Genomic DNA, 40,957 nt, shown 5'->3' with positions numbered 1-40,957 from the left:
TCCGCCCGCCCCCGCCGGGCGGGGCCGGGGCCGCGGCGGGGTTGGGCCGAGGCACTGGGGGGGGGTTACCCGTCCGCCGGCCCCCCGCGGCCGCCGGGCCGGAGCACTCCGGCCGAGCGGGGCGCCGATCCGCTCCTCGCCCTGCTGGCGGGGCTCATGCTGGGCGTGTCGGTGCTCGCCGTGTCGGGTGCCCGGGCGGGGTTCCGGGCCGGGAACGGGCCCTGGTTGCCGACCTGCCTGGCCGCGCTCGGGGCCACCGCCTGGGCGCTGCTGGCCGTCGTCTGGCCGGGCGAGCCGCATCTCTGGCTGGCCCTCCTCGCGTGGCTCCCGGTCCTGCTGGGCGTGCTGCTGTTCGCCCTGGTGCCGGCCTGGTCGCGGGGCGCCTCCGGTCGGTGGACCCTGGAGGTGCTGCTGGCCACCGCCCTGACCCTGGCGCTGACCGCACTGCCGCTGGTCGGCTGGCTCTACGGCCGGCCCGCGTACACCCGCACGGCTCTGCTGCTCGCGGCGGTGGCCACGGTGCCGGGGCTGCTGCTGGGCTGGCGGGCGGCCCGGCTGGTCGGAGCGTCCGCCGAGCCGGTCGATCCGCCGTGGCCGACGCCGCGTCCCGCCGGGCCGCCCCGCTGACCGTCGCGCGGGACGGGTTCAGCCCGTTCGGGGGAGCCCGATCAGGTCGGCCATCAGTGCCGTCTGGTGGTCGAAGTACGCGTCCCGATGCGGCAGCGTGCGGTTGATCCGGCCGAACAGCTCGAAGCTGATCAGCCCGAAGAGCTGGGTCCAGCCGGCCATGCCCCGGGCGAGCAGTGTCTCGGGCAGCTCACCGCCCAGCATCCCGGCCAGGTCCGCCAGGTCGGCGCGGAGCGGCCCGGCCATCTCGGCGGCCGGTGGCGGGTCGAGCCGACCGGCGTCGAATCCGTCGCGGAGGATGCCGATCAGGGTCAGTGGCGGTCGCTGGGCGGGACCGATGGTGTCGTCCGGGGCGGCGTAGCCGGGCACGGGGCTGCCGTAGAGCAGGGCGTACTCGGCGGGGTGGGCGAGCGCCCAGCCGCGGGCCGCCCGGCAGGCGGCGTGCCAGCGTCCGCGCAGGTCGAGGCGGTCGCATCCGGCGTCGGCCGCCTCCACGGCCTCGCCGAGCGCGTCGTACGCCTCGATGATCAGCGCGGTCAACAGCTCGTCACGGCTGGGGAAGTAGCGGTAGATCGCCGACGAGACCATGCCCATGTCCCGGGCGACCGCACGGAGTGACAGGTTGGCGCCGTCGCTGGCGAGGTGTCGCCGGGCCACGGCCTTGATCTCGTCGATCATCTCGGCGCGGACCCGGGCGCGGATGGAGGGTGCAGCCATGCCTCCACCCTGCCACGGATGAGAGCGCAGATCAAAACCGAGAGCAGCGCTCTTGACGCAGGGCGCCGTCATGGGTCATGCTTGGCGTCGAACGAGAGCACCGCTCTCGGAAAGAATCGCCGTTCTGAAAGGTGACCCCTGATGGCACTGCACGTGATCGTCGGCGCCGGCCCCGTCGGCACCGCCACCGCCCGCCTTCTCGCCGACCGGGGCGAGCGGGTGCGGCTGGTGACCCGCCGGGGCGGCGGGCCGGAGCACCCGGCGGTCGAGCGGATCGCCGCGGACGCCACCGACGCCGACCGCCTCACCGCGGCGGCCACCGGCGCGGCGGCGCTCTACAACTGCGCCAACCCGGCCTACCACCGGTGGACCACCGACTGGCCGCCACTGGCCGCCGCACTGCTCACCGCCGCCGAGCGGAGCGGGGCGGTGCTCGCCACCGTCGGCAACCTCTACGGCTACGGCCCCGTCGACGCCCCGATGACCGAGGCGACGCCGCTGCGGCCGAGCAGCGTGAAGGGGCGGGTCCGGGCGCAGATGTGGGCCGACGCGCTCGCCGCCCACGAGGCGGGCCGGGTCCGGGTCACCGAGGTGCGGGGCTCGGACTACCTGGGCGCCGGCGCCCAGTCACTGCCGAGCATGCTGGTGCTGCCGCAGGTCCTGGCCGGCCGGCGCGCGCTGGTGCCGGCGGACCTCGACGCGCCGCACAGCTGGACGTACGTGCCGGACGTGGCCCGCACCCTGGTGGCCGCGGCGACCGACGAGCGGGGCTGGGGCCGGGCCTGGCACGTGCCGAGCGCGCCGGCGGTCTCGATCCGTGGGCTGGCCGCCCGCGCGGCCACGCTCGCCGGGGCGCCCGCGCCGAAGCTCACCCGGATGCCCGGTCCGGTGCTGTGGCTGGGCGGGTTGTTCGACCCGGCCGCGAAGGAGATGCGGGAGATCGCCTACCAGTTCGACCGGCCGTTCGTGCTGGACTCCACCGCGGCCGTCGCGACCTTCGGCATCGACCCGACCCCGCTCGACGACGCCCTCGCCGACACCGTCGCCGCCCTCCGCGCCCGGCCGGCCCTGGCACGTGCCTCCTGAGCACCGGCGGGTCCGTTCCGCGCGGGCCGGCACACCCCGCCGGGTCCGTTCCGCTGCCCTGACGGCCACGCTGGTCAACGTCACCGCTGGAACGACGGCCCTGCTGGCGACCTTCGCCGTCGACGTCAGCGCGCCGGGCCGTCCGGCCGGCGGGGCGCGGCCGGGGCGAGCGCCGTGACGAGGACCGCGACCATGGTCAGCGCCGCGCCGAGCAGGGTGGTGAGGCTCGGGTGGGAGGCCGTCGTGGGCCGCAGCACGTCCAGCAGCACGGCGCCGACGATCTGACCGGCGATGGTGGCCAGGCCGAGCAGCAGCACGCCGGTGAACCGGACGATGGCGGCGGCGATGGCGATGAACACGATCCCGATCGGCCCACCCAGGTAGAACCAGGGCTCGGTGGGCAGGTCGCCCGCCGGCCAGCCCCGGACCGCGACGTCGACGGCGAAGGTCACCAGCAGGGCCGTCGTTCCAGCGGTGAAGTTGACCAGCGTGGCCGTCAGGGCGCTGCCGGAGGCCATCCGCACCCGGCCGTTGACCGCCTGCTGCCAGGCGATGGCCACCCCCGCGAGCAGCGGCAGCAGCGCCAGCCCGAGGGTGCCCGGGTCGCCGAGCCGGTCGCCGACGGCCAGCAGGACGGCGACCACGGTCAGCGCCGCGCCGGCCAGCCGCTGGGCGGTGACAGGCTGGCGCCCGTTCGGGCCGACCCCCGCCCGGTCGACGGCCAGGCTGCTGCCGGACTGGCCGGCGACCACCGCCACGGTGAACACGGCCACGCCCAGGGCGCCGATGGTCAGCCCCTGCGCGGCCACCAGCAGGGCGCCGCACACCCCGCCGAGGCACTGCCACGGCCGCAGCGTGCCGTCGGCGAGCGCGCCACGCAGGGCCACCAGTCCCCGCCGACCACCTGCGGTGGCGGGAACCAGCACCAACAGCACCAGCAGGCCCACGCCGAACGAGACCACCGCGGCGGCGATCCCGTCGGACAGTCGTACGCCCAACTCGCCGTTGATCCGGGACTGAACGGCCACGGCGACCCCGGAGGCGGTCGCGAGGCCCACGCCGGCGATCCGGCGGGTCGCCGACGGGGCCGGCGGGGCCATCGTCCCGGTGGCGGTCACTCCTGCTCGGCCAGGGGGCGACCGTCGAAGTCCACCGCCGAGTAGAGGGCCAGCTTCTCCAGCCGGTGGTACGAGTCGATCACCCGGATCGTGCCGCTCTTCGAGCGCATCACGATCGACTGGGTGTACGCCCCGCCGGCCCGGTAGCGGACCCCGCGCAGCAGGTCACCGGAGGTGACCCCGGTCGCCACGAAGAAGCAGTTGTCGCCGGTGACGAGGTCGTCGGTGGTGAGCACCCGGTCCAGGTCGTGCCCGGCGGCGAGCGCCTTCTCCCGCTCCTCGGCGTCGCGCGGCCAGAGCTTGGCCTGCATCGCCCCGCCCATGCACTTGAGGGCGCAGGCCGCGGTGATCCCCTCCGGGGTGCCGCCGATGCCCATCAGCACGTCGACGTCCGACTCGCCGCGGGCGGCGGCGATGGCGCCCGCGATGTCGCCGTCGGAGATGAAGCGGATGCCCGCCCCGGCGCGCCGGATCTGCGCCACCAGGTCGTCGTGCCGGGGACGGTCCAGGACGCAGACCGTCACCTCGGAGATGTCGGCGCCCTTGACCTTGGCGATCCGGCGCAGGTTGTCGGCCACCCCGGCGTTGATGTCCACCACGTCGGCGTAGACCGGGCCGACCGCGAGCTTCTCCATGTAGAACACGGCGCTCGGGTCGAACATCGCCCCGCGCTCGGCGACCGCGAGCACGGCCAGGGCGTTCGGCATGCCCTTGCTCATCAGCGTGGTGCCGTCGATGGGGTCGACCGCGACGTCCACCTCCGGCCCCGTACCGTCGCCGACCTCCTCGCCGTTGAAGAGCATCGGCGCGTTGTCCTTCTCGCCCTCGCCGATCACCACGACGCCCCGCATGGGGATCGAGTTGATCAGCTTGCGCATCGCGTCGACGGCGGCCCCGTCGCCGCCCTCCTTGTCGCCCCGGCCGACCCAGCGGCCGGCGGCCATCGCCGCGGCCTCGGTGACCCGGACCAGATCGAGGGCGAGGTTGCGGTCGAGATCCTGTGGGATCCGCGTCCTGGTGGTGTTGGTCATGACGGCTCCTCCTCGCGACGTTGCGGGGCGGCAGGGTGCGGCGTCGCCGCTGCCGGCTGTGTCGCTGATCCTCACACGATGGCTGACCGGGCGCCGTGCCGGGGCGGTGATGGCCCGGATACGGCCGGTCGGGCGGTGCGGGAAGATGGCGGGGTGGAACCCGCACAGCCTGCCGATCGCGTACCCGCCGACCAGACGCCGCCGGACGGTCAGCCGCCGGTCGCCCCGACCCCGGCCGCCGCCGTGCCGGAGGGCGAGCCGGCGCTGGTGGAACCCCCCGCCGCGCCGGGCGCCACGCCGGCCGGCGCGGCGGAGACGGGCGAGCTGCCCGCGCCGCCGCCCGCGGTCGACGCCCGCAAGTCGGAGCGGTCGCCGAAGGACATGGCGCTCTCGCTGCTCGTGCTGCTGATCCCGATCGCCCTGCTGCTCGCCTTCTACCGGGGGTTCCTCGGCGGCGACCAGGCGGTCATGGTCGACCCCGCGCCCGCCGTCGAGTCGGCCCGGGCCGCCAACGCGTTCCCGGTCAGCGAGCCGGTGGAGCTGGGCGACGGGTGGCGGACGGTCAACGCGACCTTCCAGAACGTCGAGGGCGGGGCGAGTCTGCGCCTCGGCTACCTCACCCCGGAGGGGCGGGGCGCCCAGCTGGTGCAGAGCAACGTGCCGCCGGAGCGGCTGCTGCCGGCCGAGCTGACCGCCGAGGGGCAACCCCAGGGGCAGACCGACCTGGGCGGGCGTACCTGGCAGCGGTACACCGCCCGGGCCAACGAGCAGGCGCTGGTGCTGCTCGAACCGAACCGGACGGTGATCGTGGTCGGCGACGCCCGGGACAACGAGCTGCGACACCTGGCCGGGACGATCCGGTAGCGGCCGGCCGTCGAGGGCCCCCGGGTGTCGGTCCCATCGGCTACGCTGCCCCGGCTCACCTCCCGGCGACCGCAGTCGGCCGGGTGCTTACCGTTCTGCGAAGAGAGACAACAGTGAACATTCGACGGTGGAGCGTCGGCGTGCTCGCCGCCACCCTGCTCGTTCCCGGCCTGGCCGCCTGCAACTCGGACGCCGCCGAGCCGGGCGCCGCCGGCTCGTCCGCGTCGGCCGCCTCGGCTATCCCCGCCGACGCGAAGGAGGCGCTGCTCGCCTCCACCAAGGAGATCGAGAAGGGGAACTTCAACTTCACGATCGCCGGTGACGGCATCAGCGGCAAGGGCTCGGTGCACAAGCCCAGCAACAGCGCCCAGTTCACGATGAAGGCCGACGACGGCTCCGGCACCACCTTCGGCATGGAGATGATCTACATCGAGCCGGAGAGCTGGGTGAAGATCGACCTCGGCGAGCTGGGGGCGATGATCCCCGGCGCCGACAAGGTGAAGGACAAGTACCAGCACCTCGACCAGTCCAAGGTCAAGGACGCCGGCGAGCTCGGCCTCAACATGAAGGACGTGGACCCGGCCGGCGCCGCCGCGCTCGCCAAGGGCATCACCGAGGTGCAGAAGACCGGCGAGGGCAGCTACGCCGGCAAGCTCGACGCGTCCGCCGTGGGCGACAGCTCGGCCGCCCTGGACTCCGACATGGTCAAGGCGCTCGGCGCGCAGGCCAAGTCGCTGTCCTTCACCGCCAAGCTGGACGACCAGGGTCGGCTCACCGAGCTGGTCATCTCGGTCCCGGCGGCCGGTGAGACCAAGGCCCACGACATCACGGTCACCTACGCCGACTACGGCAACGCCACCACGCCGCAGAAGCCGGCGGCGGACAAGGTCGTCGAGGCCCCGGCCTCGACGTACGAGATGTTCTCGTAACACCGGCACGACGGAAACGGGCGGCTCCGGCCGCCCGTTTCCGCGTTTCGGCGGTCACCCGACCGGGGCAACCGGACAGATCGGTGATTGTGCGACGCGGTGGCAGGGAACAACAGGGGAGCGGGCCCGCCCGGTCGCTCCGGCAGCCGGCCCCCGGGCTCGCGCGACGTAGCCGACGCGGTGCGTCGCCCGGTTTCCGGCGCCGTCAGGTGCGTCGGGTGACCCACGTGGGAGACACGCATGACTCTTCGACGCCTGAGCGCCGGCCTGGTGGCCGCCGCGCTCTTCACTCCCGGTCTGGCCGCCTGCGACGCCAGCGGGGCGCCGGAGGCGGGCTCGTCCGCCTCCCCGTCCGTGTCGGCGTCCGGCACGGTGGCGGCCTCCGGCGCCGCGACCCCGGTCCCCGGCGACGCCAAGCAGGCGCTGCTGGCCTCCACCCGCGAGATCAGCAACGGCAACTTCCGGTTCACCATGTCCGGCGCCGGCTCCACCGCCGAGGGGCAGGTGCACGAGCCCAGCCAGAGCGCCGAGATGCGGATGACGATCGGCCAGCCGACCGACGACCTGTTCATGAAGCTCGACCTCATCCACGCCAAGCCGGACAGCTGGGTGAAGCTGGAACTCGGCGGCACGACCGCGGGCAGCCTGCCGGGCGTGCAGAAGCTGAACCTCGGCAAGTACCAGCACCTCGACCAGACCCGGATCAAGGGCAACCGGAACCTCGGCTTCGACTTCGACAAGGTCGACCCGGCGGGCAGCGAGGTGCTGACCCAGGGCATCACCGAGGTGCGGCAGACGGGCGAGGGCGCGTACGCCGGCACCATCGACGTGTCGAAGGCGGCGCAGGCGGGTTCGGTGGACCCGGCGGTGGTCACGGCCCTCGGGGCGCAGGCGAAGTCGGTGCCGTTCACCGCGAAGCTCGACCCGCAGGGGCGACTCAGCGAGATGGTCATCCAGATCCCGGCCGCCGGCCAGACGAAGGCGCAGGACATCCGGATCACCTACTCGGACTACGGCAACGCCGCCGCCGCGCAGAAGCCGCCGGCGGACCAGGTGGTCGAGGCGCCGGCCGAGCTCTACAACCTGTTCAACTGACGTGCGCCGCGTCGATCATGGGGTTTGTGGTGGGTGACGTTCGTCCCCCACCACCCCCATGATCGACGCGCGGGGACGTCAGGAGGCGGGCTCCTGCCGGGCCGCGTCGATCCGGGCGCGGGCGCCGTCGAGCCAGCGCTGGCAGACCTCGGCCAGCTTCTCGCCGCGCTCCCAGAGCGCCAGCGACTCCTCCAGCGTCGTGCCGCCGGCCTCCAGCCGCTCGACCACCGACGCCAGCTCGGCGCGGGCCTGCTCGTAGCTGAGGCGCTCGTCCTTCTTCTCGTCAGTCATCGCTGCCATCCCACCACATCGTGCCTGCCATCCCCGTTCAGCCGTCGACCGTGGCGGCCAGTTCGCCGTCGGCGAGCCGGACCCGCAGCGCGTCGCCCTTGCCCACCTCGGACGCGGCCCGGACGACGTGCCCGTCGGCCCGCTGGACGATTGCGTAGCCCCGGTCGAGGGTGGCCGCCGGCGAGAGGGCACGCAGCCGGGCCAGGGTGTGTCGCAGGTCGTCGTCGGCGGCCGCGAGCCGGTGGTCCAGGCAGCGCCCGGCCCGTTGGCGGAGCCCGGTCAGGTCGGTGGCCCGCTGGTCGACCATCACCTGCGGGCGGGCCAGCACGGGCCGGGAGCGCAGCCCGTCGAGCCGGTGCGACTCGCGGTCGACGAGGTTGCGCACCGCGCGTTCCAGGCGGTGCCGGGCCTGCCGGATGAGGCGTACCTCCTCGGTGAGGTCGGGGACCACCCGCTTGGCCGCGTCGGTCGGCGTGGAGGCGCGCAGGTCGGCGACGTAGTCGACCAGCGGCGCGTCCGTCTCGTGGCCGATCGCGCTGACCACGGGCGTGCGGCAGGCGAACACCGCCCGGCAGAGCGCCTCGTCCGAGAAGGGGAGCAGATCCTCGATGCCGCCCCCGCCCCGGGCGATGATGATCACGTCGATGGTCGGGTCGGCGTCCAGCACCTTGAGCGCGTCGACGATCTGCGGGACCGCGCTCGGCCCCTGGACGGCCACGTTGACCGTGCGGAACTCCACGGCCGGCCAGCGCCGGCGGGCGTTGGTCAGCACGTCCCGCTCGGCGGCCGACGCGCGGCCGGTGATCAGCCCGATCCGGTTGGGCAGGAACGGCGGACGGCGCTTGCGGGCCCGGTCGAAGAGCCCCTCGGCGGCGAGCAGCTTCTTGAGCTTCTCCAGCCGGGCCAGCAGCTCGCCGAGGCCGACCTGCCGGATCTCGTCGGCGCGCAGGCTGAGCGTGCCCCGGGCCGCGTAGAACTCCGGCTTGGCGTGCAGCACCACCCGGGCACCCTCGCGCAGCTCCGGCGCGCCGGCGTCGAGGACGTCCCGATTGGTGGTGACGGTCAGGCTCAGGTCGGCCGACGGGTCCCGCAGGGTGAGGAAGACGGTGGTGGCGCCCGGCCGGCGGCTGATCTGCGCCACCTGCCCGTCGACCCACACCCAGCCCAGCCGGGCGATCCAGGCGCCGACCTTCTGGCTGACCACCCGGACCGGCCACGGCTCCTCGGGCGTGCTCCGCCCCACCTCGCCTGTGCTCACCCGCCCACCCTACGGCCCGCCGCCCGGGCTCGGTTGATCATGAAGTTGTTGCCCTGCTGACGGCGTGTCGCGGGCAACAACCTCATGATCAACGGGGTGGGGCAGGTGTCGGGGGTGGCCGTCGCTGTGGTGGCGGTCGCAGTCGGGGTTGCCGTCCGGGTGGCACGTACGATGGGCGGGTGACTCAGGCTGAAGCGACGTCCCGGACCGGCAAGCGTGTGCTCCTGGCCAAGCCCCGCGGCTACTGTGCCGGCGTGGACCGCGCGGTGCAGACCGTGGAGGAGGCGCTCAAGCTCTACGGCGCCCCGATCTACGTACGCAAGCAGATCGTGCACAACAAGCACGTCGTGCAGACCCTGGAGGCCAAGGGCGCGATCTTCGTGGAGGAGAACGAGGAGGTGCCGGAGGGCGCCACCGTCATCTTCTCCGCGCACGGCGTGGCGCCGGAGGTCTACGAGCAGGCCCGCACGCGCTCGCTCAAGGCGATCGACGCGACCTGCCCGCTGGTCACCAAGGTGCACCAGGAGGCGAAGCGGTTCGCCGCCGAGGACTACGACATCCTGCTGATCGGCCACGAGGGGCACGAGGAGGTCATCGGCACCTCCGGCGAGGCCCCGGAGCACATCCAGCTCGTGGACGGCCCGGAGGACGCCGACAAGATCACCGTCCGCGACCCGAACAAGGTCGTCTGGCTCTCCCAGACCACCCTCTCGGTCGACGAGACGCTGGAGACGGTGGCCCGGCTCAAGAAGCGGCTGCCGATGCTCCAGTCGCCCCCCAGCGACGACATCTGCTACGCCACCTCCAACCGTCAGCACGTGGTCAAGGAGATCGCGCCCGAGTGCGACGTGGTGATCGTCGTCGGCTCGCGCAACTCCTCCAACTCCGTACGCCTCGTCGAGGTCGCCCTGGACGCCGGCGCGCGGGCCGGTCACCTCGTCGACTTCGCGCACGAGATCGACGACGCCTGGCTGGAGGGGGCGCGCACGGTCGGGCTGACCTCGGGCGCCAGCGTCCCGGACGAGCTGGTGCAGGAGGTGCTCGCCCACCTCGCCGCGCACGGGTTCACCGACGTGGACGAGGTGGTGACGGCCAACGAGCGGCTGACCTTCTCGCTGCCGCAGGAGCTCAAGCGGGACATGAAGGCCGCCGCGGCCCGCGGCTGACCCGGCAGGGAACGGCGCCGGGCTTCGCTGCGTCCGATACGGGTATGAGGACCTTTCGGCTCGCCGCCTCCGCGCTGGCCGTCTGCGTGGCGCTGAGCGCCTGCGGCGGCCAGGACGGTGGCGGCGACATCCCCACCCCCAGCCCGACGGGAGCCCCAGTGACCACCCCGCCCAACCCGGATCCGACCACCCCCGGCGCGATGCCGACCAGCGACGACGCGAGCGGTCCCGTCCTGCCTCCGCCCACGAAGCGCCCGGGCCGGCCGACCTCGTCGCCGCCGGCGGGCGGCACCACGCTGACCGGGACGGTCACCCCCGGGGTCGAGCCCAACTGCCTGCTGCTCGGCGACTACCTGCTGATCGGCGGCCCGCGCGACGTGCTGAAGCCCGGCGCGAAGGTGACCGTCACCGGTCGGGTCCAGCCCGACCTGCTCACCACCTGCCAGCAGGGCACGCCCTTCCAGGTCGACACCGCCCGCCGCGGCTGACCCGCCACCCGCACGTGGCGGGCCGGGTCATCATCGGGACGGGGCAGCTCGACAGCGTGGCGTGGACAACGCCCGACGCCCGACGCCCGACGGCCGGTTGGCCGTGGTCGGGCCCACGAACGGGCGGAGCCCGCCCCCGGTGGGGGCGGGCTCCGGTGTTCCGGTGCGGGACGGGTCAGTTCACGGTGCCGATGGAGACGGCGCCGCGGCCGACGACCGCGCCCTCGGTGGTCACCACGGACAGCTCACCGAAGAGCGCCCGGCCGGCGGCCGGGGTCGCCTGGGCGGTCACCGCACCGGTCAGGGTGGCGGTGGCACCGTTGGCGAGGGTGAGCGGGGTGGACGACGCCGAGAGGTTGCCCAGCGCCGCGGCGGAGAACGAGTCACGGTAGTCGTAGGCGGTGCTGCCACCGGCCCCGTCGACCGCGTAGCCGTCGACGACCACCCGGTAGGTGCCCGCCGCCGGGTTGTTGATGGTCACGGCCTCCTCCGAGTCGCCGTCGGCGGCCCGGCCGACCTCCGTGGCACCACGGAAGACGAAGAGGTCGAGGTCGGCTGCGGCGCTGGCCGTGTTGCCGATCCGGGCGGTGAAGCGGGTCGCCCCCGCCGGCACCTCCACGATGAACTCCTGCGTCGTGCCCTCGGCGATGGTCGGCCGCTCGGCGTGGACGCTGGAGAGCGGCCCGCCCTGGCCGGCCACCGCGACCGGGCCGAAGGTGTTGGTCAGCGACCAGGTCACCGGGGTCGCCGCCCCGGCGGCGACCGACGGCAGCTCGATCACGGCCGGCTCGACCGCGACACCCTGCACCCGCGCCGTGAGCTGGAACGGGTTGTCCAGCGACGGCGAGGTCCGGCGGGACTCCACCTCGATCTCCCAGACCCCGGCGATCGGGTTCTGGTAGTCGCGTTCCTGCGGCTTGCAGGCGTTGGCGTCGGAGAAGTTGGTGTAGCAGGCGAGGCTGGAGGTGCTCTCCACCGGGACGCCGTACGGGTTGAACGCGATGAACCGCGTCTGCGAGCCGGTGGCGATGCCGGACAGGTTCACCTGGAGGGCACCGGTGCCCGGCGGCACCGTCACGAAGTACGAGGTGAAGCCGTTCCGCTGGACCGAGCCCTCGGTCGAGAAGGAGTAGTCGGGCTTCTGCACGTCGTTCGAGGCCACGACGACGGTGGAGACCTCGAAGTCGATGACCGAGGTGCGCGGGTCGTCGATCGTCATGATCGCGCCGTGCGCGCCGGAGGTGGCGGGCTTGGCGGTGACGGTGACGGTGACGGTCTTGTTCAGCGGGAGCGAGACGGTCTTCGGTGCCTTGAAGGTGCCGTCGTTGCCGCGCAGGCCCACCACGTGCGTCACGGTGCCGGCCGGCCCGCTGGTACGGGTGATTCCGACCTGGTAGGTCTTCGCCTGGCCGACCCGGTGCCCGCCGTCGGCCGAGCCGCAACGGTTGTAGACGCCGGTGCCCCGGTTCGGGGTGCCGAGCTGACCGGAGAGCACGGTGCAGACCGGGGCGTCGGAGGTGTAGGAGCGGGTCTCCACGCCCTTGCGCAGCAGCTTCCACGCGCCCGCCACGTCGAACATGCCGTAGCCCTGGGCGTACGTCGGGACGTTCTTGATCGGCTTCGCCGACGAGTAGACGGCCCGGCGCAGCGCGGCCGGGGTGACGCCCTTGTCGGTCGCCTTGGCGGCCGACAGCAGCAGGGCGGCGGCGCCGGCGGCCTGCGGGGAGGCCATCGAGGTGCCGTTCAGCATCGCGTAGCCCGGGGGCAGCGGGTAGCCGGCCTCGGGGACCGGGTTGCCGAGCTGCCAGGTCGGCGCGGTGGAGATGGCGGAGCCGGGCGCGGTGATGCTCGGCTTGACGCCGCCGTCCTCGCGCGGGCCACGGGAGGAGAAGTTGAACAGCGCGTTCCTCTGCTCCACGACCGAGCCGTAGTTGGCCAGCCAGGTGTCCTTGCTGATGCTCGCCGCGACGCTGACCACGTTGGCGGCCACCGACGGGTCGCCGATGGTGTTCAGGCCCGGGCCGGAGTTGCCGGCCGAGATGAACATCTGCACGCCGTAGGTCGTGATCAGGGTGTTGTAGAGCTCGGCGCGGGCGTTGTTGCCGTCGTTCAGCGCCGGCAGGCCGCCGATCGACATGTTGATCACGTCGACCTTGCGGTTGATCACCAGGTCGGCCATGCCGGTGGTGAGGGCGGCGTACGTGCAGCCGCCACCCCACGAGCAGGCGCGGGCGGAGACGAGCTTGGCACCGGGCGCGGCACCGTCGAAGGCGCCGTTGCCGAGCATGTCGTTGGCGGCGGTGATGCCGGCGACGTGGGTGCCGTGGGTGCTCTCGACGATGCCGATGTTGACGTAGTCGACCAGGCCGGGGCCGCCGACGGGAGCGGTGTCCACGTCCTCGCGGTACTCCACGACGAACGGCATCCGCTCGGCGACGGGGGTCGCCGGGTTGTCGGTGCCGAAGTGGCCGACGTCGAACTTCTCCTTGTACGGCCGCATCAGGGCGTCGTCGGTGAAGTCGTTGTTCTGGTTGGTGTCGACCCAGATGTTGTGGGTGGCCGGGTCGTAGAGGATGCCGAAGGCGTCGGTGCGGTCCCCGTCGCGGTTGACGTCACCGGCCGGGTCGCTGTTCGTGGTCACCGACTCGGCGAACCGGTTGAACCGGTAGGTGCCCGCCGGGGCCTTCCAGGTCGCGCCGGCCGCGGTGAACGACGGGCCGGTCACCTCGGTGATCATGGCGCGCCAGGTGGCGTCCTCGAACGGGTCCGTCGCGGTGACCCAGTCGACGATCTTCCGCTCGCCGGTGGTGGTCTGCTGCAGTGCCGGGTGCCCGAGGTCCACACCGGAGTCCATGATGCCGATCGTGACGCCGCGGCCGTCCCACTCCGGGTGCTGCTTCACGAACGAGACCGCGCCGGTCTCGTGCGTCGGCATGTACGGGTTGGCGGCCGGGGTGTCGGCGCCGGGGCCGGGCAGGGTCGCCGCCTGCTTCGCCGCCTTCTTGCCGCCGGGGGCCACCTCGGGCGCCGGGTCGGGGAGCTGGATGGTCTCGTCCAGGTCCACAGCGGAGACGCCGGGCAGCGTGGCCGCCTTCACCACCTTCGAGGTGGGAACCTTGGCCAGGACGTAGCCGATGCTGTCGTACCGCTCGGTGACCGCGGCGCCGAGCGCCTTCAGGTCGGCGGCGACGTCCTTCGCCTCGCCCTTCTTGGTGGCGACGATCAGCGTGACGGTCGGGGCCTTCTTCGCTTCCGCCTCGGCGAGCAGCTTGGCGTCGTGCGAGCCCAGGGCCTCGACCGGGGTGACCTGCGAGGTGTCGGGGGCGGCGGTGGGCGCGGCGCTCGCGCTCGCGGCTCCGCCCGTGCCGGTCACGGCGCTGGCCGCCACGACCGACGCGAAGAGCGCGGCGGAGGTACGCCGGCTCAGGTTTCGGGGTTTGCTCACGTTCTCTTTCCTCCAGAGAACAGGGCCCTCAGATGCAGGGCACACGTGCCCGAATCCTTCGTGGTGTCGCAGGTCGGTGTCACTACCGGCGAGTTCGTTGTGACCACTTCGTGACGTGCGCGAATGCGCATTGTCATAGCGGAGGTGGTAGGAATCGGCCGTCAGTCCAGTGTCGACCCACCGGTCGGCGCATCGGCCGTGCCCAGCAGCTCCGGCGCCTGCGGCTGGCGGGGAGCCAGCTCGACCTGCGCCGGGGCGGCCAGCTCCTCGTCGGAGACCCCCAGCTCGGCGAGCTTGCGGGCGCTGACCAGCACCCGGGCCTCCAGCGACCCCACCGCCCGGTTGTACGCGGTCACCGCCCCGCCCAGCGACGCGCCCAGCTTGCCGACGTGGTCGCCCAGCGTGGACAGTCGGCCGTACAGCTCGCGGGCCAGCGAGTGCACCGCCACCGCGTTGCGGGCCAGCGCCTCCTGCCGCCACGAGTAGGCGACGGTGCGCAGCAGCGCCACCAGGGTGGCCGGCGTCGCCAGCACCACGTTGCGGGCGAACGCGTGCTCCAGCAGCGTCGGGTCGCGCTGCAACGCGACGTCGAGGAACGGGTCGGCCGGCACGAAGAGCACCACGAACTCCGGTGTGCTGTCAAACGCGGCCCAGTAGGACTTGGCGGCCAGCGCGTCGACGTGTGCCCGCAGGTGCCGCGCGTGCGCGTCGAGGTTGGTGTCGCGGCCCCGCTCGTCGCGGGCCTCCATCGCGGTCAGGTAGGCGTCGAAGGGCGCCTTGGCGTCCACCACCACCGACCGGCCCCCGTGCAGCCGTACCACCAGGTCGGGGCGGACCCCCTGGTGGTCGGTGGCGGCGGTGACCTGCTCGGAGAAGTCGCAGTGTTCCAGCATGCCGGCCGCCTCCACGATCCGGCGCAGCTGGTGCTCGCCCCAGCGGCCCCGCACCTGCGGCGCCCGCAGCGCCGCCACCAACTGCTTGGTCTCGGTGCGCAGCTCGCCGGAGACGGTGCTCATCGTGCGGACCTGTTCGCGCAGCTCGGCGTAGGCGTCGACCCGGTCCCGCTCCAGCTCGGCCACCCGTTGCTCGTATCGGCGCAGCGTCTCGTGCAGCGGGGCCACCGCCCGGGCGACGGCCTCCTGGGACTGCGCGGTGGCCTCGTAGCTGAGCGCCCGCATGGACTGCTCCAGCCGGCCCTCGCCCTCCCGGGTGGCCCGCAGCGTGGCGTCCAGCCGGGCGATGTCGGTGGCCGAGCGGGCCCGGGCGGCGTACCAGCCCACCGCGCCTCCGGCGGCGAGGCAGACGACCACCACGGCCAGCGTCGAGAAGTCCACCACCGGAGCTTGCCAGACGCGTACGGCATGACCGTCCCGGGTACGTTCGTGCCATGGAAATTCTGCTGGTGGTGATCCTGGTGGCGCTGCTGGTGGGCGCGTTCGTCTGGTGGCGGCGGGAGCGCGCCGCCCGGGAGGCGCGGAGCCTGGCCGACGTGCGGGCCGACGCCCAGCGTTGGTACGAGCGCCTGGGCGGACAGGTGATGAACCTGCACGGCGACCACCCGGCGGTCCGCCAGGCGCTGGTCGACGCGGGCGAGCGCTACAACGCGGCCGGCGGCCAGCTCGAACAGGCCCGGACCGTCCAGCAGTACCGCCTGGCCCGGGAGACCGCGCTGGAGGGGCTGACGTACGCCCGGGCCGCCCGGGTGGCGCTCGGCATCGATCCCGGCCCCGAGCTGCCCCCGCTGGCCGCCGCGCAGGGCGCCGGCGAGCTGACCCGGGAGCGGCAGGTCGACGTGCGGGGGCAGACGTTCAAGGCGGGCCCGCGGCCGGGCCGGGACACGCCCTACTACTACCCGGGCGGGCGGTACCAGGGCCGGCCGGTGCCGGCGGGCTGGTACTCCACGCCGTGGTGGAAGACCGCGCTGGGCGCGGGGGCGGGCGTGGTCGGCGGCCTGTTGATCGCCGACGCGCTCTTCTCGCCGGCCTTCGCCGACCCCGGCTACGGCTACGCGGCCGGCTACGAGGAGGGCTTCGGTGGCGGCCCCGACCAGGGCGGCGATTTCGGCGGCGACCAGGCCGGCGATTTCGGCGGTGGCGACTTCGGTGGCGGCGATTTCGGTGGTGGCGATTTCGGCGGTGGCGACTTCGGTGGTGGCGATTTCGGCGGTGGCGACTTCGGTGGCGGCGACTTCTGAGCGCCCGCCGGTCGTCGTGTCAGGAAGGGCCCCTGTCATCCGGAATCCGGTGACAAGGGGCCCTTCCTGACACCTCAGCCGGTGTTGCGCATGCCGGCGGCGATGCCGTTGACCGTGGTGAGCAGGGCACGCTCCAGCGCCGTGCCGTCGCTCGGGGCCCGTCGGCCGCCCGGCGCGGTCGCCACCGCCCGGCCCGCCGCCCCGGACTCCCGGTACTGGCGCAGCAGGGCGACCTGGAGGTGGTGCAGCGGCTCCAGGTAGGTGTCGCGGACGGCCAGGGTGCGCTGGAGCACCGGGGAGCTCTCCAGCAGGGCGGGCGAGGAGGTCACCGCCAGCACCTCCTGCTTGGTCAGCTCGTACTCCTGCTCGATCTTGTGGAAGATCGGGTGCAGCTTCTTCGGCACCAGCGTCTCGACGTACCGGCGGGCGATGCTCAGGTCGGTCTTGGTGAGCATCATCTCCACGTTGGACAGGAACGTGCGGAAGAAGTGCCAGTTGCGGTGCATCTCGGCCAGCACGTCCTCCAGCCCCGCCGCCCGCGCCGCGGCCAGCCCGGAGCCGACCCCGAACCAGCCGGGCACGATCTGCCGGGTCTGGGTCCAGCCGAACACCCACGGGATGGCGCGCAGGCCGCCGAGCCCGGCACCGGTGTTGGGTCGCTTCGCCGGACGGGAACCGATGTTCAGCGCCCCGAGCAGCTCGGTCGGCGTGGACGCCCAGAAGTACGCGGGCAGGTCCGGGTCCTCGACCAGCGACCGGTACGACCGGAAGGCCGAGTCGGAGACCAGCTCCATCGTCGCGTCCCAGCGTTCCAACATCTCGGCGGGCTGCCGGGGCGCGGTGTGCAGCAGCGTGGCCTGGAGCACCGCGGCCAGGGTCAGCTCCAGGTTCTCCCGGGCCAGCGACGGGAGCGAGTACTTGTCGGAGATGACCTCGCCCTGCTCGGTCACCTTGATCGCGCCGTCCAGCGTGCCGTACGGCTGGGCCAAGATCGCCTCGTGGGTCGGCCCGCCGCCGCGCCCGACCGTGCCGCCGCGGCCGTGGAAGAGGCGCAGGTGCACGCCGTGCCGGGCGGCCACGTCGCGCAGCGCGCGCTGGGCCCGGTGGATGGACCACTGGCTGGTGGTGATGCCGGCCTCCTTGTTGGAGTCGGAGTAGCCCAGCATCACCTCCTGCACGTCGCCCCGCGCGGCGACCAGCGCCCGGTAGGCCGGCAGGGACAGCAGCTCGTCGAGCAGCTCGCCGCCCGAGTTCAGCTCGCTCGGCGTCTCCAGCAGCGGCACGAACCCGATCCGGGACCGGCCGCTGTGCACGTCGACCAGGCCGGCCTCGCGGGCCAGCACCACCGCGGCGAGCACGTCGTCCACCCCGAGGGTCATCGAGATGATGTACGACTCGATGACCTCCGCGCCGAACCGGTCCTGCGCCTCGCGGATGGTGCCGAAGACGTCGAACGTCTTGCGCGTCGCCTCGGTCAGGGGCGTGTCCAGCGTGGACAGGGGGCGGCGGCCGGCCAGCTCGTCGGCGAGCAGCTTCGTCCGCTCGAGGCGGCTCAGCGACGGGTAGTCGGAGACCTCGCCGACGGCCGCGTAGAGCTGGGCCAGCACCGCGTGGTGGGCCTCGGCGTGCTCCCGCACGTCCATGGTCGCCAGGTGCAGCCCGAACGCGGAGACCGTACGGATGGTGGAGGCGAGCCGGCCCACGGCGGTGAGCTGGCCGGAGTTGCGGGCCAGCGAGGCGCGCAGCAGCTCCAGGTCGGCGATCAGCTCGGCCGAGCCGCGGTAGTCCCGGCCGGGCACGTGCGCGGTGCCCTGCCGCAGCCGCTGCCGGGTGTTGGCCAGCTTCGCCTTCACGCAGCGGGCCTTGAGCCGGTAGGGCTCCTCGGCGTTGACCCGGCGGAACCGGGGCGCCACCTCGGGCAGCGCGTCCAAATCGGCGGCGAGGCTGGCGGAGAGGTCCAGCGACACCCCGCGCAACCGCCGGGACACCGACACCTCGTTGATCAGGTGGTCCATCGCCTTCTCGGTGGCCTCGATGCCGTGCTCGTGCTGGATGGTCAGCACCTCGCGGGTCACGGTCGGGGTGACGAACGGGTTGCCGTCGCGGTCGCCGCCGATCCAGGTGCCGAAGGTCAGCGGCCGGGCGGTCGGGGAGGTCTCCACGCCGAGGGTGCGCAGCGTGTCGGCGAGGTCGTCGAGCACCTGCGGCGCCGCCTCGGCGTAGAGGTCGCGCAGGTAGTAGATGGCGTTGCGGGCCTCGTCGGTCGGGTCGGGCCGGTCCAGCCGCAGCTCGTCGGTCTGCCACATCAGGTCGAGCAGCTCGGCGAGGCGGCGGTTGGCCGGGCCCTCGTCGCTGGCGCCGTAGAGGATCGCGTTGGCGGTCTCGGTGTCCAGCTCGTCGGCGATCGCGCGCAGCTTGGACAGGATCGACCGGCGGGCCGCCTCGGTCGGGTGGGCGGTGAAGACCGGGCGTACCGCCAGCCGCCGGGCCGCCGCGGCGATCTCCTCGGCCGGCACCCCGCGCTCGGCGATCATCTTGGCCGCCTGGTCCAGCCAGCCGCCCTGGATGGCCCGGCGGCGGCGCAGATCGCGGGCCCGGTGCACCTGCTCGGTGATGTTGGCCAGGTGGAAGTAGGTGGAGAAGGCGCGGGCCAGCTTGGTGCCGGTGGTGACGTCGAGGCCGGCGAGACGCCGGGCGGCGCTCGGGGCGTCGGAGCGGACCAGCGCGCGGATCTCCTCGACCAGGTCGAGCAGCGGCCGACCCTCCTGGCGGGCGAGGGTCTGCCCGAGCAGGGTGCCGAGGCGGCGGATGTCGGCTCGCAACGCGGCGTCGGGGCCGTCGTGGTCGTGCTGGTCGCTCACGGGGCGCTCCTTACGTGAGTACGAAGGACAGCGCTGTCCGATCCCCTGGATCGTATCCACGACGACTCCGCCGTCAGGAGGGGGTCCCGGTTTCGTCCCATTCCTCAGTCCGTTGGAGACGCGGGGCGCCCGGCGTGGCGGGGCGCCGCCCGCCGGCCCCGGAACAGGCTGGCGGTGAGCAGCCCGGCCGCGCCGAGGACGCACCACAGGGCCAGCCCGGTCACGGCCCAGCCGGTCGACCGGCGGTCGAAGTAGACGACGGACTTCAGCAGGTCGGTGGCCAGCCCCGGCACGTTCCACCGGTGCATTCCGCGCAGCCAGGTGGGGAGGAACTCGGGGGCGTAGATGCCGCCGGAGCCCGGGTTGCCGAGCACCACCAGCAGCAGGATCACCAGCCCGGTGCCGAGCAGCCCCAGCCAGCCCTGCACGGCGGAGGCGACCATCGCCGCCGCGAACACCGCCAGCGTCCCGGTGGCGGCGACGCCCACCAGGTCGTGGTCCCAGACGCCGAGGACCGGGCCGACCACGACCGCGCCGAGGGCCCCGAGCACCAGGCTGTACGCCGCCAGCGCGGCGATCCGCAGCCCGGCGCGGCGTGGTCCGCGCGGCGCGGTGCCGTTGCCGAGGCCGAGGACGGTGGAGGCGAGGTAGCCGCCGAGGACGTATCCGACGGCCAGGTAGAACGGGACCAGCCCGCGGGGGTCGGTCCCGGCCACCGGCACCTCGTCGGTCACCCGCAGCGGGAGTTCGGCCTGCCGCGCGGCGGTGGAGAGCACCTGCGCGACGACGTCGGCCGCGGCGGGCGAGGCGGCGCTGGCGGTGGTCAGGGCCAGCCCGCCCTCGGCCGTGGCGGCGAGCACGCCGTACACCTCGCGGGTGGTCAGGCCGTCGTCGGCGGCGCCCGCGTCGTCGTACCCGACGGGTTTGATCTTGTCGGTCTGGTTGCGTACGGCGTCCAGGAGGGCCTGCGCCTTCTGGTCGCCGCGCACCACCCCGACGGGCACGTCGCGCGGGGTCGGCTGGTGCAGCGCGCCGACGTAGGCGGCGATGAACGCGGTGGCGAGCGCGAGGGTGCCGAGCAGCAGCCCCAGGGTCCGCAGCCGGTTGCGCGCCTCCTCGTCCACGCCGCCAGCCTAGGGCGGCTTTCGGGGCTTTCGTCGTGGTTATCCCGGCGGAAACCGTTCGACTGACCCGATAGCGTCCGATCATGACGTCGCCGAACTATCCCCCGAAACCCCGCCCCGGCGACCGGGTCGCGATCGTCTCGCCCTCCGCCGGCCTGCCCGCGATCTTCCCCGACGTGTACGAGCTGGGGCTGCGCCGGCTGCGCGAGGAGTTCGGCCTGGAGCCGGTGGAGTACCCGACGACCCGGGTGATGGGCGCCGACCCGCGCGACCGGGCGCGGGACCTGACCGCCGCCTTCGCCGACCCGACGGTCACCGCCGTGCTCGCCACGGTCGGCGGGGACGACCTGATCACGGTCACCCCGCACCTGGACGACGCGGTGCTGCGGGCCAACCCGAAGCCGTACTTCGGGTACTCCGACAACACGAACGTGCTCAACCACCTGCACCGACTGGGGATCGTGGCGTACCACGGCGGGTCGGTGCTGGTGCACCTCGGCCGCCCCGGCAGGCCGCACCCGCTGACGTTCGACTCGCTGCGCGCCGCCCTCTTCACCTCCGGCTGGTACGACCTGACGCCCGCGCCGGAGTGGGGCGACCGGCCGAACGACTGGCGGGACCCGGCGTCGCTGGCCCACGAGCCGGAGATGCTGCCGGGGGAGGGCTGGCGCTGGCAGGGGCCGTCGACGGTCGTCGAGGGGCGCACCTGGGGCGGCAACCTGGAGATCCTGCACTGGCTGCTCGCCGCCGACCGGGTCCCGTCGGCCGGGGCGCTGGCCGGGTCGGTGCTGATCGTCGAGACGTCGGAGGAGATGCCCCCGGCCACCGAGGTGTTCCGGATCCTGCGCAACATGGGGGAGCGGGGGCTGCTCGCCGCGTTCCCGGCGGTGCTCGTCGGCCGGGCGAAGGCGTGGGACTTCGAGCGGCCGCACTCCGTGCCCCAGCGGCGGGAGTGGGCCGACGCCCAGCGGGACGCGGTCACCCGGGCGCTCGCCGCCTACGACCCGGACGCGGTGGTGGTGTTCGACGTCGACCTCGGCCACACCGACCCGCAGTTGATCGTCCCGTACGGCGGCGAGATCCGGGTGGACGCGGTCGAGCGGCGGATCTCGGTGCGCTACTGACCACCCGCCGCTGTCGGCGCTCGCTCGGCGGAACGTCACGGGTGTCAACGAACGGTCTTGGCACCCATGACGTTCCACCGAAGCGAGGCCGCCCGCTCGCGGGCCGGGACGAGGTCAGGCCGGGACGACCGCGAAGGCGCGGACCGGGAAGGTGCCCATCCCGGCGACCATCGGCGGAGCGGCGGTGAACCGGAAGCCCTCCGGGGGCAGGGCGTCGAGGCCGGTCAGGTGCTCCACGATCGGGACGCCGGCGGCCAGCAGCGTGCTGTGCGCCGGGCGCTCGCCGGCGGCGGCCGGGCTCATGTCGTCGATGTTGATCGAGTCGATGCCGACCAGGGCGGCACCCGCCTCGACCAGGGCCCGGGCACCGTCCCCGGTGAGGTGGGGCGCCTCCGGCGCGCTGTACCGGTCGGTGCCGAAGTGCGCGTCCCAGCCGGTGTGCAGCAGCACCGCCCGCCCGGCGACGTCGTACGGGGCCAGCATCAGCCGGTCGATCGCGCGGATGCCGGCCGGCACCCGGACCACGATCCCGGGCAGGTCGGCGAGGCGGTCCAGCGGAGTGCCGGCGAGGTCGGCGCCCTCGGCGTAGCGGTGCGCGGGAGTGTCCAGGTACGTGCCGGTGTTGGCGATCAAGTCGATCCGCCCCACCTGGAACTCGGTGCCCGGGGCGTAGTTCGCCCGCGACGCCTCGCGGGTCAGCCACTCGCTGATCCGCGGGGCCGGCCAGCCGGGCAGGGTGACCATCCTGTCGGTGATGACGTGACTCAGCTCGACCAACCGCCGGCCACCGCCGCTGGCCTCTCCGACCACACCCCGGCCGCCCTTGTGCGGCTCCTCGATGATCGTCTTCCCGCTGATCCGCACCTCGGCCGCCATCAGCAGTCCGAGGTGCCGGACGAACAGCGCCGCCAACTCGTCGTCGCCGATCTCCCGGCCGGGGATGTCGAGCCGGAACCCGTCGGTCCGCAGCCCGCCGCCGTTGGCGAAGGTGACCTCCGCGTCGAACTGCGCCCGCCACTGACTGCTCATGATCGAAGCCGACCACGCCGGCGCCGCCCCGGTCAAGATCCGCTCCCGATCGGCGCCGCCCGGTCAAGATCCGGTCCCGCCCGGTCCGGTCCGGATCCCGCCCGGGCGGGATCCCGGTTCTGCGCCACGCGCCCCGTCGGCTCTGGGCGAGATTGTCCCCGCCGCGAGATAGGCTGGCGGGCGTGCACCCCCCGTCCCGACGGACGCGGGGCTTCTGTCGTGCTGCGCGCTGCCGCGTGCCGAGCCGGCGATCCCATGGGAAGTGATTGACATGCTCACCGGTCTGTTCTCCGCCGCCCTGGCCGACCCCGGGCTGGCCCGGGCACGTGACCTGGCGCGCTCCGGTGCCGCGCAGGTCGACGGCCTCGACATCACCGCGCCGCCCGCGCTGCGCCCGTTCGCGGTCGCCGCGGTCGCGGCGGACCCGGTCGGCGACGGGGCCGGCGGCGGTGCCCGAGGCGACGGGGCGGGTGGCGGCGCCGGCCGCCCCGTGCTCGCCGTGACCGCGACCACGCGGGAGGCCGACGACCTGGCCTCGGCGTTGGGCGCCCTGCTCCCGCCCGATCAGGTGGCGGTCTTCCCGTCCTGGGAGACGCTGCCGCACGAGCGCCTGTCGCCCCGCTCCGACACGGTCGGCCGACGGCTGGCCGTGCTGCGCCGGCTCGCGCACCCGGGGTCGGCCGACGCGCACGGCCGCACCGGCCCGCTGCGGGTGGTCGTGGCACCCGTCCGATCGCTGCTCCAGCCGCAGCTCAAGGGGCTCGGCGACCTGGAACCCGTGCAGCTCGCCGCCGGCCAGGAGGCCGGCCTGGAGGAGGTCGCCCGCCGGCTGACCGACATGGCGTACGCGCGGGTCGACCTGGTCACCAAGCGGGGCGAGTTCGCCGTACGCGGTGGCATCCTCGACATCTTCCCGCCCACCGACGAGCACCCGTCCCGGGTCGAGTTCTGGGGCGACGAGGTGGAGGAGATCCGCACCTTCGCCGTCGCCGACCAGCGGACCATCGAGCAGGTGCCGCAGCTGTGGGCGCCGCCCTGCCGGGAGTTGCTGCTCACGCCGTCGGTGCGGAAGCGAGCCGCGGCGCTGGCCGAGGAGCACCCGGAGCTGGCCGAGATCCTCGACAAGCTGGCCGAGGGCATCCCCGTCGAGGGGATGGAGTCCCTCGCCCCGGCGCTGATCGGCGCCGACTCGATGGAGCTGCTGCTGGACTGCATGCCGGCCGGCACCCACGTGCTGCTGTGCGACCCGGAGCGGATCCGCACCCGGGCGCACGACCTGGTGCGTACCTCCGAGGAGTTCCTCCAGGCGAGCTGGGCGGCGGCCGCCGTCGGCGGGCAGGCCCCGGTCGACCTCGGCGCCGCCGCCTTCCGGACCCTGGCGGACGTCCGCGCCGCCGCCGCGCGGCTGCGCCGGCCCTGGTGGACGCTCTCGCCGTTCGGCCTGGCCGAGGCGGAGGGCGCCCCGGCGCGGGAGCCCTGGGAGGACGCGCCGGGCGAGGTGGACGTCACCCCCGACGACGCGATCGCGGTGACCCTGGCGGCGCAGCCGGCCCCGCTCTACCACGGCGAGACCGCCCGGGTCGTCGACGACCTGAAGCGCTGGGCCGGCGAGGGCTGGTCGATCGCGCTGGTCTTCGAGGGGCACGGCCCCGCCCAGCGGGCGGTCGAGGTGCTCCGCGACGCCGGCCTCGGCGCGCGGCTGACCGAGGAGATCCCGGCCGCCCCCGCCCCCGGCGAGCTGCTGGTCAGCTGCGGCAACCTGGCCAGCGGCTTCGTCGACGAGGCGTCCCGGTTCGTGCTGCTCACCGGCAACGACGTCACCGGCGGGCGGGGCACCTCCACGCGGGACATGCGCAGGATGCCGAGCCGGCGGCGCAACACCATCGACCCGCTGGAGCTGAAGGCCGGCGACCACGTCGTGCACGAGCAGCACGGCATCGGCCGCTACGTCGAGCTGGTGCAGCGCACCGTCAACGGCGCGTCCCGGGAATACCTGGTCATCGAGTACGCCCCGAGCAAGCGTGGCCAGCCCGGCGACCGGCTCTTCGTCCCCACCGACCAGCTCGACCAGCTCTCCCGCTACGTGGGCGGCGAGCAGCCCACCCTGCACAAGATGGGCGGCTCGGACTGGCAGAAGTCCAAGGCCCGGGCCCGCAAGGCGGTCAAGGAGATCGCCGCGCAGCTCATCCAGCTCTACGCCGCCCGCAAGGCGTCCAAGGGGCACAACTTCGGCCCCGACACGCCGTGGCAGCGGGAGCTGGAGGACGCCTTCCCGTGGCAGGAGACGCCGGACCAGCTCGCGGCGATCGAAGAGGTCAAGCGGGACATGGAGCAGACCGTCCCGATGGACCGGCTGATCTGCGGCGACGTCGGCTACGGCAAGACGGAGATCGCCGTCCGGGCGGCGTTCAAGGCGGTGCAGGACGGCAAGCAGGTGGCGGTGCTGGTGCCCACCACCCTGCTCGTGCAGCAGCACTACAACACCTTCGCCGAGCGGATGAGCCAGTTCCCGGTGACGATCAGGCAGCTCTCCCGCTTCCAGACGCCCAAGGAGGCCGAGCAGGCCCTGGCGATGGCCGCCGAGGGCACCGCCGACATCGTCATCGGCACCCACCGGCTGCTCCAGGCGGCCACCCGGTTCAAGTCGCTCGGCCTGGTCATCGTCGACGAGGAGCAGCGCTTCGGCGTCGAGCACAAGGAGCACCTGAAGACGATGCGTGCCTCGGTCGACGTGCTGAGCATGTCGGCCACCCCGATCCCGCGCACCCTGGAGATGGCGATCACCGGCATCCGGGAGATGTCCACCATCGCCACCCCGCCCGAGGAGCGGCACCCGGTGCTGACCTTCGTCGGGGCGTACGACGAGCGGCAGGTGGCCGCCTCCATCCACCGCGAGCTGCTCCGCGACGGGCAGGTCTTCTACCTGCACAACCGGGTCGAGTCGATCGAGAAGGCGGCCCGGAAGCTCCGCGAGCTGGTGCCCGAGGCCCGGGTGGCGGTGGCGCACGGCCAGATGGGCGAGGAGGCGCTCGAGAAGGTGATGGTCGGCTTCTGGGAGAAGGAGTTCGACGTCCTGGTCTGCACCACGATCGTGGAGTCCGGCATCGACATCCCGAACGCCAACACCCTGATCGTGGAGCGCGCCGACCTGCTCGGCCTGGCCCAGCTGCACCAGATCCGCGGCCGGGTCGGCCGGGGCCGGGAGCGGGCGTACGCGTACTTCCTCTACCCGCCGGAGAAGCCGCTGACCGAGCACGCCCACGAGCGGCTGGCCACCATCGCCCAGCACACCGAGCTGGGCGCCGGCATGTACGTGGCGATGAAGGACCTGGAGATCCGGGGCGCCGGCAACCTGCTCGGCGGCGAGCAGTCCGGGCACATCGAGGGCGTCGGCTTCGACCTGTACGTGCGGATGGTCGGCGAGGCGGTGCAGGCGTTCAAGGGGGAGCGCCCGGAGGAGGAGACCGAGGTCAAGGTCGATCTGCCGGTCGACGCGCACCTGCCGCACGACTACGTCGGCGTGGAGCGGCTGCGCCTGGAGATGTACCGCAAGCTCGCCGAGGCGCGCGACGAGGAGCGGCTGCGCGAGGTGGTCGCCGAGATGACCGACCGGTACGGCGAGCCGCCCGCCCCGGTGCAGAACCTGGTCGCGGTGGCGCGGTTCCGGCTGCTGGCCCGCCGCTACGGCCTCACCGACGTCTCCATGCAGGGCAAGCACATCCGGTTCGGCCCGCTGCCGCTGCCCGACTCGAAGCAGCTGCGGCTCAAGCGCTACCACCCGGACTCGGTCTACAAGTCGGCGCTCGACCAGGTCAGCGTGCCCCGGCCGAGCACCCGGCGGATCGGCGGCGAGCCGCTGCGCGACCAGGCCCTCCTGGAGTGGTGCGCCCAGCTCCTCTCGGACGTGCTGGGCGAGCCGGCGCTCGTGGCCACGCCGGCCGGCTGACCCGCTCGTCGATCACGATGTCGTCGCCCCGACACCGCTGACGTGGAGGGCGACAACATCGTGATTACGGACGGTGGTCCGGGTCGGGCCGTGAGCAGGGTGGGGGGCGTCACAGGCGCCGGTTCGGCATGAGAGAGTGGCGCACATGCGTGCTCGCCGTCTGATCGCCGCCGCCAGCGTCGCGGCCCTCGGTCTCGTCTCCCTCGCCGCCTGCGGTAGGTCCGCGCCGGACGCCGCCGCGTACGTCGGTGACACCACCTACTCGATGAGCCGGGTGGACGAGATCTACGACGACGCCCAGCGAATGTTCGGCGACGCGGTCCGCGCGGAGGCCAGCCGGGCCGGCGCCACCCCGTCGCCGGACCAGCTGCGTTCGCCGGTGACCCGGCAGGACGTCGTCAACCTGCTGGTCAGCATCGACCTGGGCAAGCGGGTCGTGGCCGCGAAGAACATCAGCGTGCGCGACCAGGTCAGCCCCGAGGATCTCCAGCAGCCGCTGCGGATGCCGGCCGGCGCCGAGTACGCGAAGCTGTGGGGCGAGTGGATCGACATCTCCCAGGCGCTCGGGGAGCAGCTCCCGCCGGGCGAGCTGAGCGACGACTCGGTGATGGCCGTCTACCGGGCCTTGGAGAAGACCGGCCAGATCGACTCCGGCCTGGGGGTCGCCCAGGTCCGGCAGCTCTTCGGTGACGGTGGTTTCGTCCGCAGCGGCGCCGCGGTCAGCGCTGCCCTGCAGGAGGAGGCCGAGCGCGCCGACCTCTCGGTCAACCCGCGGTTCCGGCCGCTGGGCGTGCCGTCGCTGGTCGGCAACGGCCAGGCCCTGATCGCCTACTCGCTCCCGTACATCGACGAGGACGGCCCGGTCACCGATGTCTCGACTCCGGGACCGGTCCCGTCGAGCGGCCCGGCCGTCAGCTGAGCATGCCGGCGCGGATCGTCCTGCTCGTCACCTCGCCCCGGCTGCCGGCCGGGCTGCTGACCGCCGCCGCCTGGGACGTCGTACGCCGGCATCCGGTGCTGGTGGGGGCGGAGAGCGAGCTGACCACGGCGGTCCGCGCGGCGGGCGCCGAGGTGACCGTCGTCGACGGTCCGGCGACGCAGGCGCTCCTGGACGCGGCGGCGGCGCACGGCACCGTGGTGTGGCTGGCCGGCCCGGCCGGCGACGAGTCGCTGGCCCGTGAGCTGGGCCTGCGGCTGGCCCGCGAGCCGGGGCTGGCCGAGCTGGAGCTGATGTACGGCTCGTGGGACCCGCCGGGTGCCCGGCTGCTCGACGCGGTGGCGGTGATGGACCGGCTGGCCTCGCCGGGCGGCGACCCGTGGAAGCGGGCGCAGACCCACCGCAGCCTCGCGGGCTTCCTGCTGGAGGAGTGCTACGAGGCGTACGACGCGATCAGCGCCGAGGACACCGACGCGCTGCGCGAGGAGCTGGGCGACGTGCTGCTCCAGGTGGTGCTGCACGCCCGGCTCGCCGAGGAGCTGCCCGAGGGGCGGCGGTGGACCGTCGACGACGTGGCCGGGGGCCTGGTCGACAAGATGGTCCGGCGCAACCCGCACGTCTTCGCGGAGGGCGAGGCGGGCACGCTGGAGGAGATCGAGGCGAACTGGGAGCGGATCAAGCGGGCCGAGAAGGCGCGTGACTCGGTGCTGGACGGCATCGCGCTGAGTCAGCCCGCGCTCGCCCTGGCCGCCAAGATCCTCGACCGCGCCGGCCGGGTCGGGCTCGCCGTGCCGCCCCCGCTGGCGGAGTCCCAGGTGGACCCGGAGGCGCGGCTCGGCGCGGGCCTGCTCGCCACGGTGGCAGCGGCCCGCGAGGCCGGCCTGGACGCGGAGGCGGCCCTGCGCCGGGCCGCCCTCGCCTACGCGGACGCGGTCAGGACGGCCGAACGCCGGTAGGGTCGGCGGGTGGAATCCTTTGTGCCGCTCGCCGAGCGGATCGTCGACGCGTTGCTGGAGAGCCGGCCGGGGCTCGCGACCTCCACCGGGGACCACCGGTACGACGACCGGCTGCCGGACCTGTCCGCGACCGCCGCCGCGGCCGACCAGGCGATGCTGAGGGAGGCCGCCGACGCGCTCTCCGAACTCGACCCGGACGCGCTGGGCGTCGAGGAGCGGGTCGAACACGCCCTGCTCACCTCGTTCGTGGACCAGGCGCTGTTCGAGTGGACCGAGATCCGCGCGCACGAGTGGGACCCGCTGGTCCACAATCCGGGGCCGCTGCTGCACGCGCTGGCCGCCCGCCCGTACGCCCCGGTCGAGGAGCGGCTGACCAGCCTGGCCGGCCGGCTCGCGGCGGTGCCGGACGCGCTGGCGACCGCCCGCGCCACGCTGCGCGACATGCCGCGCATCCACGCCGAGACGGCGGTCGGGCAGTTCACCGGCACGGCGGCGCTGATCCGCGACGAGGTGCCGGCCCTGCTCGCGCAGGCGCCCGCGCTGCACGACCGGGTCGAGCCGGCCGCCATCGCGGCGATCGCCGCGCTCGAGGAGTTCGTCGCGTGGCTGCGCGTGGGCCTGGCGGCCGACGCCGGCCCCGGGCGCGACCCGCGCCTGGGCCGCCGCCGCTGGGAGGCGCGGCTCTGGCACACCCTCGACACCGAGCTGGGCGCCGCCGAGATCCAGCGCCGGGCCTGGGCCAACCTGGACCGGGTCACCGAGGAGATCCGCGCGGCGGCCGTCGAGCTGGTCGGCGGCCCGGCCGACGACGAGACCGTGCGCCGCGCGCTGGACATGCTGGCCGCCGAGCACCCCGACGACCACACCATCGTGGCGCTCGCCTCGGTGACGCTGGACGAGGCGACCGACTTCGTCCGCGCCCACGACCTGGTCACCCTGGTCGACGACCCCTGCGTGATCCAGGAGATGCCCGAGTTCGCCCGGGGCGTCGCGGTCGCCTACTGCGACTCGCCGGGCCCGCTGGAGACGGCGGACGTGCCGACCTTCTACTGCATCGCGCCCACCCCGGCGGACTGGCCCGCGCACCGGGTCGAGTCGTTCTACCGGGAGTACAACGACCACATGATCCGCAACCTGACCGTGCACGAGGCGATGCCGGGGCACTTCCTCCAGCTCGCCCACGCCCGCCGGCACGTCGGGCCCACCCGGGTCCGGGCACTGACCGAGTCGGGGCCGTTCATCGAGGGCTGGGCGGTCTACACGGAGGAGCTGATGGCCGGCCTCGGCTTCGGCGGCCTGCCGGTGCGGTTGCAGCAGCTCAAGATGCAGCTTCGGATGACCATCAACGCGCTGCTGGACCAGCTCGTGCACTGCGAGGAGCTGCCGGAGGCGGAGGCGATGGCGCTGATGACGGGGCGGGGCTTCCAGGAGGAGGGTGAGGCGGCCGGCAAGTGGCGGCGCGCCCTGCTCACCTCGACGCAGCTCTCGACGTACTTCGTCGGCTACAGCGAGGTGGCCGAGATCGCCGCGGCCCGCCCGGCCGGCGTGTCGGTGCGCGACTGGCACGACGCGATGCTCGCCCACGACTGCCCGCCCCCGCGCCACCTGCGCACCCTGCTCGGCGTGTGAGTGCGGCCGGCCGCCGCGCGGGTTCAGCGCCGCGCGGCGGTCGCCGTCGCGTCGATCAGCCACCGCGAGATGGAGTACGCGGGCGGCAGCTCCGCCGGCAGCCGGTCGAGCGGGAACCAGCGCGCCTGGGTCAGCTCCCGCCCGTCCACCACCGGCTCGGCGGTGGGGTCGGCGGCGGTGGCGGTGAAGCCGGCGAGCAGCACGCTGGGGCCGGACAGCGCCCACGGCTGGCTGCCGAAGTAGGCCGGCTCGGCCAGCTCCAGCCCGACCTCCTCGCCGACCTCGCGATGAACGGCCGCCTCCAGCGTCTCGCCGGCCTCGACGAATCCGGCCACGAGCGCCCACAGCCCGGTCGGCCCGGACGAGTGCCGCACCAGGAGCAGTTCGTCGGGGCGATCCACCGGGCCGGGGCGGGTGACCGCCACCAGCACGGCGGCGGAGAACCGCATCGGCACGTACAGGTCGCAGTCGGGGCAGCGCCGGGCCGACTCCCGGGGCACGTCGGCCAGTTCGGCCCGGCAGGCCCCGCACCACCGGTGCGTACGCCGCCAGTCGACCACCGTCAGCGCCCGGCCGGCCAGCGTGGCGAGCGGCTCGGGCGCCTCGGCGGCGAGTGACGCCCAGCCGCGCCAGCGGCCGGGCAGTTCCTCCGGCCCGGCCGGCTCGGCCGCCCAGGCGGGGACGCCGTCCAGGGTGCCCAGCGGCACCCACGCGGTGCCGGCCGGCAGGTCGGCGACCCGCAGGACGGCGCCGTCGGCGCCGGTCAGCAGCTTGCGCCCGGCCACCGGCAGGGCCAGGTCGGTCGGCGCGGGCGCGACGGAGCGGTCGGCCCCGGGGACGAACCCGCCCGGTCGTCCGCGACCCGACGCCGCGTGCCCACCGGCCGCACCGGACGGGGTGGCGGCCGTGCCGGCCGGGTTCGGGGCGGCGGCGCCCGGGCCGGCCGGGCCGGTCACGAGGTGGTCGACCGGCGGTCCACCACGCCGGCGCCGGACGGCAGGGCGAACGCGGTGGCGTCGACCGTCTCGCGGTAGTGGTGCAGGGCCAGCTCGACCGGCTTGCCGTCGACCTGGCCGGTGAAGCTGCCCAGCGCCCCCTCGGTGGTCACGCAGGCGATGAAGTCGCCGCTCGACCGCTCCACGTCGACGCAGGTGGCGTGGCGACCGGCGAGGGTGGTGTCGCTCTGCGTGATCACCGCGTCCGGATCGAGCGCGGCGGCGGTCAGCAGTCCCACCACGATCGGCGGCGTGACCAGGCCCTGCTGCTTGGCCTCGGTGAACAGGGCCACCGAGGGCTTCGCGTTGGGCGCGGGCGGGGCCTCCAGGGTGCAGGTGGCCCGGCCGGCGGCGGTCTCGCAGCGGGCGGTCGCCTCCGGGGTGACGGTGAGCTTGCCGCCCGGCCAGGTGTAGGCGGAGCGGGCCGGCTCCTGGGCCTGGACGATGGTGGCGGTCTGCCCGCCGGGAAGCTGGTAGTCGGCCGAGTACGTCAGCTCCAGCGCCCCGTCCAGCCGGGCGGCCATGTCGTTGACCAGGTCGGCCCGCCCGATCGCCCGGCCGGCGTCGTCCAGGGTCTGACAGCCGGTCACCGTGAGCGACGCGATGACCGACACGGCGAGCATGCGGAGAGTGGTCGAGGCGGCGGGCATGGCGAACAGCGTGGCCGATCGGGTCAACCGCGCGCAAACCCGTTGCCGGTTGAGGACCGAGAATTCGGGAATGTCTGCGTAAAGCGCCGCCGGAAGGCAGGTTCCGGATCCGGTCCCCGTGCGCCCGGACCGCCCGCGTCCGACGGCCGCCCGATACGCTGCGTTCAACACCTGCCTCAGCCGCACCGTCGCGGCCCGAACCGGACCGGAACCACACAAACGAGGAGCGACTCAGTGGCAACCATCGAGGGAATCGTCGCGCGGGAGATTCTGGACTCGCGGGGCAACCCGACCGTCGAGGTCGAGGTCGGGCTCGACGACGGCACGATCGCCCGCGCGGCGGTGCCCTCCGGCGCCTCCACCGGCGCCTTCGAAGCGATCGAGCTGCGCGACGGTGACGCCGACCGCTACCAGGGCAAGGGTGTCGAGAAGGCGGTCTCGAACATCGAGGACAAGATCGTCGACGAGCTCATCGGCTACGAGGCCAGCGAGCAGCGGCTGATCGACCAGAAGATGCTCGACATCGACGGCACCGACAGCAAGTCCGAGCTGGGCGCGAACGCCATCCTCGGCGTCTCCCTGGCCGTGGCCAAGGCGGCGGCCGGCAGCGCGGAGCTGAGCCTCTTCCGCTACCTGGGCGGCCCGAACGCGCACCTGCTGCCGGTGCCGATGATGAACATCCTCAACGGCGGCGCGCACGCGGACTCCAACGTCGACATCCAGGAGTTCATGATCGCGCCGATCGGCGCGCCCAGCTTCCGCGAGGCGCTGCGCTCCGGCGCGGAGGTCTACCACGCGCTGAAGTCGGTGCTGAAGAAGAAGGACCTGTCCACCGGCCTCGGCGACGAGGGCGGCTTCGCGCCGAACCTGCCCACCAACTCCGCCGCGCTGGACCTGATCGCCGAGGCGGTCGAGAAGGCCGGCTACCGGCTCGGCACCGACATCGTCTTCGCGCTCGACGTGGCCGCCACCGAGTTCTTCGACAACGGCACCTACACCTTCGAGGGCGCCGCGAAGACCGCCGAGGAGATGAGCAACTACTACACCAAGCTCATCGGCGACTACCCGATCGTGTCGATCGAGGACCCGCTGTCCGAGGACGACTGGACCGGCTGGCAGACCCTCACCGCCTCCGTCGGCGACCGCATCCAGATCGTGGGCGACGACCTGTTCGTCACCAACCCGCAGCGGATCGCCCGCGGCATCGCCGAGAACGCCGCCAACGCGGTCCTGGTCAAGGTCAACCAGATCGGTTCGCTGACCGAGACCCTGGACGCGGTGGACCTCGCCCACCGGGCCGGCTTCAAGTGCATGATGAGCCACCGCTCCGGCGAGACCGAGGACACCACCATCGCCGACCTGGCGGTGGCCACCGGCTGCGGCCAGATCAAGACCGGTGCCCCGGCCCGCTCGGACCGGGTCGCGAAGTACAACCAGCTCCTGCGGATCGAGGAGGAGCTGGCCGACGCGGCGCGGTACGCCGGGGCGGGCGCGTTCCCGCGCTACCGTTCGGCCTGAGACCGCGAAGCCTCGGGGGAGGGGTGTGACGATGCAGCAGCGCCGCACACCGGGTGGTCAGCGTCCCGCCCGTCGGCCGGGTCACTCCGGCCGGCCGGGCGGGGCCCGGGGCGCCCGGGCCTCGGTCCGCGACGGCGGCGTCCGCGCCGAGCCGCGTGCCACCGCCGGTCGCGCACCGGGGACGGCCCGGGGCGCCGAGGGCGTACGCTCCGCGAACCGGCCCGCCGGGGCCCGTCGTACGGCGGCCGGCGGCACGGTCAAGCGGCTCACCGCACCCCACTCCCGGGGTTTCACCGGGCGGGCCACCGTGCTGTTCGCGGTGCTGATCGCGCTCGCCCTGGCCTACACCTACCCGGTGCGGGTCTACCTCGACCAGCAGGCCGACATCGAGCGGATGGAGGCCGCCCAGGCGGCCCAGCGGAAGACGATCGAGGAACTGTCCGAGAAGGCGGCCAAGTGGCAGGACCGGGCGTACATCGAGACGAAGGCCCGGGAGCGGTTCTTCATGGTCCGCCCCGACGAGACGCTGCTGGTCGTGCTCTCCGACCCCGAGGGCGCCGCGCGGGACGCCGGCGGGCCCGCCCAGCCGGCGAAGCCCGCCACGCCCGACCCCTGGTATGACACCCTCTGGTCCAGTGTGCGGGCCGCCAACGGCGAACAGCCCGACAAGTGAGCAGCACCCGAGCACCGAACGAGAGATGGGCACCGTGACTGTCGTACCACCGCAGGAGCCGGCGGCGGACTCCGTACCCCCGCCGAAGCGCGAGCCGGCCACGGAGGCCGACCTGGCCGCGGTGGCCGCGCAGCTCGGCCGCCCGCCCCGGGGCACCCGGGCGGTCGCCCACCGCTGCCCCTGCGGCCTGCCCGACGTGGTGGAGACGACGCCGCGCCTGGCCGACGGCACGCCCTTCCCGACGCTGTTCTACCTGACCTGCCCCCGCGCCACGGCGGCGTGCAGCCGGCTGGAGTCGGCCGGGCTGATGAAGGAGATGGCCGACCGGCTGGCCACCGACCCGGAGCTGGCCGCGCGCTACCGCGCCGCGCACGAGGACTACCTGGCCCGCCGGGAGGCGATCGGCGAGGTCCCGGAGATCGCCGGCATCTCCGCCGGCGGCATGCCCGGCCGGGTGAAGTGCCTGCACGTGCACCTCGGGCACGCGCTGGGGGCCGGGCCGGGGGTCAACCCGTTCGGCGACGAGACGCTGGAGCTGGTGGAGAAGTGGTGGGCGGCCGGCCCCTGCGTGGACGTGCCGGCGGCCGACTGACCATGGCGGGCACGGGCGGGGGCGTGGCGGGGGCCGACGAGATCGTGGTGCGGCGGGCCCGCACCGCCGACGTGCGCGGCATCCGGCGGCTGGTCGACACCTACACCGACGACCGGCGGCTGCTCAGCAAGGCCACCGTGACCCTCTACGAGGACGTGCAGGAGTTCCGGGTCGCGGTCCGGGCGGACGACGGCGCGGTGGTCGGCTGCGGCGCGCTGCACGTGATGTGGGAGGACCTGGCCGAGATCCGGACGGTGGCGGTCGACCCGTCCTGCCGGGGCCGGAAACTCGGCCACCGGATCGTCGCGGAGCTGATCGACTCCGCCCGCGAGCTGGGCGTGGCCCGGATCTTCGTGCTCACCTTCGAGACCCGGTTCTTCGGCTCGTTCGGGTTCACCGAGATCGACGGCGCGCCGGTGCCGCAGCCCGTCTACGAGCAGTTGCTGCGCTCCTACGACGAGGGCGTCGCCGAGTTCCTGGACCTGGAACGGGTCAAGCCGAACACCCTCGGCAACACCCGGATGCTGCTGCGCCTCTGACCGCCCCTTGGCCCCGGCCCCGGTGCGGGTGGGCGGCGAACAAGCCCCGGATCCTGCCGTAGGGTTGCTGCCGTGACGACGCGCGTGGCCGCCATCGACTGCGGGACCAACTCGATCCGACTGCTGGTCGCCGACCTGCCCGATCCCTCGGCGGGCCCGGACGCGCCGCTGGCCGACCTGAGCCGGCGGATGGAGATCGTCCGCCTCGGCCAGGGCGTCGACAAGACGGGCCGGCTGGCCCCGGAGGCCATCGAGCGCACCCGCGTCGCGCTGGCCTCCTACGCGGCCGAGATCGAGAAGCTCGGCGCGGAGCGGGTCCGGATGTGCGCCACGTCGGCGTCCCGGGACGCCTCCAACGCCGCCGACTTCCGCGAGATGGTCGAGCGGACCCTCGGGGTCGCGCCCGAGGTGGTGACGGGCGACGAGGAGGCGCGGCTCTCCTTCACCGGTGCGGTGCGCGGGCTGCCCGCCGGCACCGAGGAACCGTTCCTGGTCATCGACATCGGCGGCGGCTCGACCGAGTTCGTCGTGGGCACCCGCGCCGGCGGCGTCGAGGCGGCCATCTCGATGGACATCGGCTGCGTGCGGATGACCGAGCGGCACCTGCACGGCGACCCGCCGGGCATGGCCGAGGTCGCCGCCGCGCAGGCCGACATCGCCGTCGCGGTCGACCGGGCGCTGGCGGCCGTGCCGGGCCGGCAGGCCGCCACCCTGGTCGGGCTCGCCGGGTCGGTCACCACCGTGGTCGCCATCGCCCAGGGCCTCCAGGAGTACGACCCGGGCCGCATCCACCACGCCCGGGTGTCGTACGAGGCGGTGGCCGACGTGACGGCCGACCTGCTCGGCAAGACCCGGGAGCAGCGGCTCGCGATCCCGGTGATGCACCCGGGCCGGGCGGACGTGATCGGCGCCGGCGCCCTGGTGCTCCGGGTGATCATGGAGCGGGCCGGGATGGCCTCGGTGGTCGCCTCCGAGCACGACATCCTCGACGGCATCGCCTGGAGCCTCGCGCAACCCGCCGGGCAGTGACGTCCGTGGGCCGCCCATGACCCACGGCGGCCCGCGTCAGCCGTGTGGTGGGTGGTGCCGGACGGTCAGAGGGGCGCCGACGCGAAGTGGGCGAGGGCGGACCGGTTCACAAATCCGGCTTGACCCTCACGCCGCGTAAGGCCGCAGGGTGGGGTGCATGAGTGATCACTACGACGCTTTTGAAATCAGTCCCGTGCCCGATCCCGGCCCGGATGCGGTTGCGCCGGAGCTGTTCCGGGGCATCTACGGAATGCCCGCGTTCGCGTCGATCCCCACGAGCGATTTGGCGGCGTCGGTGGATTTCTGGACTCGTGGGCTCGGGTTCTTCGAGCTGTTCAGCATCCCCGGCACGCTTGTGCACCTGCGCCGGTGGGCCTTCCAGGACGTGCTCCTCGTCTCGGCGGCGAGCGTTCCGGCGGAGGCGCCAGCGATGAGCGTCAGTTTCGCGTGCGTGCTCAACCAGATCGATTCCCTTGTCGAGGCATGTCGTGCGTTGAGCCCGGACTCGGTCGATGGCCCACGGGACACCCCATGGAACACCCGCGATGTGGAAGTGGTCACCCCCGAGAACGCGCGGATCGTTTTCACTGCGGCGAAGCCCTTTGATCCGGCCAGTCAGGAGGCGCGGAACCTTGAAGCCATGGGGATCACCCCACCGGGCGGCGGTCGCGGCGACAATGAGGAGCGTGCCTGATGCCACTGACGTCGATGGGCTGACCGTCGGTCAGGTCGCGACGCGTCTGGGCGTGACAGTCCGCGCGCTGCACCACTGGGATGACATCGGTCTGGCGCGACCGTCGCTGCGCACGACTGCCGGATACCGGCTCTACACCGCTGGTGATCTGCAACGCCTGTACCGCATCGTCGTCTACCGGGAGATCGGCCTCGATCTGGACGGGATTCGGGCCATCCTGGACGACGCGACCGTGGACGTGCCCGGCGCACTGCGCGCGCAGCGCACCCAGGTTGCCCAGCGGATCGACCGCCTCCAGCAGCTCAGCGCCGGCCTGGATCGGATGATCGACGCCCACGAGCGCGGCCTGCTGCTGACCGTCGAGCAGCAGGCCGCGATCTTCGGCCCCAAGTGGAACACGGACTGGCCCGCCCAAGCCCGTCAGCGCTACGGAGACACGACGCAATGGCAGCAGTACGCCGAACGCTCAGCCTCTCGCGGCCCGGAGGAATGGCAGGCCATCGCCGACGTCGTCGCTGACCTCGACCGTGCCCTCGGGGACGCGGTGGACGCCGGTGTCGCCCCTGGCAGCCCCGAAGCGAATCAACTCGTCGAGCGGCACCGTGAGGTTTTCACGTCGTACTTTCCTCTCACCAGGCAGATGCAGGTCTGTCTCGGCCGCATGTTCGAGGCCGATCCGGCATTTGCTGCCCACTACGACGGCATCCGCGCCGGCCTTGCCACGTGGTTCCGGCAGAGCGTCGACGCCAGTGCACGGGCCCACGGCATCGACCCCGACACCGCCACCTGGCAGTAGAGCGCGGATCCGGTACGACTAGCGCGGGTGACGCCCTGCGACGCCGGCGACGAAGTGGGACCAGGCGGTCGGGCCGAAGGTGAGCACGGGGCCCGAACGGTCCTTGCTGTCGCGGACCAGCACCACGCCGGGCAGGTTGTCGGCGACCTCCACGCACGAGGCGCCGCCGTTTCCGCTGCGGGTGGACTTGCGCCACCGGGCGCCGGTCAGCTCCATGTCTTCGCCACTTCCTGCATCAGGGTCAGCGACTGCCGCCGGGACAGCGCCTCTGAGCGGACACTTTCCCACCTGCGGTGCAGGCTGGCAATCTCCTCGGCGCGGTCCAGCACCTGGGCGCGCAGCGGGCTGTCGAGATGCGCCACCCAACCTCCGTCGGCGTACCCCGCCAGGATGAACGGCCCGGCCACACCAGCGTGCACGCCTACCTCGGCCGGGATCACGTGCAGGTGGATGTGCGGGTGGGCACCCAGCTCGATCAGGTGGTCGAGTTGCTCGCGCATCACCCCGAACCGGTCCGCCACCGGGCGACGAAGAATCGTCTCGTCGAGCACGGCCACCAGTTGCGGTGGCTGGGCGCGGTGCAGGATCTGCTGTCGCTGAAGCCGTGCCGTCACCCGCTCTTCGACCTCGGAGTCGGGCACAAGGCCGCCGTCGGAAAGGACCGCGCGGGCGTAGCCCTCGGTCTGGAGGAGGCCGGGCAGGACGGAGATCTCGAACCACCACAGCGTGGCCGCCTCCTGCTCGACGGCCACCCAGGGCCGGAACCAGGCCGGCGCGGTTTCCACGCTGACCAGCGGCAGGATCCGTCCGAGCAGGCCGCCGCTGTCCAGCGCCTCGTCCGCGCGCCGGACGAAGTCGAGCGAGGGCGTACGCCGGCCGATCTCCACCATCCCGACGAGCGAGCCGGAGTAGTTGATCCGCCGGGCCAGTTCCTCCTGGCTCAGCCCGCGCTCGGTGCGCAGCCGCCGCAGTTCGCCGGCCAGGAGATCCAGCGTCGACAGTTGGGGTCTGGTCATCACACCTCGCTCACCGGGCTTCACATGTCGGGCCGGGCGGGCCACCGCCGGCCGGTGCCCGCCGCGTGACTTCCGAACGTAGTCGGGTGGTCACGATGATGGGGGCGACCCGGGGCCCACAGTGCCCTCACAACCCGACGAGGGGCGATGACGTGACGATCCGACGCCTCCACCCGACGTGGTGCGTGCCCGAGAGCGGCTGCGGGACCAGCGCGCTGCACCTGTCCCGCCTGCGGCCGGTCGCGCCGCGCGGCGACGAGGTGATCCAGGTGCGTGCCGCGCTCTGGCAGATGGACGTCGGGCGGCTGTCTCCGGCCGGCGTCCTGCTGGAGTTGTCGGCCGGCGACGATCCGGAGCGCTGGCCGATCGACCTGGCGCAGGCTCGCGCGCTGGTGCACGTACTCCGGGATCTGCTGCGGATCGCGGACGAGGCGGCGCGCCGCGCGGCCTGACCCGCCGCGCGGCGCGTTCCTTTGACACTACTTCGCAATGCGCAGTAGTGTGCGAAGCGTGGATACCACACAGCTCCTGAAGGGCGTGCTGGACCTCGCGGTTCTCGCCGTCCTGCGCGAGGAGGACGGCTACGGTTACGACATCCTGCGCCGGCTCCGCGAGGCCGGGCTGGAGGAGGTCGGCGACGCCTCGGTCTACGGCACGCTGCGCCGGCTCTACGCCGCCGGCCTGCTGACCACCTACGTCGTGCCGAGCGAGTCCGGCCCGCACCGCAAGTACTACTCCCTCAACGCCGCCGGCCGGGACCAGCTCACCCGCTACGGCAAGCTCTGGCGCTCGTTCGCCACCACCATGGACGCACTGCTCGACGATCGGGGGATGGCGGCATGACCGTCACGGAGCAGGAGATCGCGGACTACGTCGCACGGGTGCGGGCCGCACTGGCCGACCTGCCGCCGGCGCACCGTGACGAGTTGACCGAGGACCTGCCGGAACACCTCGCCGAGGTCGCCGTCGAGGCCGGCGGCAGCCTGGTCGAGCGGCTCGGCGCGCCCGAGGCGTACGCGGCCGAGCTGCGCGCCGCCGCCGGGGTCGGCGCCGTCGCCGGTGGCCGCCGCCGCGACCGCCGCCTGGCCGCCGCCGTGGAGCGGCTCCGCGCGCGGGCGCAACGCTGGGACGTCCAACTCGGGCCACCCCTGGGGTACGCCTCGGCGAGCGAGTTCCTCCGGCTGCTCCGGCCGGCCTGGTGGGTGCTGCGCGGCTACCTGGCCGCCATGCTCGTCACGGTGGCCACCACCGGTGACTCGTTCGGCGTGCTGCCCGAGCTGAACGGCAGCGTGCTGGCCGGCCTGGTGCTGCTCGCCGGCAGCGTGCTCGCCTCGATCTGGCTCGGCCACCACACGCCGAGCCTGACCCGGCCCAAGCGGCGGCTGCTGCACGCCGGCACGGCGGTGCTGGTGGTCTTCGGGCTGATCGGCCTGACCGACGTGAACGGCCGCGTCGGCTCGGGGGACCTCGGCTACGAGCACATCTCGGTCGACGACCGGTACTCCCACGTCCGGGACGTCTACGTCTACGACAGCGAGGGCCGGCTGGTGGAGAACGCCCGGCTCTTCGACCAGAACGGCGACCCGATCCGCCTCGGTTACCCGGACTGCCCGGACGGGTGGGACCCGAGAGGGGTCGGCAACCCGCTGCTGCGCCCGTACCCGTACTGCCCCGAGCGGGCGCCGTTCGCGCCGCGCCCGCCGGCGGCCACCGCGCCCGCGCCCGGCCTGCCCCCGTTGGCGCCCACCGCGTCGGCCGACCCGTCCGGCCCGGTCCCGACGGGCAGCCCGACGGCCGGCGCGACCACGGAGGCCCCGACCGCGACGGAGGCCCCGGCCGCCACCCCGGCGCCGAGCCGGACGTGAGCCGGATCGCGTCCGGGAAAGCTGGGAAATAGCTGAACGGATGAGGTCGACGGGGCGGCGACCGTCGTACCTGATCGCTACGGTGTCGTCTGCTCATCCACCCCTCGGAAGGACAACCCGTGTCAGAGCAGGTCGCACCGCCCCCCGCGCCGGACGCCGCGCAGCCCCCGTCGGCCTTCCAGGCGCCCCCGGCGGAGCCGGAGACGAAGAAGTCCGGCTCCAAGAAGGTGCTCGGCATCGTCGGCGCGATCGTCGCGTTCCTGGTCATCGCGGGGCTCAAGTTCGGCGTCGGCTCGGCCATCGGCAACTTCCTCAACAAGGACGAGACCGCCGACGCCAAGGTCGGCGACTGCATCGCCGAGCTGCCCGAGGTGACCGGCACCAAGGAGGAGAAGGTCGACGGCGCGAAGGTCGTCGAGTGCACCTCCACCGACGCCGTGTACAACGTGGTCGGCCGGGTCGACGGGCAGACCGAGACGCAGGCCCGCTCCGGCGAGGCGTGCGAGCAGTACATCAAGGAAGACCAGGACGGTTACGTCTACTACAGCATCGAGCCGGGCAAGAAGGGCTACCTGCTCTGCCTGACCAAGAAGGCCTGACCGGCCCCACGGCAGCACGGCACCGCCGACCGCGGGCCCGGCCAAGGTCCGCCCCCCCGGCGGCGTCACCCCGTAC

38 protein-coding genes and 1 pseudogene are annotated in these 40,957 nt (G+C 73.6%); 25 read left to right on the top strand and 14 right to left on the bottom strand.

Annotation, left to right across the window (positions count from 1 at the left end; all coding sequences use genetic code 11):
- Positions 1-627 (top strand): hypothetical protein (locus AB0L34_RS14940; RefSeq protein ID WP_363705077.1); only part of this gene is annotated, 627 nt, incomplete at its 5' end.
- An 18-nt stretch (positions 628-645) separates the two neighbouring features.
- Here AB0L34_RS14940 and AB0L34_RS14935 read toward each other — a convergent pair.
- Positions 646-1,344, bottom strand: coding sequence for a TetR/AcrR family transcriptional regulator (locus tag AB0L34_RS14935; RefSeq protein ID WP_363705075.1), 699 nt, complete (start codon positions 1,342-1,344; stop codon positions 646-648).
- A 141-nt stretch (positions 1,345-1,485) separates the two neighbouring features.
- Between AB0L34_RS14935 and AB0L34_RS14930 the strand changes: the two genes are divergently transcribed.
- Both AB0L34_RS14930 and AB0L34_RS14925 read left to right on the top strand, forming a co-directional pair.
- Positions 1,486-2,430 carry an NAD-dependent epimerase/dehydratase family protein gene (locus AB0L34_RS14930; RefSeq protein ID WP_363705073.1) on the top strand — a complete coding sequence of 315 codons (945 nt, stop codon included), beginning with the start codon at positions 1,486-1,488 and terminating at the stop codon, positions 2,428-2,430.
- A 52-nt stretch (positions 2,431-2,482) separates the two neighbouring features.
- A pseudogene (locus AB0L34_RS14925) lies at positions 2,483-2,581 on the top strand (EamA-like transporter family protein); the annotation flags it as partial.
- Here the strand turns inward: AB0L34_RS14925 and AB0L34_RS14920 are convergent.
- Together AB0L34_RS14920 and glpX are read right to left on the bottom strand one after the other, a co-directional pair.
- Complete coding sequence (locus AB0L34_RS14920; protein ID WP_363705084.1) at positions 2,556-3,530, bottom strand: DMT family transporter; 975 nt, start codon at positions 3,528-3,530, stop codon at positions 2,556-2,558. The pseudogene AB0L34_RS14925 and the gene AB0L34_RS14920 overlap by 26 nt on opposite strands.
- Before the next feature lie 14 nt (positions 3,531-3,544).
- Entirely contained in the window at positions 3,545-4,579 is a 1,035-nt protein-coding gene (glpX, locus tag AB0L34_RS14915) for a class II fructose-bisphosphatase (protein WP_357458300.1), read from the bottom strand.
- A gap of 153 nt (positions 4,580-4,732) precedes the next feature.
- Between glpX and AB0L34_RS14910 the strand changes: the two genes are divergently transcribed.
- From AB0L34_RS14910 to AB0L34_RS14900, 3 genes are all read left to right on the top strand, one after another.
- Complete coding sequence (locus tag AB0L34_RS14910) at positions 4,733-5,443, top strand: DUF4245 domain-containing protein (RefSeq protein WP_363705071.1); 711 nt, start codon at positions 4,733-4,735, stop codon at positions 5,441-5,443.
- 113 nt (positions 5,444-5,556) lie between these two features.
- Positions 5,557-6,372: a hypothetical protein gene (locus AB0L34_RS14905; protein ID WP_363705069.1), complete on the top strand. Its 816-nt coding sequence runs from the start codon at positions 5,557-5,559 to the stop codon at positions 6,370-6,372.
- Between the two features lie 240 nt (positions 6,373-6,612).
- Positions 6,613-7,467, top strand: a complete 855-nt coding sequence (locus AB0L34_RS14900) for a hypothetical protein (protein ID WP_363705067.1) — start codon at positions 6,613-6,615, stop codon at positions 7,465-7,467.
- Between the two features lie 78 nt (positions 7,468-7,545).
- Here AB0L34_RS14900 and AB0L34_RS14895 read toward each other — a convergent pair whose 3' ends face one another.
- Positions 7,546-7,758, bottom strand: coding sequence for an exodeoxyribonuclease VII small subunit (locus AB0L34_RS14895; RefSeq protein ID WP_350678613.1), 213 nt, complete (start codon positions 7,756-7,758; stop codon positions 7,546-7,548).
- Positions 7,759-7,795: 37 nt separating this feature from the next.
- On the bottom strand, positions 7,796-9,016 hold the full coding sequence (gene xseA / locus AB0L34_RS14890; protein WP_363705065.1) for an exodeoxyribonuclease VII large subunit: 1,221 nt from the start codon (positions 9,014-9,016) through the stop codon (positions 7,796-7,798).
- 179 nt (positions 9,017-9,195) lie between these two features.
- Here xseA and AB0L34_RS14885 point away from each other — a divergent pair, with 179 nt between their 5' ends.
- Together AB0L34_RS14885 and AB0L34_RS14880 are read left to right on the top strand one after the other, a co-directional pair.
- Positions 9,196-10,182: a 4-hydroxy-3-methylbut-2-enyl diphosphate reductase gene (locus tag AB0L34_RS14885; RefSeq protein ID WP_363705064.1), complete on the top strand. Its 987-nt coding sequence runs from the start codon at positions 9,196-9,198 to the stop codon at positions 10,180-10,182.
- A gap of 44 nt (positions 10,183-10,226) precedes the next feature.
- A complete protein-coding gene (locus tag AB0L34_RS14880) occupies positions 10,227-10,670 on the top strand; it encodes a hypothetical protein (RefSeq protein ID WP_363705062.1) in 444 nt (147 codons plus the stop codon).
- Between the two features lie 175 nt (positions 10,671-10,845).
- Here the strand turns inward: AB0L34_RS14880 and AB0L34_RS14875 are convergent, their stop codons facing one another.
- Positions 10,846-14,115, bottom strand: a complete 3,270-nt coding sequence (locus AB0L34_RS14875) for a S8 family serine peptidase (protein WP_363705060.1) — start codon at positions 14,113-14,115, stop codon at positions 10,846-10,848.
- Positions 14,116-14,276: 161 nt separating this feature from the next.
- Positions 14,277-15,449 (bottom strand): DNA recombination protein RmuC, encoded by a 1,173-nt coding sequence (locus tag AB0L34_RS14870; RefSeq protein WP_357458279.1) that lies wholly within the window; start codon positions 15,447-15,449, stop codon positions 14,277-14,279.
- Between the two features lie 53 nt (positions 15,450-15,502).
- On the opposite strand from AB0L34_RS14870, the gene AB0L34_RS14865 reads away from it, so the two are divergent.
- Positions 15,503-16,309 carry a hypothetical protein gene (locus tag AB0L34_RS14865; RefSeq protein WP_363705058.1) on the top strand — a complete coding sequence of 269 codons (807 nt, stop codon included), beginning with the start codon at positions 15,503-15,505 and terminating at the stop codon, positions 16,307-16,309.
- A 74-nt stretch (positions 16,310-16,383) separates the two neighbouring features.
- On the opposite strand, the gene ppc is transcribed toward AB0L34_RS14865, so the two are convergent.
- Both ppc and AB0L34_RS14855 read right to left on the bottom strand, forming a co-directional pair.
- Positions 16,384-19,170 carry a phosphoenolpyruvate carboxylase gene (gene ppc / locus AB0L34_RS14860; protein WP_357458274.1) on the bottom strand — a complete coding sequence of 929 codons (2,787 nt, stop codon included), beginning with the start codon at positions 19,168-19,170 and terminating at the stop codon, positions 16,384-16,386.
- Positions 19,171-19,274: 104 nt separating this feature from the next.
- Entirely contained in the window at positions 19,275-20,294 is a 1,020-nt protein-coding gene (locus AB0L34_RS14855; protein ID WP_363705056.1) for a hypothetical protein, read from the bottom strand.
- Positions 20,295-20,377: 83 nt separating this feature from the next.
- Here AB0L34_RS14855 and AB0L34_RS14850 point away from each other — a divergent pair, with 83 nt between their 5' ends.
- A complete protein-coding gene (locus tag AB0L34_RS14850; RefSeq protein ID WP_363705054.1) occupies positions 20,378-21,418 on the top strand; it encodes a S66 peptidase family protein in 1,041 nt (346 codons plus the stop codon).
- A 114-nt stretch (positions 21,419-21,532) separates the two neighbouring features.
- On the opposite strand, the gene AB0L34_RS14845 is transcribed toward AB0L34_RS14850, so the two are convergent.
- The gene (locus AB0L34_RS14845) at positions 21,533-22,447 is read right to left on the bottom strand and encodes a cyclase family protein (RefSeq protein WP_363705052.1); all 915 of its coding nucleotides are present in this window, start codon (positions 22,445-22,447) and stop codon (positions 21,533-21,535) included.
- A 271-nt stretch (positions 22,448-22,718) separates the two neighbouring features.
- Between AB0L34_RS14845 and mfd the strand changes: the two genes are divergently transcribed.
- From mfd to AB0L34_RS14825, 4 genes are all read left to right on the top strand, one after another.
- Positions 22,719-26,393 (top strand): transcription-repair coupling factor, encoded by a 3,675-nt coding sequence (mfd, locus tag AB0L34_RS14840; RefSeq protein ID WP_363705050.1) that lies wholly within the window; start codon positions 22,719-22,721, stop codon positions 26,391-26,393.
- A gap of 145 nt (positions 26,394-26,538) precedes the next feature.
- Complete coding sequence (locus AB0L34_RS14835) at positions 26,539-27,312, top strand: hypothetical protein (RefSeq protein WP_363705048.1); 774 nt, start codon at positions 26,539-26,541, stop codon at positions 27,310-27,312.
- A 2-nt stretch (positions 27,313-27,314) separates the two neighbouring features.
- The gene (locus tag AB0L34_RS14830; RefSeq protein ID WP_357458258.1) at positions 27,315-28,286 is read left to right on the top strand and encodes a nucleoside triphosphate pyrophosphohydrolase; all 972 of its coding nucleotides are present in this window, start codon (positions 27,315-27,317) and stop codon (positions 28,284-28,286) included.
- Between the two features lie 9 nt (positions 28,287-28,295).
- Positions 28,296-29,915, top strand: coding sequence for a DUF885 domain-containing protein (locus AB0L34_RS14825; protein ID WP_363705046.1), 1,620 nt, complete (start codon positions 28,296-28,298; stop codon positions 29,913-29,915).
- Positions 29,916-29,938: 23 nt separating this feature from the next.
- Here AB0L34_RS14825 and nudC read toward each other — a convergent pair whose 3' ends face one another.
- Entirely contained in the window at positions 29,939-30,871 is a 933-nt protein-coding gene (gene nudC, locus AB0L34_RS14820; protein ID WP_363705044.1) for an NAD(+) diphosphatase, read from the bottom strand.
- The gene (locus tag AB0L34_RS14815) at positions 30,868-31,560 is read right to left on the bottom strand and encodes a hypothetical protein (protein WP_350703375.1); all 693 of its coding nucleotides are present in this window, start codon (positions 31,558-31,560) and stop codon (positions 30,868-30,870) included. The genes nudC and AB0L34_RS14815 overlap by 4 nt, the downstream gene beginning before the upstream one ends.
- A 234-nt stretch (positions 31,561-31,794) precedes the next feature.
- Between AB0L34_RS14815 and eno the strand changes: the two genes are divergently transcribed.
- The 7 genes from eno (at position 31,795) to AB0L34_RS14780 (ending at position 37,401) form a co-directional block, all read left to right on the top strand.
- Positions 31,795-33,078 (top strand): phosphopyruvate hydratase, encoded by a 1,284-nt coding sequence (gene eno / locus AB0L34_RS14810; RefSeq protein ID WP_350703373.1) that lies wholly within the window; start codon positions 31,795-31,797, stop codon positions 33,076-33,078.
- 31 nt (positions 33,079-33,109) lie between these two features.
- The gene (locus AB0L34_RS14805) at positions 33,110-33,751 is read left to right on the top strand and encodes a septum formation initiator family protein (RefSeq protein WP_363705082.1); all 642 of its coding nucleotides are present in this window, start codon (positions 33,110-33,112) and stop codon (positions 33,749-33,751) included.
- A gap of 34 nt (positions 33,752-33,785) precedes the next feature.
- A complete protein-coding gene (locus AB0L34_RS14800) occupies positions 33,786-34,343 on the top strand; it encodes a DUF501 domain-containing protein (protein WP_363705042.1) in 558 nt (185 codons plus the stop codon).
- A gap of 2 nt (positions 34,344-34,345) precedes the next feature.
- Positions 34,346-34,882: an amino-acid N-acetyltransferase gene (locus AB0L34_RS14795; RefSeq protein ID WP_363705081.1), complete on the top strand. Its 537-nt coding sequence runs from the start codon at positions 34,346-34,348 to the stop codon at positions 34,880-34,882.
- Positions 34,883-34,966: 84 nt separating this feature from the next.
- Positions 34,967-35,911, top strand: coding sequence for a Ppx/GppA phosphatase family protein (locus AB0L34_RS14790; RefSeq protein ID WP_363705079.1), 945 nt, complete (start codon positions 34,967-34,969; stop codon positions 35,909-35,911).
- 157 nt (positions 35,912-36,068) lie between these two features.
- Positions 36,069-36,605, top strand: coding sequence for a VOC family protein (locus tag AB0L34_RS14785; RefSeq protein WP_363705040.1), 537 nt, complete (start codon positions 36,069-36,071; stop codon positions 36,603-36,605).
- Positions 36,598-37,401, top strand: a complete 804-nt coding sequence (locus AB0L34_RS14780) for a MerR family transcriptional regulator (RefSeq protein WP_363705038.1) — start codon at positions 36,598-36,600, stop codon at positions 37,399-37,401. The genes AB0L34_RS14785 and AB0L34_RS14780 overlap by 8 nt, the downstream gene beginning before the upstream one ends.
- 18 nt (positions 37,402-37,419) lie before the next feature.
- On the opposite strand, the gene AB0L34_RS14775 is transcribed toward AB0L34_RS14780, so the two are convergent.
- Both AB0L34_RS14775 and AB0L34_RS14770 read right to left on the bottom strand, forming a co-directional pair.
- Positions 37,420-37,617, bottom strand: coding sequence for a DUF397 domain-containing protein (locus tag AB0L34_RS14775; RefSeq protein ID WP_350703357.1), 198 nt, complete (start codon positions 37,615-37,617; stop codon positions 37,420-37,422).
- Positions 37,608-38,417 carry a helix-turn-helix transcriptional regulator gene (locus AB0L34_RS14770; protein ID WP_357458231.1) on the bottom strand — a complete coding sequence of 270 codons (810 nt, stop codon included), beginning with the start codon at positions 38,415-38,417 and terminating at the stop codon, positions 37,608-37,610. The genes AB0L34_RS14775 and AB0L34_RS14770 overlap by 10 nt, the downstream gene beginning before the upstream one ends.
- Before the next feature lie 152 nt (positions 38,418-38,569).
- Between AB0L34_RS14770 and AB0L34_RS14765 the strand changes: the two genes are divergently transcribed.
- The 4 genes from AB0L34_RS14765 (at position 38,570) to AB0L34_RS14750 (ending at position 40,881) form a co-directional block, all read left to right on the top strand.
- Complete coding sequence (locus AB0L34_RS14765) at positions 38,570-38,869, top strand: hypothetical protein (RefSeq protein ID WP_363705036.1); 300 nt, start codon at positions 38,570-38,572, stop codon at positions 38,867-38,869.
- A gap of 58 nt (positions 38,870-38,927) precedes the next feature.
- A complete protein-coding gene (locus AB0L34_RS14760) occupies positions 38,928-39,260 on the top strand; it encodes a PadR family transcriptional regulator (protein ID WP_350686966.1) in 333 nt (110 codons plus the stop codon).
- Positions 39,257-40,282 (top strand): hypothetical protein, encoded by a 1,026-nt coding sequence (locus tag AB0L34_RS14755; RefSeq protein ID WP_363705034.1) that lies wholly within the window; start codon positions 39,257-39,259, stop codon positions 40,280-40,282. Before AB0L34_RS14760 ends, AB0L34_RS14755 begins: the two co-directional genes overlap by 4 nt.
- A gap of 119 nt (positions 40,283-40,401) precedes the next feature.
- Positions 40,402-40,881, top strand: coding sequence for a hypothetical protein (locus tag AB0L34_RS14750; protein ID WP_363705032.1), 480 nt, complete (start codon positions 40,402-40,404; stop codon positions 40,879-40,881).
- Positions 40,882-40,957: the final 76 nt, after the last annotated feature.

The sequence above is a fragment of the Micromonospora sp. NPDC052213 genome (genome assembly GCF_040679695.1).
GTDB lineage: Bacteria > Actinomycetota > Actinomycetes > Mycobacteriales > Micromonosporaceae > Micromonospora.
Note: the sequence above shows the minus strand (reverse complement) of the source record. Positions and strands in the feature narration are given on the sequence as shown.

What these genes read in the sequence shown, in the direction of transcription:
- AB0L34_RS14935 (WP_363705075.1), bottom strand. Translation starts at nt 1,344, where the DNA reads ATGGCTGCACCCTCCATCCGCGCCCGGGTCCGCGCCGAGATGATCGAC.
- AB0L34_RS14930 (WP_363705073.1), top strand. Translation starts at nt 1,486, where the DNA reads ATGGCACTGCACGTGATCGTCGGCGCCGGCCCCGTCGGCACCGCCACC.
- AB0L34_RS14920 (WP_363705084.1), bottom strand. Translation starts at nt 3,530, where the DNA reads ATGGCCCCGCCGGCCCCGTCGGCGACCCGCCGGATCGCCGGCGTGGGC.
- glpX (WP_357458300.1), bottom strand. Translation starts at nt 4,579, where the DNA reads ATGACCAACACCACCAGGACGCGGATCCCACAGGATCTCGACCGCAAC.
- AB0L34_RS14900 (WP_363705067.1), top strand. Translation starts at nt 6,613, where the DNA reads ATGACTCTTCGACGCCTGAGCGCCGGCCTGGTGGCCGCCGCGCTCTTC.
- AB0L34_RS14895 (WP_350678613.1), bottom strand. Translation starts at nt 7,758, where the DNA reads ATGACTGACGAGAAGAAGGACGAGCGCCTCAGCTACGAGCAGGCCCGC.
- AB0L34_RS14880 (WP_363705062.1), top strand. Translation starts at nt 10,227, where the DNA reads ATGAGGACCTTTCGGCTCGCCGCCTCCGCGCTGGCCGTCTGCGTGGCG.
- AB0L34_RS14865 (WP_363705058.1), top strand. Translation starts at nt 15,503, where the DNA reads ATGGAAATTCTGCTGGTGGTGATCCTGGTGGCGCTGCTGGTGGGCGCG.
- AB0L34_RS14850 (WP_363705054.1), top strand. Translation starts at nt 20,378, where the DNA reads ATGACGTCGCCGAACTATCCCCCGAAACCCCGCCCCGGCGACCGGGTC.
- AB0L34_RS14845 (WP_363705052.1), bottom strand. Translation starts at nt 22,447, where the DNA reads ATGAGCAGTCAGTGGCGGGCGCAGTTCGACGCGGAGGTCACCTTCGCC.
- mfd (WP_363705050.1), top strand. Translation starts at nt 22,719, where the DNA reads ATGCTCACCGGTCTGTTCTCCGCCGCCCTGGCCGACCCCGGGCTGGCC.
- AB0L34_RS14835 (WP_363705048.1), top strand. Translation starts at nt 26,539, where the DNA reads ATGCGTGCTCGCCGTCTGATCGCCGCCGCCAGCGTCGCGGCCCTCGGT.
- AB0L34_RS14830 (WP_357458258.1), top strand. Translation starts at nt 27,315, where the DNA reads ATGCCGGCGCGGATCGTCCTGCTCGTCACCTCGCCCCGGCTGCCGGCC.
- AB0L34_RS14815 (WP_350703375.1), bottom strand. Translation starts at nt 31,560, where the DNA reads ATGCCCGCCGCCTCGACCACTCTCCGCATGCTCGCCGTGTCGGTCATC.
- AB0L34_RS14805 (WP_363705082.1), top strand. Translation starts at nt 33,110, where the DNA reads ATGCAGCAGCGCCGCACACCGGGTGGTCAGCGTCCCGCCCGTCGGCCG.
- AB0L34_RS14795 (WP_363705081.1), top strand. Translation starts at nt 34,346, where the DNA reads ATGGCGGGCACGGGCGGGGGCGTGGCGGGGGCCGACGAGATCGTGGTG.
- AB0L34_RS14785 (WP_363705040.1), top strand. Translation starts at nt 36,069, where the DNA reads ATGAGTGATCACTACGACGCTTTTGAAATCAGTCCCGTGCCCGATCCC.
- AB0L34_RS14775 (WP_350703357.1), bottom strand. Translation starts at nt 37,617, where the DNA reads ATGGAGCTGACCGGCGCCCGGTGGCGCAAGTCCACCCGCAGCGGAAAC.
- AB0L34_RS14770 (WP_357458231.1), bottom strand. Translation starts at nt 38,417, where the DNA reads ATGACCAGACCCCAACTGTCGACGCTGGATCTCCTGGCCGGCGAACTG.
- AB0L34_RS14755 (WP_363705034.1), top strand. Translation starts at nt 39,257, where the DNA reads ATGACCGTCACGGAGCAGGAGATCGCGGACTACGTCGCACGGGTGCGG.